This is a genomic window from Geomicrobium sp. JSM 1781026, assembly GCF_041949955.1.
GTDB lineage: Bacteria > Bacillota > Bacilli > Bacillales > Marinococcaceae > Geomicrobium_A.
Map to the genome: position 1 here is coordinate 115,344 of NZ_JBHFQF010000004.1, position 57,671 is coordinate 173,014.

A 57,671-nucleotide genomic window follows, 5' to 3' on the forward strand; every position below is an offset into this window, starting at 1 on the left:
CTTGATGAATACGGACGTTTTCTAGATGATAGCATTCTCTCGGTTCATTTCATTCACACGAGTGCGGGTTACTTTTGTATTGATTATAGTGCAGAAGTGTTTCAAATGTACGCAAATCAGTTTTCCTCTATAGATGAGGCGGTGTGGCATTACTATAAAACAGTGCAACGATCCGTCACTTGTCATTTAGGGGTATTCAAACCGAGACGAATCGGACATCCAACACTGGCTCGTAAATTCCAGAAGAGTCTGCCATACCCAACGGATGATCAATGGATTAGAGACACTCTCCTCTGTATAAAAAACGAAGGGATGCAAGTGGATGTGAACGGTGCAGGTGTGAATAAACCTGGCTGTCAAGAACCGTATCCGCCTCTTTCGTTCCTAAAAGAAAAAGAAGCGGAAGGACTTCACCTCGTGTACGGCTCCGATGCTCACCACCCTCATGGCCTTAGTCAAGGACGAGAGCAGCTAAGAGGCGTCCGACTGCAAGTGCCTTTAGACGTAAACAAGATTTGAAGTCGGGGAATCTGCTATGCGCGTCGAACAAAGTTGTCGCTCCACAAACTGACGAACATGACCCATATACTTGCCAATAAACGTCTCGTCTCTCGGTTCAAGATGGAAGACTTCGCGAATATATTGCGCATGTAAAAACGGCATCGTAATCATGCCACGCAAATGTAAGATCGCCCACTCCTTTCGCATTTGCGTGAACACACCCGCTTTTCTTCCTTGATCATAGACGAGAGAAAATAGATGCTTTTCTTTCATGAAATAACTCGACATCACTTCGCGAACGAGCATTGAATCGAGCGTCAATTCACGTAGAACGAGGCGGGCAGCACGATCATGCCGTTGTTGATACACCATCGCCCGCTCCACCATCGACAATAGCTGATCAAAACTAGATTCAGACGAAGAAATGGCTTCTTCAATTGCTTGTAAATATCCAGCGAGATAGTCATTCAAAATATATTCTAACAAACCTTTTTTTCCACCAAAGTAATATGAAATTAAAGCGACGTTCACGTTCGCTCGATCGGCAACTGCACGGACGGATGTCCCCGTAAACCCTTTTGTCATAAACAAGTCAATGGCTGCGGTTTGGACAGCTTCTTTTGTGTTTTGTTTTTCAGTTCTCACTTGCTCCATCCTTTCATGACTCGGTTAACGAATACATTCGCTCTATGACGGTGCGATCCTGCAAAGGCTTTACGACTTCTTATTTACTCTTTCTACATGTTATTATGAGTTTAGACAGTGTTATATAGGGGAGGGTGTACACGAATGTTTGAACCTGTCAATTACGACGGAAATTTGCAGAAGAAATATGACATGCTTTATAAACAACTGGATGCCTTGCTTGAAGATGAGGATGATCCTACAGCGAACCTAGCCAATGCGGCTGCCTTGTTACAACAATTTCTAGATCGTACGAACTGGGTCGGTTTTTATCTTTTAAAAGAGGGCGAGTTGGTGCTCGGGCCTTTCCAAGGATTGCCCGCTTGTGTACGTATTCAAGTCGGCAAAGGTGTGTGTGGTACCGCAGCGAAGATACGAGAAACGCAAGTCGTTGAGGACGTGCATCAATTTCCTGGCCACATCGCTTGTGACGCTGCTTCACAATCGGAGGTAGTCGTCCCGATCATTATTAACGATCAAGTTTATGGTGTTTTGGATATTGACTCTCCAGAAAAGGCGCGTTTCTCCGAAGAAGAGGGTCGCCTACTCACTGTATTTGTTGAGCACCTTGTTCCTCACTTACAACGTTAGTATGAAGAAAGGCAAGCTCCTGGTTGAAGGAGCTTGCCTTTTGTTTTTATTTGATACCATAATATGCGTTTAACTCTTTCTCGTCGTCATCGGTTAACGTCTCCGATTTCGGAGCATCTTCAATGACTTGCAAAGCAACCGGCACATGAGCTCTACTTTCCAATGGGTCAAAGTCTTTAAACACTTGGACTGGCAAAACGTAGCGATCGCGTTCCATAATGCCATCTGACTCAATTTCTATAAAGCGGACTTGCCACGTTGTGCTATCGAACAAAATATCAGATATGGAGCCCATCTTTTCATCGTTGGCGTACACCGAATAGGATGTTAGATCTTTTGAACTTTGCAAATGATAGTTCTCTTCGTCCAAACGTGAACCCGCAACATCATCTGGACTTGGCGTTCCCGAAACGGGCGCAATTGGCCCTGCATATGGAAAGTGTGGAACCCCTGCTGGCGTCGCAGGCGAAACGGTCCAGTAATGCTGAAGGCCGTAATGATCAAGCAACGTTGCTTCATATTGCCTTGAGATTGGCTGATCTGTTTCTGGCTTCGGACTGTCCTTCACTTGGTCTTTCGTAGCGTCTAAATCAACGAGCTGTTCAGTAATTTCAAGCCTTGTAATCAACTCTGGGCTGATGAGTACCTTCCCGCCAAAAAACCAACGCCGCGTATCCCCAACGATATAACGAACTCTCCAACGACCCGTACTGTCAAAATACACATCGTCAACCGCTCCGAAATCATCGTCAGTAGCTGACAGTGAAAAGTCTCTAAAGTCCTCGACACGTAGTAACACAGGTTCTCTCTCCTTTACAGGTTGTTATAGAGAATTTTCCTGTTTTGCGCCGATTGTAAACCCGAAATCTTTTATCGAGACTAGTAGTCGCTTCCTGACTCGGCACCTGAAACAATCGCAATGCCAGAACTTGTCCCAATTCGATCTGTCCCTGCTTCAATATATTCTTCAGCGACGGCCGCATTCTTCACACCGCCTGAAGCTTTAATTTTTGCATGATCACCGACGGTTTCTTTCATTAAACGAACGTCACTAAGCGTTGCGCCACCGGTGTGAAACCCTGTGGATGTCTTAACAAAGTCCGCTCCGGCTTGTACACACAACTCAGAAGCTTTTACTTTTTCAGTGTCGGTAAGCTGACTCGTTTCAATGATTACTTTCACTGTCGCTTTATTTGCTGCCGCGTTTACGACGGCTTGAATATCGCGAAGCACATGATCGTCATCCCCAGACTTGAGCGCTCCCATGTTTATAACCATATCCACATCTGCCACGCCTTGTTTGATAGCAATTTCTGTTTCATAAGCCTTCACTTCTGGCACATTCATGCCGTGCGGAAAGCCAATGACTGTAGTAACACCTACTTGACTACCTTCTAAAAGAGCGACAGCCGTTTCTACCCAATACGGGTGAACACAAACCGTTTTAAACTCATGCGTCTTGGCTTCCTCGCAAAGCGTAACAATGGCTGATCTTGATGCTTCAGGTTTCAGTAACGTATGATCAATGTATGATGCGAGTGTTGATTTGTTCATCATTCTTCACCTTCCATTCTTTCAGTCACCCCCACTATATCATGTTTTTATTCGTTCGTTGAGGTTGACTTTTATGCAAGGACTTTATACAATGATAGTTGTGCTAAAAGACAGCCAAGGTAAACTTACTTCGTCTTTCATTTTGTTCCTCGACTGCGGCTGATCACAATCGAGGTGCATCACTAACTCCCCGCTGTCGGAGCGAAGATGTGTGAAAACAAAATGAGCGTCTAAGAGATTACCCCTGCCCGTCTTTTTCACGATAAACGTGATAAAAGGAGGAGCTATACTATGGCTCGCTATACAGGTCCATCTTGGAAGAAATCACGCCGTCTTGGTATTTCACTAAGCGGTACAGGTAAAGAACTAGAAAAACGCCCTTACGTTCCGGGTGAACACGGTCCGACTCAACGCAAGAAATTGACAGAGTACGGTGTCCAGCTTCAAGAGAAGCAAAAACTACGTTTTATGTACGGATTGACTGAGCGTCAGTTTAAGCGCACATTCGATAAAGCAGCAAAGCGCGGAGGCGTACACGGTGAAGAATTCATGATCCTTCTTGAATCTCGCCTAGACAACCTCGTTTATCGTGCAGGTCTTGCTCGTACGCGTCGTGGGGCGCGCCAACTCGTAAACCACGGTCACATTACTGTTGATGGTCAGCGCGTAGACATCCCGTCTTACACGCTTAAGCCAGGACAAGTAATCGGTGTACGTGAGAAGTCACGCAACATGAACTCGATTGCTGAAGCTCGCGAATCCCTTGCCTTCACACCTGAATATGTCAGTGTAGACGGCGAGAAGTATGAAGTTACGTTCACACGCCTTCCAGAGCGTTCTGAACTTTCTTCAGAAATTACCGAAGCGCTTATCGTTGAGTGGTACTCTCGTTAATACACTAAACCCCCTCTTTATAAAGAGGGGGTTTTTATTATCCAATCGCTTCGATCATTTCATCTGCGCCCTCACTTTGATTTGAGCACACGACAACAACACGACTACAGGAGGGTTCAAACGAAGCCCGAAAGCAAACACCCGGGTCGTACCCGACGAGTAGATGTTTTCTTGAACTGTCTTCTCTTTCAATTGTATATCCTGAATAACTATAGAAGACAGTATCATTTACGTGAACTCTCGGACGTAAAAATTGTTCCGTCATCTTTTCTGAGAAAAGTTCAGCTTTATCGACACTCCGCCAAAACATTTCCACGTCAGTTACGGTGACAAACACACCCCCATCTGCCCCACCTTTTATCGGAATGCAATATTGATTCGTTTGATTGCTTTCGATATACCCGTGCGCAGTCTGTTCAGGCAACTGATCAAGTTGAAAATAACCTGACTTGTCCATGCCCACCTTTTGAAAGATTTCTTCTTCAACAAATCGGTCAAACGGTCGTCCCGATACCGCCTCAACGATTTGACCTAGCACAATATAACCTGCGTTATTATAATGAAACCGTTCACCAGGATGGAACTTCATCGGTTCGTGTTGAAACATTGGCAAAAAATCCTTGCCTTCCCTCATGCTGTACATCGGCTTTTCATCCCACAATGCAGAAAAATCATCCATCATTTCTTCATCAAAATAATCGGGAATGCCTGACGTATGCGTAAGCAAATGATGTATCGTAATGTCCTCATGAAAGTGTGGGAATGAGATGTCTACACATTGCTGTAAACGCGTATTAAATGAAAGTTTACCTTCTTCAACGAGTCTGCAAATGGCTGCGCTCGTGAATACCTTTGCTCCAGATGCGATGCCAAACCGCGTACTTGGATTGTTTCTTATCTGTTCGGCCTGGTTGGCATAACCGAACGCTTGCTCGAACACACCGTCGTATTCCTTTATGAATATCACTCCAGAAAAATTCACATCTCGTTGAACGTTCAGTAATCGCTCGATTTGCTTATTCTGTTTCATCATTCTCCTCCTTAAGATTAAGTGATTCGTTTCTCGACACTCAAATCAAGTTAGAGTAGATGAAGCAAAATGATTCACATTAAACTCATTCGATTGTCACCTCCTCGTTTACTGATCGTAGGCATTTAGTGCGTTCACTCCGTGGGCAAGGGCAGACTCAGCTTTTAGAGCTGTTGCAACAAGTACAGACTCGGCAACTTCTTCGCGGCTTGCTCCTGCAACTTTTACGGCTGCTGTGTGCAGCTCAATGCAATATGGACAACCTGTCGTGTGTGCGACGGCAATAGCGATGAGTTCTTTTTCTTTCACCGTTAATGTACCTGTTTGAAGAGCTGCTTGATCAAACGAAAGAAATTTCTGAAAAACTTCTTCATTATACGTTTTCAATTCCTCTAAGCGATTGAAGTAAGAAGATTTGTACAATTCATCTGCGCCGTTTCCATCATAAGCATTCCATGCATTGACACTATGCGCGATCGCTGATCCCGCTTTTAAAGCGGTCGCCACCATGATGGCTTCTGCCACTTCTTCTTTCTTTGCCCCTTGTTTCTTCGCTTGATTGACATGTAACTCAATGCAATACGGACACCCGGTCGTATGCGCAACCGCTACAGCAATCAATTCCTTCAACTTTGGCTGCAACTTTCCTGGCGCGAGCGCTTCGTTGTCGAATGCGATGAAGGCAGCAAAGGCTTCTGGAGCTAACGATTTGAATTCTTCCAATCGGCTTGAATACGCTTTGTTATACATCACCGCTCCTCCTCACCTATTTCGCTTTATTCTTCCATAGAGACGTTCGTTTAGCAAGAAAAAAGATGGGGATGCTCCCCATCTTTTTTGGTCATTTCTTAAGTTGAGCAAACTTCCGTTTGCCGACTTGCACGATCATATCGTCTGCAATTGTAATCTCTGCATGAATGTCTTCGACTTTTTGCTCATCAATTTTCACACCGCCATTTTTAATCATGCGCCGTGCTTCACCTTTCGACGGTTGTAATTCCAGCTCAACGAGCAAATCAATAATGGACACGATCGGCTCACCTTTCCACTCAACGACCGGCAAATCCTCAGGAAGTGCACGTTTCGTAAACACCGTCTGGAAGTACTTTTCAGCTTCGGCAGCTGCAGCTTCCCCGTGGTACATTTCAACAAAACGGCGGCCAAGTCGTTGTTTGGCATCTCTTGGGTGAATGCTACCCTCACCAAGTCCTTTCTCCAAAGCTTCAACCTCTTCCATCGGAATATCGGTTGCCAGTTTGTAATACTTCACCATCAGCTCATCAGGAATGCTCATTGATTTACCAAAAATCTCATTCGGTTCTTCATCGATTCCAATGTAGTTGTTTAATGACTTCGACATTTTACGCACACCGTCCAACCCTTCAATGAGCGGAAGCGTTAGGGCAACTTGCTTATCTTTCCCGTACGCATCTTGAAGCTGGCGTCCCATCATAAGGTTAAACGTTTGGTCAGTACCCCCAACCTCAATATCGGTATCCATCGCCACCGAATCATAGCCTTGCATTAATGGATAGAAGAACTCATGTATGGAAATTGGTTGGTTGTTCTTGTACCGGTTATTGAAATCTTCACGTTCAAGCATTCTTGCCACTGTTAAATTCCCAGCTAAGTTGATGACATCTTCAAAGTTTAGCTGGCTTAACCATTCCGAATTGTAGTAGAGCGTTGCTTTGTCCATATCCAACACTTTGCCGTACTGCTCGACGTACGTTTTGGCGTTTTCAGCTACTTGTTCACTCGTTAATACTTTTCTCGTTTCTGATTTACCACTTGGGTCACCAATTCTACCTGTAAAGTCGCCGATAAGCATTTGTACGTGATGTCCAAATTCTTGGAATTGGCGAAGCTTATGAAGAACGACGGTGTGGCCAATGTGCACGTCCGGGGCCGAAGGGTCCATGCCTAGCTTAATGTTGAGCGGTTTACCTGTTGCAATTGATTTCTCAATTTTCCCTCGGAACGCCTCTTCAGGCACAATCTCCACAACACCTCTCATAAGCGCCTCGACTTGGCGATTCGCTTCTTCCTTTTGTTCTGTTGTTAATGTCCATTCGCTTGTCATATCTTCGTCCTCCTATTATTTTTGTCCATAAAAAAAAGCCCCTCCCTAAAAAGGGACGAACGTATCGCGGTACCACCCTTGTTGAGAACTTCCGCTCTCCACTCGGCTCTTTAACGCAGAGTATACGTTTCCTAGAAAGCTCAAGCAATGTAATTCATCTCTTGCGCCGGATCGACTTGCAGCGACCGTCGACTCTCTGAACCTGTACACAAGAAATTACTTCGTTGCCATCATCGCGTTACCTATATTGACAATGATCTTTTTATACCATGCCAATTGTTCACTGTCAACTGTATGTAAACCCGATCGATAAGGCAACCTACACGTAAGAACGAAAGGTCAGAAGAGGAATTGTACATATTCATCACGAATAACCTGGATAGCGGTTCTTTAGTCTATAACAAAGTATGCTATAATATGCGTGATCTTCTTAGGGGGTGAACGATGAAAAATATATTACAGAGGTTTAACCGCTGGGCTGATTTCATACAAAACAATCGCTATGTACAAGGGTTAAATATTACAAGCCTTGTCGCTTGGAACATTCTCATTCTTTTAAGCGTGACGATCTTGCTCGGAACGACATTTGTCGGCGCAGCCGGTGCTGGCTACTTCGTTTCTTTAGTAGAAGATGAGCCGGAATATACACAAGAAGAAATTCGTGCAGACATCTACAATTATGAAGAAACAAGTGTCGTTTACTTCGCCGATGACGTATATTTAGGCGAACTTCCTTCAATTCTTGAGCGAAGAGAAGTAAGCTTGGACGAAGTGTCTACGCACGTGAAAGACGCGTTAATTGCGACAGAAGACGAATATTTCTTTGAACATAACGGCATCGTTCCAAAAGCTGTTATGCGCGCAGTGTTTCAAGAGTTTGTCGACACAGGCATGCAAACGGGAGGAAGTACGCTCACCCAACAAATTGTGAAAAACCAAATGCTATCTAACGAAGTTTCTTTTGACCGCAAGGCAAGAGAGATCTTAATTGCGATGCGTTTAGAGAATTATATGGACAAAGATGAAATTCTTGAAGCATACTTAAACATCGTACCATTCGGCAGAAATGCGGCCGGTACGCAAATTGCAGGCATTCAGGCTGCAGCAAATGGAATTTTTGATGTCGAGGCATCGGAACTTTCGTTACCTCAAGCTGCGTATATTGCCGGCATTCCACAAAATCCTTTTTCATACACTCCCTTCACGTCCGATGGGGATTTGAAAGAGGACTTGACTGCTGGAATGCAACGAAAGAATATCGTCCTTTACCGGATGTTAGACTCTGGAACGATTACCGAGGAAGAGTACGAAGCAGCTCGAGAGTACGACCTAATGGAAGACATTACGGATTATGCACCAGAAAATAGCTTTGAAAGTTATCCGTACGTTACGAACGAAACAGAACGCAGAGCCGTCCCCATTCTTAGAGATTATTTATTGGACAAAGACGGGGTTGACTTGAGCGACATGGAAGACGAAGACCGTGCACAAACCGTCCAACAATACACCGAGCGCGCAAGTACAGAACTTCGTCTTGGCGGATACCGCATTCATACTACCATTCATAAAGACATTTATGACACGATGGAAGACACGATCGCCAACAGTGACTTGTTCGGTCCGAATACGAATGACGGACAACCTGAACAGGTGGGCGGTTTGTTACAAGATAATGAAACAGGAGCGATTTTAAGCTTTATCGGTGGACGTGACTTTGAAAAAGAATCATGGAACCACGCTACGACAGGTGAAGGCCGATCCGTAGGCTCAACGATTAAGCCGCTCATGCCGTTCGGATCTGCGATGGAGCGCGGGGTTGTGCAACCGGGCATCGTCGTTCCCGATGTGCCAACGAATTACCGTGGGGGAGATCAAGACCCCGTAAGTAACTTTGGTAGTTCTTACGCCGGTATCCCTTCCGTGCGAGATACGATTACGAACTCACGAAACACCCCATCGGTACGGACATTTTGGCAAGTGCCAGAAGAAGATTTGTACGATGATATGATAAAACTTGGCTACACCCCGCACCTTGACTATGCTGCGGAGTCGTTCGCACTCGGTTCTTTTGATGCAACGGTTGAAGAAAATACGAACGCATTATCGACGCTTGCGACCGGTGGTACGCGGAATGAATCGTATATGATTGAGCGGATTGAGACGCATACGGGTGAAGTGATCTATGAGCATGAACACAATCAAGTTGACGTGTTCTCCCCGCAAACGGCGTACCTTTCCATTGATATGATGCGAGATGTCCTCTCAAACGGAACCGCATCACGCATTCCTAGCCTGTTAAACTTCGGTGGGGATTGGGCCGGAAAAACCGGGACGTCGCAAGGTGCGCGTGACTATTGGTTCGTCGGCATGAACCCGAAAGTGAGCTTCGGCTTATGGATCGGCTACGGAGATAACCAACCGCTCCAAGGCGAATACAGTCAACGTCAACAACAGCTTTGGGCAACGCTTATGAATCGCACTGTGGAAACAAACAGTGACGTCGTCTTGACAGATTCACGGTTCGAGCAACCCGAAGGAATTGTACGACAGTCAATTTGTGGCGTGAGCGGATTACTTCCTTCCCAAAGTTGTTACGACGCTGGACTTGTGAATACCGATTTGTTTAATAGCAACTACTTGCCATCTCAAACCGATGACTCACTAGAAGGCGCACGCTACGTAACGATTAGTGGTCAAAGTTATCTTGCGTATGAACAAACACCTGCCGAATTTACGGACACCGGTTTTTCCGTAAACTCAACGTTCTTCGACGGTGTGAATATCCAAGATTATTTGCCAGACAGTTTGTCCGGGAATTTAGTACCTGACCGAAACGCCCCTGCACTTGACCATACTCCAGCTGCAGTTTCTGGAGTGTCATCAAGTGGCGGAACAATCAGCTGGGCGCAACATTCTGATGGCGACATCGTCGGTTACCGTGTATATACAGCAGCAGGCAGTCTCGTTGGTTCAGTGAAAGGAAATACGTCGACGAGCTTTTCTGGCATTAACCCTGCCCAAGGCTACTACGTAGCCGCAGTTGACACGATGGGCCGAGAATCGAACCCGTCGAACCCGACCGAAAGCGCTCCAACACCTGAAGAGCCAGAAGAAGACCCTACTGAAGGTCAAGAGCCAGAAGAAAGTGACCCAACTGGCGAAGGTGAAAACAACGGGAGTTCTGACCAGGATAACGAACAGCCTGATGAGCAAGAAGACGGTGAGGATAATGAAACCCCACCGCCAGAAGAAAACGACCCACCAGAAGGTGAAGACGATTCTTAAACGAGGCAAGTCTACCCTCGGGGTCAGCTTATCCCGCCACGCCCGCGGGGCGTGGCAGGGGCGGGACGAAAATCTCACCATAGAACGATCTATGGTGAGATTTTTTGTTTTACGACGTGTATATTGTTGAAGATCCTCCCATAGAAACGAGAAATTGTACCAATGTGTATTTTTTTGGTCTAAGCTCTAACATATACTCACTCTCCGATATTTTAGTTTTAACCTGCTCCGACGACAGTACAACAACTCCTCATCACGGTATACTCTCGCTCAATGAACATTCCTCATATGTAATTCTTACACTTTCTCACACGAAAAGCCGCCGGCGTAAGGCCGGCGACCATCTGTTATTCCCATTTGTATTGCAAAGCGTTGGTATGAGCGATTAAATCGTCATACGTTTGTTCATTAATGACCCCATTGTTGAGTTGCCCTTGTAGTAGATGGTGGAATGAACCGAGGTGCTGCACTGCTCGCTCGCGGTCTTCTCGCTTTTCAAAATGTTTGACTGCGGTCAGATGTGTAAGCAATTGGCGTACAGATCGTTCATTAGAAAATGCGCCTTCAAGGTTGAATTGCTCTACTTGTTCAATGAGACTCTCTACACTTAAACCAAAATCAATGGAGTCACTACCGCCAACAACTGGCAATGAAATGAGGCTTTCACTCAAATCTACTGTTACCTCAACATCGCTATGTTCAGCGCGTGTATGTGTGCGGTTACTGCCTGAAATAATAACACCAATCCGGTGTCCTGGCTTAAACACGTAATCATGAGTCATCGTGTTCCAACTAAACGAATACGTTTCACCTGGAACGAGCGATTGACTTTCCCAAACCGATTCATAATTTCTTGCATCCATCCATCCTCTGGACACAATTTCATAATCTTGCACGTGAGTAAGCAAATCATGTTCATAGTAACAAGCGCTGTCATGTTCAGAACTTTCGCCCCAACATGTTTGCTCATCAATCATTTGCATACCGCTAGAACCACTCCGATGATCCAGCCGTTCATCGGTTCCATAATCAACGATAAGTGCAGAAAGGTTTACTCTTTCTCCATTTACCGAAGCTGTCAGTTCAATTTCTGGAGTTCCACTTATTCGAACTTCCTCTTCAAGCTCAGGTGATAAAAATGCAAGACGATGGTCATGATCGGCTAAAGGATCTTCGGCAAGTTGCCTCTCCGTTAGTGGAAGGTTGCGAAAACTAAGCTCTTCTCCTGATGGAACCGGCACATCGGTCAAATGACCGTGCTCATCACCTTGTCCAATCGTTAGCTTTACATCTTCTGTACTACTTTCTGGCCACGAGTCATACGTCGTCCATTCATTGGCTGCATGCTCTACATCAGCCATCGGCTCGTCCATTATGCCATTATCAATACCTAAAAGCTCATGGTCAAACCATCTATGGACGGTGCTTACCCACTCATCTCGCCGATAATCGAAAGGTTCAGCATGAGCCGTTTGCGCCAACCATATTTTCCGATCGACATCATGTTCCTCTAATTGTTCCCACCATTGTCCGAAATGATTCGTTTTTACATTCAGATCATTCAGACCATGGATGAGAAAAACACTCGCTGTAACGTTATCCGCATCTGGTACGTAATTTCTTTCTTCCCAAAATTCATTATAATCACCAAATTCGTCGTCCATTAAATCCCTCATGCCATTGAATACAAACTGACAAGCTCCCCTACGTTCTGAGTTCACCACGCGATTGGCCAAACCGTTCGGTCCATTCAAATAGTAGATGCTGCCATTTGCACGATAGTAGTCGTACCAGCTACTGATTGCCGTAACAGGAATAATGGTTTCAAGCCCTTCGACATTTGTTGCTGCTGCTGCATTTGCAAGTGTACCATCGTATGACTTCCCATACATCCCTACTTTGCCAGTGCTCCAATCTGCAACTGCGGTTTCATCATGAATGTCATAACCATCCGCATTATCATTCAACCAATCAATGACGGCCGTTACACTTTCAGTTTCTTCATACCCTCCTGTCGTTGGACAACCGTCCGAAAGGCTTGTCCCAATCATATCAACGTGTACAACGGCGTAGCCACGCGGAACAAAATAGTTGTCATAAAATAACGGAAATGAAACCGGCTTGCCATCAATATACTCTTTTAACTGCGACTCCTCACCGCGACCCATGTTTTCGTTGTATGGACTAGCGACCATGATGACAGGTACTTCTAATCCTTCTTCACTTTCAGCGGGACGGATAATATCGGCAGCGATTCGGTCGTTTTTACCATCACCATCTGTGTCTAAATCCGTTTCCACATAAATGGTTTCTCTGATCGCATCTTCATAAGAGAAGACCGGCTGGGATACACCCTCGTCAATTACATGATCAGATACCGCCGTTTCTGCGATTGCTGTCTCGTGAAGATGATATAGAGCTGGGAGAGTTACAAGAGCAGCAAGCGTTGCTTTTCGTAGTTTCATAGATCATGTCTCCAATCTTTATCTATTCCCATCTAGTAATTAACGTTTCTGATAACCGATCAAGTCGCTCGAAAGCCGTTTCTTCAAGATTTCCTTGATTCATTTGGTGCGCGATCAACGCTTGAAAGCCTCTCGTATGCTCCACAACTTTCGTGCTGTTCGAGCGATTCTCAAAGTGAGTAACTGCGGTCATATGAGTTCTCGCGATCCGGTAAGCTTGTTCGGAATGAAAAGCGGATTCTTCTAACTCATCAACCAATGCTAAAATTGTACTGGCTGATACACCAATATCTTGTTGGATTGATTCGACGACGTCTGCATCTGTTTCTGAAGCAATGGTTAACGTATATTCAATGGCAGCATCAATCTCCTCTGGAACCCGAACGTAAAGGGGTACTTCCACAGTTTCACCAGCATCCACTTCAATGACGTGATGGTCGAACGTATATTCAACTTCTTCATCGACATCGACATTCAACCGGTAAAGGTCTGTCGCTTCTCCATCATTTGTAACCGTAAATGTGTGGGTTTCAATGTTCCCAGGTGAAGCATGGTCAATGGTTTGATGAGTCGCATTCATTTCTCTCGTGTAATCCCCGCCATAATCAAGATGACGAACGGCCGTACGATAAGATAAAGCACCAACATCATCATAATGCTTGTCCAATACATAAAAATGGAGGCGATTATGTTCATCCACATATTCACTTACAACACCTTCGCCGGTGCCTGCTTTGAATAATGCATCCGCTAACTGCTGATAATCCCCTTTGGACAACATTTGAATGGTGCCGTTCGGTCGAACAAAATCGACCTCTTGAATATCTTCCGGATGTGCATCAACGACCCAAATAAATGGTGCTCGCTCTTCATCCTTCGTTTTTGCTACCAACACACCGGAGTCCATTTGAAATGAATCAAAACCGACTTGGTCAACGACTTCTAACGTGTAATTATCGTACCAATCTTCCCCTTGTTGCATATCGGCACGCCAGTCATCTTCCAAATAATTTCTAGGCGTTTTGTCTTCGTCCATCGTAATGTTGATGCCGATATAGTCATCCCGCCCAAATTTCTCACCCGTTGGAACGGCTCTTGTCAAAATGTTTTCAAAGACTGGACCGTCCTTGAGGTCATCGCGATCAATTTGCAAATACTCTTCACCTTCCGTCACGAAATCTTGCTTAATTTTATTCCGTAACATGTGGTGAGACGGCGAACTAGACCCTTCAACTGCTGGGATCATCCAACGTGTGTGCGGACCACCTGGTCCATTAAATGCGCCTCGGCTCATTAATTCCCACGGTCCTGAATAAGACCTAGACACTGGGTTTGCATACGGGTTGTTATAGTTATCTCCCAACCCTTCGATATGGCCAAACTCATGAGCAAACACCGACTGACCACTATTTTCCGCTTGTACAGACCCTCCCCGGTACGCATGTGACCAGATGCTTCTCGCTGCAAACCAAGACGTCCAATCTACATAACGCGTCGTCGTATAGTTTGGATGATCCTCGAACGGTGAGCCAAATTCATCGCTCACATCTTGTGCTGTTTCAAACATCATCTCACCAAACTCTTGCCAAAGTGCGGATTCATCATAACCTGCATGAATGATGAACTCAAAGTCATAATCCTCACCTGATGCCTCAAGATCCTCACGAGCAGCTGCTTGTGCATCAGGAACGAGACGCTGGGGTCCATATCCTTCAGGTAAATGTTGCTGCTGACCAAATTCATTCAATCCGTATTGAAACTCTTTATGATCCATTGTATAGACTCCGAACGCATCGAGTTCAACACTCCATTTCCCATACGAGTTTTCACGCCAAAACTCATCTACGGTACGTCCATTATTTAAGTCTTGGGGTGTGTTCAAAAAGTCGACCCACCATTGCCCAAGCTCTTCTTCGGAAATCTCGCTTGCGCCAATAGGATTTCCAGCTGGGTCACTCCCTTGCTCGTTTGTCAAAATAAACTCTTGATCTGGAAAATCAACTAAAATTAAAGCGCCACGTATTTCTCGATCTGCTTCCACCTCAGGGTTATGCCAGTCAATGCCAGGGACTGGTTTATAATCATCCCACGTCATGTCTCTTGGTAACTGCCAGGACTCTTCGTCTGTTGGATTTGGAAATTCACTCAAACCTTCACTGGCCTGCACAAAATTCGGAACGTGTAAACTTACCACTAGTGCTGCAGAAACGATTATTTTCTTCAATATTGCCCCTCCTTTACTGTTTGAATAAAGCCCTGTGACATTGATTAATCACGAGGGCCAAATGAATGATAAGTGAAGTTAAATTAACGGTTATCGTCGCCCGTCGTTTGTGTTGCCACAAATGTCCATTCGAGTTGTAATGAATCTCCTTGGAACTGATTTAAATCTTCTTCTACATCTGATAAGAAATTAAATTGGACAACGAGGTCATGCGTTTCACCAACAGGTAGTCCTTGATCTCCTAATTCAGGATAGAAGATGTTTTCACTAATGGCTTCCGGTGACATGTCTTGTAGCTCGCTAAGTGTCGTTTGGTAGATCACTTCATCGAGATTGTCCACATTGTATAAAAATTCCACCTCAATAAAGTTTCCAAAATCATCTGTGTTGTTTCCTTGTGCATCAATCACGCGATAATCCGTCTCTAACGTGACGAGTCCAATGTCTAATGACCCATCATTGCCTAACTCAAAGTCTCGAATCATAGAATCTCCAGGCTTAATGTTATCCACATTAATCACTTCCGTAGGCTCTGCAGTTAAATCTAACGTACCCGCTGCAAACGTGTTGTTCGTTGTGACACTGTCGCTAAAAAATGCATACGTTCCACCACCGATTAGCGTCAACCCAAGAGCTGCAGTTGCAACTCCCATCCCAAGCTGTTTTTTTACCGTCATGATTGCTTCCTCCTAGAGATTTATTTATGTAACGTCTCATGTTCAGACGTAGACACCGAAGGGGTTACATCAGCATTACCTTTAGCCATCTGATCAACTTGATCTAACGCCTTAAAAATAATGATTATTGAGTAAATGACACATAGCACACCTGGAACAATCAACAACAGCACGGCTCCTAACTCAGATGTGGCAAACATAATGACAGAACCGATAAATGGAACCGTAAACCCAGTATATTTTCCGACAATATCTTCCGCCATCACTGGGGACGTATCTGGAGCATTGTTGTTATCCCCTTTTGTAATATAGCTTTGACCGTTATCAATGACTTCGTGAACACGGTGGGTGACAAGTACCCCCTCAGGCCCAAAAAACGTCACGACATCTCCTCTGTTAAAGTTCGTCGTTATTTCTTGTTGCTCAATGGCGATAATCGAACCGGTTTGGATGCCCGGCTCCATCGATCCAGACAAAACGGTCTTAATCTCATATCCGAATAGCGACGGTTCGCCTTCTGACGCATGTGAAGTAATGACCGTAAATAGTGTAGCGAGTAACAATACAAACATCATTCCTGTAATCAAACTGCTCGTCCACTTTCCAATACGTGCCAACACAAGCATCCCACCTATCCATTTATTTCACTTCTTCACCTTGAATTGAGAACTCAATCTCTACTTCAATTCGGTCTTCAAATGTTGCAAAAGTAGGAGAAAATAAAAGATAGAAAATAAAAAATAATATGTAAATAAATAAACTTAAAAAAATACATCCCTTTACAACAGAATTACTCTTACGCATGAACATCACTTGAATCACCACATTATCATTGATTACTTTACTAATTATTACTTTTTTTATCTTTTGGTAAACAGATCGTAACACTAATAATAAAATTTTAAAAATTAGGTATTTATTCTAAAACGAAAATCTCTCGTATGATTATTAAAAAACTGAACAAAATTCCCTATTGATGATTGATAACCTGTCCTTAAAATAGGTTCTATTGTTTGATTGTTTAAGGTGTAAAAATAGATCATCTATACTTTTATTCAAATACACATATCAAGAGCATTCGCTTAACCCCGCTAACCCATTCGACTTCTATTCATTTTGATCGTCTTGACGAATCGATTGCTACAAAAAAGTAAATATGGCTTATAGTCTTAGATCTTGATAATTACGAACAAAATAATGATCTACCTTTCCTTTTATTTACTCTTCCTCTATGAAAGTGTATGATACAGCATTATATTCAGATAATTAAAAATCAATCATTTCTAAAGAAAGGAATGGGATCGGTGCATGCAAGAAACGATGGAGTTAGCGAACAGCACTGTACTTTGGCTCATTGCATTTATCGTCGTCGCTCTCGTTATTTTTCAAGCAATCATGTTTTTACTCATATCCGTTCAAGCCGGTAAAGCCGTCGGGTTGCAATCCAAAGATATGCGAAGCGCAGCGAAGACTGGACTGATTAGCGGTGTAGGTCCATCACTTGGCATCGCAATTGTTGTCATTGCAATCATTACATTAATTGGGTCTCCACTTACACTGATGAGAATCGGAATTATTGGTTCGGAAGCGACTGAAACAGCTGCCGCTGGAATTGGCGCAAGTACGTATGGAGTACAATTAGGCGGCGAAAATTTTTCATATGAAGCGTTAACCTCTGTCGTCTGGACGATGTGTCTCGGTGGAACCGGTTGGCTCTTATTTACATTGCTATTTACGAAATCCTTAGGGAAAATTCAGGAGAAAGTTTCGAAGACAAGTACAAAAATGATGTCTCTCGTTTCTTTAGGAGCGTTGCTCGGTGTATTCGGCTTCTTGACAACAGAGGAAATGGTCCAGAGCATGAACCATGCGCTAACAGCACTCTCAGCAGCTGGAGCTATGGTCATCATCATGATCGTTGCCGATCGAGTTGGGAAACTGTGGTTGAAAGAATGGGCACTTGGTTTTTCGCTTATCATCGGAATGACCGTTGGTTATGTGACGACACTATTATAACGGAGGGGTATACGATGAAAGTTTTTCATAGCCGATCACATTTTTGGGGGCGTGTGACACTGCTTAGTATGATTATCGCGACATTTCTGGCACCTTTCTATCTATCATTCGTCGTCGGCGCACACCCTGGATGGGACGTTATCATCGCTGGAATTATTGGTTATGCAAGTTTCATTGGAATTATGTGGGCATTAGAGCCGATTACCTATTATCCAACACTCGGAGTATCTGGGACGTACCTTGCATTTATGCAAGGCAATATCGCGAATTTGTGCTTACCTTGCTCCACAGCTGCACAAAGTGCAGTGAACGCTGAGACCGGGTCTGATAAGGCGGAAATTGCAGGTACAATCGGCATCGCCGTTGCTTGCCTTGTAAACATGTTCATCATCGCAACGACGGTTATTACTGGCTCTTTTCTTATTTCCATTTTGCCACCTGCTGTTGAGACTGCGTTCCTTTGTGTTCTGCCTGCAATCTTCGGAGCCGTTCTTGGTCAATTTGCCTATAAACGACCGTTGTATGGTTTACTCGCACTGATTATTGGTGTGATCGTCTATTACTTACCGATCTTCGATTTGTTGAATATTCTCATCTCAGTACTCGTCACCGTTTTCTTTGTCATCTACCTAGAGAAAAGGAAAGACAAACGAGCAAACGATTCATCATTACAAATCTGATAATGAGATTTTGGAAATTGACTTGTCGAAATAGGTCTGGTCGGGATCGTTGGTGTGAACGAAAGTGCTACGCTTTTTAGTATCTTAGCGCTTTTACGTAGGCAGATTCGTAATGGCTATGGTAGGATTTTTTCATTTAGTAAGCCGATTTAACTAAAACCTTACCATTGTTTGCTCTATGGTGAGATTTTCAGTTTCTTTGGCAGGATTAGCAACACCCTGAGAGAAATCTAAATATAGGAGCTTCTATGGTAAGATTTCTTCTGAGATGAACGGTTTTGTGCGCGGAACAGGCAACCTAGTTCCAAAGCGCCACCGATTGGAATCAGATTCACTCATTGGTGACCGTTTTGCCTATTTCTAATTCCAATCGATCGGCATCTACATCCAAAAATCTTTTAATGGAATCAAATTCAGCACTTTAAATAAAATGCACGGCAATCTAGTTCCAAAGCGATGTTCATTGAGTCGTACGCCCTGCCCCGAACACCGTTTTTAAAACTGAAAATTCTGTCTGCGCAAATCGCGCCGAATCGAGACCGATTTCGGTTCGGCCCCACTGGGGCCGAACGGTTCCAAAATGTTAGGTTTAGTCCAATCTTCGCTCCAGGTGGAACAAACTGCGCGCAAGTTTTACGAAATAAGTGCTAAAATCGCCAAAGAAAGCAAACTTGATCGCAGAAAATGAAGACTTGCGCGCACAATGCGAACCACGCCCTGCACCACCCGGTATAAACGCCCTTATAGTGATTCCACTTTAGTCATAACGGTCCATTCGTATGAAATTACGATGGATTCTCTTCATGCTAGCATCCCATGAATTTCTTTCGTTTAACCTGCTAGGGCTCGTTCAGGCACTGGATCCGCAGGAGTCACACCCATTCGTTCCCATCAGTCGGACTGGTCCACAATTTGAAGATGATGGCGGGCCGTTCCCTACAAAACGCTTCATACAAAAATCGGAGTACAGATCAAAAACGATCTGTACTCCGATTTTACTTTTGAGGCTTTTGAGACAGCCCCCTCGAATACATCTTAATCATCATCCATTGTTGAAAGATCACCGGTTGGTAAATCAAGCTCCCAAGCTTTCAAGACGCGGCGCATAATCTTTCCACTTCTTGTTTTTGGTAACTTATCACGAAATTCTATTTCGCGAGGTGCAGCGTGTGCGGCGAGACCTTTCTTTACGAAAACACGAATGTCTTCTTTCAATTCATCACTCACATCATAACCTGAGCGTAAGGCAACAAATGCTTTAATGATTTCTCCACGAACAGGATCTGGCTTTCCAATGACCCCTGCTTCTGCGACGGCTGGATGTTCAACGAGTTTGCTTTCTACTTCAAACGGACCAACGCGTTCACCTGAAGTCATAATGACATCATCCACTCGGCCTTGGAACCAGAAGTATCCGTCTTCATCCATGTAAGCGGAATCTCCGGATACATACCATCCTTCAATTTCAAAGTAGCTTTCATACTTCTCTTCGTTTTTCCAAATCGAGCGCATCATCGAAGGCCAACCTTTTTCAATGGCCAAGTTGCCCATGCGATTCGGAGGCAATTCATTTCCTTGATCATCAATAATGGCTGCTTTCAAACCAGGGAATGGTTTACCCATTGAGCCTGGCTTGATCGTCATTGCTGGATAGTTGGCAATCATCATCCCACCCGTTTCTGTCATCCACCACGTATCATGGATGCGTAACTCAAACACTTCATCTCCCCAACGAACGACTTCGGCATTCAGTGGCTCACCTACACTCAAAATGTGTCGCAAGCTAGATAAATCAAATTTCTTTACAACATCTTCGCCAGCGCTCATCAGCATTCGAAATGCCGTCGGTGCGCTGTACCAAACGGTCACGTTGTACTTTTCAATCGTCCCGTACCAATCTTCTGGGCTAAACCGACCACCTCGAACAACATTGGTGATTCCGTTTAACCACGGACCGAAGATGCCATATGAAGTACCTGTAACCCAGCCAGGATCTGCGGTACACCAGTATACATCATCTTCTTTTAGGTCGAGTACCCATTTGGCCGTTTGATAGTGTTGCAGCATCGCCCCGTGAACGTGTAATACCCCTTTAGGCATGCCCGTAGACCCTGATGTGTAATGAAGAATCAAGCCATCTTCTTTATCTACCCAAGTGATTTCGAGCTCTTCACTAGCACGATCCATACTTTTCTTAAAATCAATGACCGCACCTTCTTCGCTCACATCGTCACCTTGCATAAATACGGTTTCTAATGCTGGTAGCTCATCAACAGGCACACGCTCAATTAGCTCCGGTGTTGTCACGATTGCTTTTGCGTCACTATTTTCCAACCGATCTCTAACCGCACCTTCCATAAATGCTTCAAACAAAGGTCCAATTATGGCCCCAACCTTAATGGCTCCAAGTGCGGCAAAATACAATTCTGGAGAACGAGACATGAAAATAAACACCCGGTCACCCTTTTGAATACCTGCTTCTTTAAACACATTCGCTGCCCGGTTTGTCATTCGTTTCATATCTTCAAATGTATACGACTCATCTCGTTTTGCATCGCTGTAAAAAAGTGCGATCTTATCTTTCGTTTTTGCATCTTCGGCATGGCGGTCAATCGCCTCATAAGCTAAATTAACATTTCCGGTCTTATGAAAAGAAAAGGCTTCTTCTGCTTTTGACCAATCAAATTCTCTTGCTGCGTCTTCATAGTTTTCTAGATTTGGATTGCCACCTTTAGGTGGAAGCGTTTGCAGTTCCATCAACGATCTCCCTTTCTATTGCTTAGTTTACTCCATGCCTTATTGCGATCATGACTCCCTCGAATCGTTACGAGTGGCATATGATGTGTTATATTATACGCACAATTCATACTTGAATCAATTTGAAACTGTTGAGAATTTGTCATATTTCTCTCATTACGGGTGTTGTTGACGAAAAAGTTTAAAAAAACTGCCTTTATTTTGAGTGGTTATCACCCATTTTTAACACGTAAATATAGTATACTGTTTGTAACGCTTACCCTAAAAGGTGATGGAATGAAGCACTCAAAAACCTACGACCGTGAAGAACTCATCGTTAACAACAAAACGATTTTGTTGGAAGGCCCCATTTCAAGCCAGGCCGTATTAGATTATCAGTTTCACCCTGGACTTGTTGCTTTCAGGCCGCCAGAAGACCAGCAAAAAGCACTTGCAAGCATCGCAGACCTACCGGAAGGAAGGATTATCGTCGCCGTCGATGACGGCATGGTTGTCGGGTATGTTACGTACGTATATCCAGACCCTCTTGAACGTTGGTCTGAAAGTCCACTTGATAATCTGTTAGAGCTCGGCGCTGTTGAAGTCGCTTACGAGTATCGCGGCGGCAAAGTTGGCAGTAAACTTATTCAATTGTCTATGAGAGACGATGCCATGGAAGATTACATCATTATTACGACCGAGTACTATTGGCATTGGGACTTAAAGTCAACTGGACTGTCTGTATGGGAATACCGAAAGCTAATGGAGAAAATGATGAACTCTGGTGGGTTATATTGGATGGCAACCGATGACCCTGAGATCAGTTCACACCCAGCAAACTGTTTAATGGTACGAATAGGCTCTCGCGTTCCTATGGAAGATGTGCAAGAATTTGATAACATCCGCTTTGTGAACCGGTTTATGTACTAATTGAGAAGTGAGGTGCAACAATGCTTGTAGAAGATATGATGAGAACAACCATCCATACACTCCATGCGAAAGATTCAATTGAACAGGCTGTCGAACTCATGGAATCCAAGCGCATTCGCCACATCCCGATTGTCGATGCTAACAAGGCTTTAATCGGCATCGTTTCAGATCGTGACATTCGTGATAGCAAGCATTCCATATTACAACAACAGCCGAGTGAAGACATATTATCAACGCCACTCGAACACATCATGAAACGGGATGTGTATACGGCACATCCCCTCGATTTTGTTGAAGACATTGCCTCGATGCTAAGTGAACAACAAATTAGTGCAGCGCCAGTAACCCTCGGCAACAAGCTCGTGGGTATGATCACAGGCAGAGACCTCCTCGATACACTCGTACGCCTAACAGGGGCAGACCAACCAAGCACCCAGTTAGAAATTAAAGTTTCTGATTTGAGCGGCAAGCTCGCAGAAGCTTCGGGCATATTTCATAAACATGGGGTGAACATTACGAGTGTCCTCGTATACCCTCATAAAGAAACTGCTGATAAAGTGCTGACATTTCGCATTCAAACGATGGATCCAAGACCTGCAATCCATGAGCTTCAAGAAAAAGGGTACGAGCTTATTAGCCCGTCGGTACCAGGGTTTGAGCAATGAAAACATCACACGCGACGTTTGTATTAAACGAAAAACAGCTTCAATATAAGTTCAATGAGAATCACCCTTTTAGTCCATTACGATTAGAAATGACCGTCGACCTGCTTCGGTCACTAGACACATTGTCCATTGATCAAATTGTCCATCCAGCTAGCGCAACAGACGAAGATTTGCTCTTGTTTCATGATCCAGACTTTGTAGAAGCAGTCACACTAGCCGGACACGGGAAAATGTCGGATGGTTCTCTTAACAAGTACGGTCTTGGCACAGAAGATACACCGGTTTTCTACAATATGCACGAAGCTTCAGCGCAACTCGTCGGCGGTACCATCCAAGCCGCAAAAGAGGTCATGGAAGGACGGACATTGCACGCTGCTCACCTCGGTGGAGGTTTACACCATGGATTCCGGGGCAAAGCGTCTGGGTTTTGTGTGTATAATGATACAGCCATTGCGATTCATTACATTCGCAAACATTATGATGCGCGGGTTTTGTATATTGATACCGATGCTCATCACGGTGACGGCGTACAGTGGGCATTTTATGATGATCCTAATGTGATGACCGTGTCCATTCATGAAACCGGAAGGTATCTGTTTCCAGGAACTGGGGCAATAACCGAAAAAGGCAACGGGTACGGATATGGATATTCCTTAAACATTCCTTTGGACGCCTTTACAGAAGACGAATCATTTCTTCATTGTTATGAAACCGCTGTCTCAGAAGCATGTGCTTTTTTTAAACCTGACGTCATCTTGACACAAAATGGCGCTGATGCGCATCACTTTGATCCACTTACCCATTTATCAACAACGATGAGAACATTTCACGAAATTCCTAAGCTCGCCCACCGTCTTGCTCATGAATATTGCGAAGGTCGCTGGGTTGCTGTTGGTGGGGGCGGATATGATTGGTTTCGTGTCGTTCCTCTCGCTTGGTCACTTGTTTGGCTCGAAATGAACGAGCGGATGGACGTCGTGAATGAACCGATCCCGAGCAAGTGGCGCGATCACTGGAAACAGGCCGCCAAAAGCTATACATTACCTTCTACGTGGTTGGAAAGAGAAGTGGATCACCCTCATATTCCTAGAAGAGAAGCTATTAATGAAAAGAATGGCAATACTTTGGAAAAAGCACTCTATTATATACGAGAAAACACATGAAGCACTTCGGCTCATGTGTTTTCTGTTCCTTCTTCATCAAATTCAGGGTCAGAGATCATTACGACAACTCGTCGATTCTCTTGCATGTTCTCACGGGAATCATTCGGTACCATCGGTCTCGTATCTGCATATCCTTTGGCCAAGAAACGATCTTCCTGAAGGGAGTCCCCACCATCAATTAAGTAGCGGATGACACTACTCGCTCGCGCTGCAGATAGTTCCCAATTCGATGGATAGCGATACGTTTGGATTGGGCGGTGGTCTGTGTGTCCTTCGACTTCGATTTGGTGATCAGGAATGCCTTCAAGAATCATCGCCATCTCATCCAAAAACGGCTCAGCATCTTCAAGAATATACGCTTCACCCGTATTAAAAAGCAACTGCTCTTGAAGAACAAGAACGATTCCTTGTTCCTCTCTCGTCGCTGTAATCATATCCTCAAGATCGTGATCAATGAGGTACTGATCAATATATTCTTTCACTTCCGTAAGAGGATCTGTATCTTCGTCTACATCTTGATCATCGGCAGGATCGAAATTCTCTAATTCATAATCGGTCACTGACGAAAGGTCATCGAGAATGTTGTTGCCTTGCAAAGAGTCCGTCAATGCTTGGAACCTCTGAGCATCCACGACTGAGATGGAAAACAACATGATGAAAAACACGAGAATGATGAGTACCATATCCGTAAAGGTCACTAGCCAACTTTTGGATTGATCCGTCGTCGATTTACTTCTACGCCTCATTTGCTATCGCTCCGGCGTCTTTCAGTTTCTCCACTCGCTGCTTTTCTTTCCTTACAAATGCTTGTAGCTTTTCTTCAAGAATCTTAGGATTTTGTCCTGATTGTACACCGATAACACCTTCGATAATAATCTCTTTTTCAAAAACTTCTAATTCTGTTTTCATTTCCAATTTGCTTGCAATTGGATTGAAGAAAAGGTTCGCAGCAAGTGATCCGTATAATGTCGTGAGCATCGCTAGGGCCATGCTCGGGCCAAGAGCCGCAGGGTCATCCATATCATTAAGCATGATGACAAGCGCTACAATCGTTCCGACCATCCCCCATGCAGGTGCATACTCTCCTGCTTTTTCTAGAATTCGACGACCTCTTCGGTGCCGCTCTTCCATAGAGATTACCTCTGCCATCATGATGTCTTGGATGATCTCTGGTTCAATGCCGTCAACCGCTAGGCTTACACCCTTTCTAATAAATGGGTGATCGACTTCATTATCCATATGTATGTCCAGAGCAAGTAGCCCTTCTCGCCTTGCCTTTGTTGAAAGATCGACAAACGTTTCGTTTAGTTCATGCAACTCCATCTCTTCTCGTCGAAACCCTTGCCGCATTATGGCAGGTAATCGTTTCAACTCCTGCCAAGAAAAATTGACGAGTAATGCGGCCATGATTCCTCCAAAGACGATAAATACGGAGGCCAACTGTATAAAGAGTACGACACCACTCAAACCGGTGATGGTGTAAATCGCCATCGTTACAACCAACAAACCGATGAGTATTCCAATTGGCGTTAATATGTCTACCTTCTTCATATAAGAAAAGCCCCCTATTTATGTCCGTTTTATTTCGTCGAATTCCGGTATTCTAAACTGTGCGGTAAGACGACAATCTCTTCGGCCACGTCTTCTTTATTCATAAATTTCGTGAGCAGACGCATGGAGACAGCGCCAATATCATACATCGGTTGAACAACCGTTGTAAGCGTCGGTCTGACCATCGTTGCTAGACGCGTATTATCAAACCCAACTACTTCTACATCATCCGGAACGCTTAGCCCACGATCTTGTAAACCATGGATAACTCCTAGAGCCATTTCATCGGTTGCTGAGAAAATCGCTGTTGGCTTGTCCCCTTCATCTAAGAGCTGGCTGACTGCTTCCATCGCTGAATCATACGTATAATCAGCGATCGCAATGAGGGACTCATCAAACGTTTGTCCTCCTGACGCCAACGCATCTTTGTAGCCTTTAAACTTCTGATAGCCGTTCACAGGGTCTTCAAGAGAGCCCGATACCATCCCGATGCGAGTGTGACCTTTTTCAATTAGCATGGAAATGGCGTCATGTGCTGCTTGTTTATAATCAATGTTTACTGACGGAAAGTCGCCGTCCTCATGATACGTAGCCGCAAGTACTACAGGTACGTGTGAACGGTTCAAGTGTTCGGCGTGTTCAGGTGTAACTTCGCCACCCATAAATAAGATGCCATCAACTTGCTTCTCTAGCAAGGTATTCACAAGATGAATCTCTTTTTCTTTGTTATTATCCGAATTACATAAAATGATGTTATATTTATACATCGTGGCAATATCTTCAATTCCTCTTGCCAACTCAGAAAAGAAGATGCTCGAAATATCCGGAATAATGACACCAACGGTCGTTGTTCTTTTACTAGCTAACCCTCTAGCAACTGCATTCGGGCGGTATTCTAATTTCTCTATTGCATCTAAAACTTTCTTTCTTGTTGCTGGCTTCACATTTGGATTTCCATTTACTACACGTGACACAGTAGCCATGGAGACCCCTGCTTCAGCTGCAACATCATAAATTGTTGTACTCACGGAAAGACCTCCTCTATTCGCTTTCATGACGTTTTCATAGGCTATTGCTATCATACGATAACTGCTGGAGGTCTGCAATTGCTTCTTCCTTTATATCGACACGAAAAATCATATGTTTAATCCTGATTTGTATGCAGACCTGTGCTTATTGTTTCCGATACGCCTTATTTGCAAACCTTTTTCCTTGAAAAGCACGTCCATGACGCTTAAATTCACCGATATTTTGACAATTTTATTTCCCTCTGTTTGTTTTTCAGTAAAACAAGTATTTTTCTATATCGTTTCTGATATGATAGAGAATGTGATTGATTAACAAAAGAGGTGATTTCCATTCCACCGGTTGTACTGTTTACTGTTTTTAATCCACTTATTACATTTCTCATTGGTTTTGTCGTCGGAAACTCCTTAAACAATCGAAACATAAAATGGATTGTCGGTGTTGTTATTTTTACACTGTTTCACTTGTTTATTGTTTTTATTAACGGCATGTCCTTTGGAAATGTAAGTACATGGATCTACTTAATTCTGTATATCATTACTGGAATTGTCGGCATCTTCATGGCCGCTTATCGTAAGAAGAATTATTCATAAAAAAAGTGCAAGTGCTCACAAACCGAGCACTTGCACTTTTTATTAGCGGGTTGCTGCTTTGTTTATATCATTTAAAAGGTTGGAGCTTCTTAGAGTCCCAACAAACTCATTGAATGTGGGTATATCCATCTGCTGTGCAGAATCAGACAATGCGACAGCCGGGTCTGGGTGTACTTCCGCCATAACTGCATCTGCACCAATTGCGAGCGCGGCTTTCGCTGTTGGAAGGAGCAGATCTCTTCTCCCTGTTGAATGAGTCACATCTGCAAGCACTGGCAAGTGAGTTTCTTGCTTAAGGATTGGAATTGCTGAAATGTCTAGCGTATTTCTCGTCGCGGTTTCATATGTGCGAATGCCTCGCTCACAGAGCATCAAGTTCGTGTTTCCTCTTGAAAGCACGTATTCCGCCGCATGTATGAATTCTGAGATTGTCGCGGATAATCCACGCTTTAGTAAGACTGGCTTGTTCGTCATTCCAACTTCTTTTAGCAATTCAAAGTTATGCATGTTCCGTGCACCAATCTGAATGACATCAACATAGTCGAGTGACGTCTCCACATCTTTTGGTGTGACAATTTCACTAATCACGGCCATGTCAAATTCATCGCCCGCCTTTTTAAGGATCTTCAATCCTTCAAGGCCAAGCCCTTGGAAGTCATATGGGGATGTTCTCGGTTTGAACGCTCCTCCTCGTAACAAACGTACACCTTGGTCTTTTAACGCTCTTGCGACAGTAAACACTTGCTCTTCACTCTCAACAGAACACGGTCCGGCAATCAGTTTTTGGACACCGTCGCCAATCGCAATATCTTTCGCGTGAACAACTGTATTATTCGGCTGGCGCTTTCTTGATACGAGCAACGATTTCTGCTCATCTTCACCCATCAGCTCAAGACTTGCTTTGAACACTTGCTTGAAAAGGTGCTGAAGCGTCGCCGTTTGGAATGGCCCTGAGTTTTCTTCTGAGATTAGGTCAAGCATCTTCCGCTCACGAATCGGATCAAACCGTTTCGTCCCTGACTTGCTTTTCACTTCACCAATTTGTTTAACAATCGCTCCACGCTCATTCAATAACTTCAGGAGCTCCATGTTTTTCGCATCGAGGTCTGATCTTAGCTGTTCCAGTTCTTCGTTACTCATATGATCCTCTCCTATTTCTATATTCAACTTTTATAATGAATTAGAGTCATTATAACTGATGGTTCACCAGTTGTCACGAACTTTTTCTTTGTTGATTAAACGCTTTTAAGCACTAAAGTGAAATTGCACATACTTCTTCCTCCAAACAATATGCAGATACGAGTAGTTTCGTGCTCTTACGCCTTCCACTACGGACAAATAAACGGGCATAGGGAGGCATTCCCTATACCCGTTTATTTAATTGACAGCCTCTTCAAGACTCGTCTTCGTAATGTTGTTATGGGACTTGAACCACTCTGCACTTTCTTTATTAATCAAAAGTGCTTGAGGAGATTCATGCTTTACTCGCCACTCTTTCGCAACGTAGTTCGAAAGCTCCCGTGACTCTTGGACATTCAAATACAAAATTGGCACTGTGCTATTCTCTTGATCAAATGCTCGAAGTTCTTCAAAAGCAGCTGAACTGATCGGGCATGTTGTACTATTTTTAAACAGCAAAACACGATCATTTGATTCAAGTGCATCTACGATTTGTTGTTCTTCATGAATCTGTTGCATGTCGAACTCCTAACTAAAGAAATGATTTAGTTTTTCACTTTGTCTTTAAGGTTAGCCACTTCTTCTTTAACGGAATCTTCGATTTCTTCCCCAGAATTCTTTAGTTCTTGAGATAGATCATCGGCAAGCTCTTCAGCAGATTTCTTCGCTGCACTTGCATCGTCTTTCAACTGACCCGTTGCATCTTTGATCTTATCAACCACTTGTGAAGATTGATCAGAAACGCTTTTTGCCACGTTTTTCGTGTTATCAATGGCAGTGTTCGCAATGTCGCTTCCTTTTTCATATGCAGCATTTGTGAACTCGTATGTTTTATCTTTTGCCGTTGCCGCACCTTCAGTAATGTCTTCACGAAGTTCTTTGCCTGATTTAGGTGCGAACAACAATGCTGCTGACGCTCCTACAATTCCTCCAATCAATGTTCCAATAAGAAAATCTTTTGTATTCATATCACTCATGTTCATTTCCTCCTAAATTAGTATTCTTTGCTCATGTGTTCCCTGAATGTTTACGGTTTTGCCATTTGGAATACAAATCCATTGCGGCATTGCCCCATTGCATAAATTGAGTTACTTGTGGTGCACTTTTCTCAGCTTCATGTGACGCTTTCTTCGTAATCGTTTGAAGTGATTCATTTAATCGTTCTGAGATTTTCCCTACCTCATCAGCAGTATGAAACAGTCCATCCAATGACTCTGCCTTTCCTTCTAAATCTTCAGCAAGACGGTTGGATGTTTTCATTAAGTGATCAACTTCTGTCGTAATTCCTTGCAGCTGTTGTTCGGCCGCACTGGTTGTTTTGCCTAATTGCTCAACCACCCCCTGAACGGACTTAAGTGTTTGAATAAGGTAAAAGATAAGAACAACGATTGCCACGGCTACAATCACAACACTTATGTAAACTGCAGTCACCCACACTCACCTCCTATAACAATCATTTCCCACGAATAGATACTTTCAAACGCAAACTTCTTCTCTTTAGAAACCGAGTTTGTCCATATTTTACATAAAATAAACAGTGATGTAAAAGAGGCAGCCACTGATGACTGCCTATATGAAACTGATTATGGTTTTGGAAATTCTCGTTCGTACGCTTTTTGATATTTCGATACATCCCCTGCTCCCATAAAGAGAATCACGCTGTTTTCGTGATCGTTCAAAGGAGAAATATCTTTTTCTGAAAGTAACACTGACCCATCAACTCGCTGTTGCAAATCTTCTACGGTTAATGTTCCTTGTTTTTCCCGAGTTGAACCGAAAATATCACACAAATACACGGAATCAGCTTGAGAAAGGGCATCTGCAAACTCTTGGAGAAAAGCAAACGTACGTGTGAACGTGTGCGGCTGGAAGACAGCAACAACCTCTCGATTCGGATATTTCGCTTTCGCAGATGCAATTGTCGCTTTGATCTCGGTTGGATGATGCGCATAATCATCGATGAGCGTTTGCGTTCCCCACTCTTTTTCGGTGAATCTTCGCTTCACACCAGGGAACGTCGCCAAGCGCTCTTTCATTACACTCGCCGGCACTTCTTCATAATGGCATAACGCAATGACTGCAAGTGCGTTTAATACGTGATGGTTACCGTAGCCTGGAATACTGAATCGTTCATAGTAATCACCTCGGATGGTCACATCGAAGTGCGTGCCCGATTCGTCTGTTGTTATATTTTCGGCATTGAAGTCATGTTTTCCTTCTATCCCGTAATAAACAATCGGTACGGGGGCGTTTAGCGTTTGCAAGTATTCATCGTCACCACATGCAATAATTGCTTTGTTTACTTGGGACGCCATCTCATCAAATGCACTTACGACGTCTTCAATATTTTTGAAGTAATCGGGATGATCAAAATCGATATTGATCATCAAGCAATAATCAGGGTGGTAATTCAAGAAATGTCGGCGATATTCGCAAGCTTCAAACACAAAGAACGTACTGTCTTTTTCCCCTTTGCCTGTGCCATCTCCAATTAGATAAGATGTCGGGCGATAAGCACCGAGAACATGTGACAACAAACCTGTCGTTGTTGTTTTCCCGTGGGCCCCTGACACCGCAATAGATGTAAATTGCGATGCAAATTCCCCAAGAAACGTCGGATAGCGATGCACATCAAGACCACGATCAGTTGCGGCTTGTATCTCTTCATTATCTGCGTTATATGCCGCTGATGCGACAATTTTATGATCGGGGGAAACATTGTCTTTTTCAAAAGATAAAATGGGAATTCCGCGCTCTTCAAGCGGATGTTGCGTGAAAAAATATTGGTCCACATCAGAACCTTGCACATCTTCATCCATGTCGTGCAGGATTTGTGCAAGCGCGCTCATGCCAGATCCCTTTATACCGATAAAATGGTAACTTGTCATGACTCCGGACCTCCAAACTTGACCCATCCCCAGCCAGAGTGAGTAGGGATGATTCTATCCAATCATTTATTCATCATGGTTTCTTTCGCGCATATATTATAGCAAAAACAATCTCAAGAACAAAATATACCTCAAGTAGGAATCGTCGCTCTGCAACATCCGTGAATTATTGACTATCTTATGTAGCAGACACGAATTGGAGATTGGTCACTTCAGGATTTATTCAATTCGTTCCAATCTCGAGTTCTCCCGTAACTTCCTTCCAGCCTTTGCTTCATGATGTCCATTTAGCAAAACATTGTCACCCGTAAAGCCGATATTTTTAGAGAGCAGACTGCGTCCAACTCCGTACATATCCACAGGTACACCCGCCTTTTCATACGCCTCGATTCTCTCTGCTGTAAATCCACCACTTACAGATATACGAACATGCTGGAATCCTTCATTGTCCAATGCTTCTCGAAGTGCGATAACGAGCGGGGCGTTCACACCCGTTGGGTCAAAATCGCCCATCTTTTCTGGGTTTCGACAAAAGAATTGATCGACCATTGAATTGGATGTGTCGATCCGAACAGCATTCAAATCATTGCCAAACTCCCGGGCCACCCGAAGTGCGTCGGTAATCGCATCATTGTTGTAATCCACAAGCGCCATCAGTTGATCATCAGGAAACATTTCCCGATACGCATGACTTGCAGCAACAAGATCGCCATTAAACAACTGGATAAGAGCATGAGGCATCGTTCCCATGCCTTCTTTGCCCCACCATTCATTCATGGCATGGGTTGCTTGTGCTTTTGAACCACCGATAAACGCCGCATAGCCATCCCCAGCTTGTTGTGTGAAATGATCATCCCGGTCTCCCATAAAAATGACCGGCTTTTGCTCTCCAGAAGACCGCGCCGCTCTCACGACTTCATATACATTCGTTGCAACCGATGTTCGACGGGAAAAAATCCCATCAATCACCCCTTCTAAAAAGCCAAAGTCATGATAACGGCCTTTAATGGTCATGACTGTTTCAAATGGCTCAATCTTATCACCGTCTTTTAATGAATGGATCTCAAGCTCATCTGGGTTGTCTGCAAACGTTTGAACGAGTGCAATCGCTTCATCGGTTCCGCAGAGCACCGCGTGACTCTTCTGGAAAAATTGCATCGTCACAATATGATCGGGTTTATATTTACGAACAATTTCTCTCGTCTTTAAAAAATAGACTGCTGAAAACCAACCATCGCCAACACGTTCGTCAAACTTAAATGTTCGATTTGTTAATCGTTTGATTTGACCTTGTAGTTTTAATTCAATTTCCTTCATTGTCACGTTTCGTCTCCTTGCACAAAAATAACAGAAATGAATTACATGTATGTTTCATGATAGTAGATTGTGTCTTATTTCACAAGAGAAGCACCAGATTGAAAAAATCTCTACCCTTATGCTCCATAAATTTCTTCTAATGATTCTTCTGAAACGAGTACGTGTCGTGGCTTCGTTCCAACGGCTTCAGATACAATGCCACGCTCCTCCAACATATCCATTAATCGTGCCGCACGGTTGTACCCAATATGGTAGCGACGCTGAATCATTGATGTGGATGCACTTCCTTGATGAACGACAAAGTAACTCACTTCTTCTAAAAGTTCATCCGAGCTATGGTGAGCCGGTTCTTGTTTCACGAGCTCTTCCTTATTAAACAAATACTCAGGTTTTGCTCGATCTTTCCAGTACGCTGTAACGCGTTCGATTTCCTCATCTGCAACATATGTGCCTTGCAGGCGAACGAAACGCGATGCGCCGTTTTCACTGAACAGCATATCCCCCCGACCGATTAACCGTTCTGCACCACCAGCGTCTAGAATCGTTCTGGAATCCGCCATGGAAGAAACGGCAAAAGCGGCACGTGTCGGGATATTCGCTTTAATTAACCCCGTAATAACGTCGACGGACGGGCGCTGGGTAGCAACGAGTAAATGAATACCACAAGCTCTTGCTTTTTGGGCGATCCGGCAAATGCTCTCCTCTACATCTTGGGGAGCAATCATCATTAAATCGGCAAGCTCATCGATAACGATGACGAGATACGGCAAGTGCTCCTCCTTATCTTCTTTTCGATTGTATCCTTTAATATCACGAACGCCAGCGCTCGCAAATAATTGATAACGCCTTTCCATCTCTTGAACACTCCACTTGAGCGTCATCGTTGCCTCTTTCGGATCCGTGACAACCGGGGCCGCCAAGTGAGGAATATTTTCGTAGAAAGCGAGTTCAACGACTTTCGGATCAATTAACAATAGCTTCACTTCATCAGGTGAAGATTTGTATAACAAACTGAGTAAAATTGAGTTAATGCACACACTTTTGCCAGAGCCTGTAGAACCGGCAATTAATCCATGTGGCATCGCATTTAAATCAATGACGGACGGATGACCAGTAATATCAAGCCCGAGAGCAACAGCGAGCGGACTCGGATGTTGGCGAAATTCATCTGTTTCAAGAATTTCACGTAAGACGACAGGGGAACGATTTTGCTTTGGAACCTCAATACCGATGGCGTTTTTCCCAGGAATCGGTGCTTCCATTCTAAGATCAATCGCTGCCATCGCTAGTTTCAAGTCATCGGTCAAATTCGTCACTTTATTCACTTTTACGCCTGGGGCAGGTTGTACTTCAAACCGAACGACAGACGGACCTTCGGTCACATCCGTTACACGGGCATCGACGTGAAAGTGTTTCAACGTTGCTTCGAGCTGTTCTCGTTGAGCTGCTAGGTCATTCTCACTTCCTTCGAGACGCAGCGCAGGTTCACTTAATAATTCAACAGGAGGAAGTGTTACATCTCTAGGTTCAGTCGTTGCAGCCGGTTGGTGAACGGCTTGGTCCTCAACAGGCTTCTCCTTCATCGCTTCTTTTTTTCGTTCGTACGCCGGGCGGTTCATTTGCCGAGCACGATCAGCGGGGGTCATCATCACATTATATGGAACGAGGGAAGACGGTTTTTTCGACTCGGTCCGCTTGGCAAACGAGCGTCTTTTCTTCGAATGTTCTTGTCGCTTCATCTCTTCTTGATCTTCTTCAGCACGGTCAAGGGCTGCTGTTGCAGCGACTTCTTCTTGCCCGCGACCTTCCTCTCGTGCGACCGGCTCCATTGGTTGTAACGAGTCCTCTTCAAGTGAGGTGGGTTCTGTGACTACTGGCTCGGTCGCTTCCTCTGCATTTTCATCGCCAAATGGTTGCTCAATACTCGCACCTTCGTCCATCGTTTCATCGACTTCCTGCTGTACGGGGGGTGTATCTTCCATTTGCATTGCTGGTGGAGGAACGTCTCCTGCCAGTTTTTGTGAAAGATTGCTGAGCGTGAGTTCCTCTGACGGCTCGGGCGGCTCGCTTTTGTATGTCCGATCTCTCGTAAACCCATACACCGGTGATGGAATGTTTTGCACAGAAAAATGCGGATTGTTGAAGTATTGTTTTTTCGGCACTTCCTTTTGTTCGTTCTGCTCTTTACGCCTCGTCGTTTCTCGTTCTTTTCGATGTTGCTTTTTCTCAGGCGCCTCACGCCGCTGCATTCGGGTTGGCGTCTCTTTTTTAACGTGCCGCTCATCCATGTCCACCGGAAAGCGGAATTCTCCATTTTTCGGGTATTTATGAATGACCTTCGCCTTCGTCTCCTGCACATCCTTGTTGTTCATCGGCTTACGTACAGCAGCCTGACGAGTGGGGGGTGTTCGATCCTCTTGCTTTTGCAATCGATCGTCATTGCCGAAAAAGTATTGATTCATTTTATTTAAAATGCTGCCGAATTTTTTCTTTGGCATCATTATTCACCTGCTATCTATCAAATTATGGATCAAGTTCCATTTTACAGAAGCAAATCGGTTCCGAACACCTCCAAATGAAAGATTTATCGAAGATCTGAATAAAAAAGTGAGTGAAAGTCATTCCTATGTGATCACCTTAGATAAAATGGCGATCTCCTTGCTCATTTACCGATACTAACAACCCCTTACGAGAGGGTTGGCGTATGATTATAATCTCAATTGAATGAAAAGAATCCTCTCTGGGTCCGATGACGTGGACGGTCCTTTACGATAAACGCCGACATAATCTCGCCTTACGTCATGCCGTGATCATGCAATCACTCTTTCGAGCTTATTTAACGGCCACTTTAAAGCAACATTCGCCTAGGCGTGAAAATTGCCGAAAAAAACACTCCAAACGGTACCGTTTGGAGTGTCGTACGATTCGTATTCAAACATTGTGCTCAAGCTTAAACATTTTGATGATATTTCGCCAAAAAGTCTTCACCAATCTCGTACTCATCGGATAAGACGAGAATACCTGGCTCTTCTTGAGGCATCGGTATGGCAAGCTCTTTAATTGAGCAGATCATACCATTTGACGGTTCTCCACGAAGTTTTGACGGGCGGATCTTCATGCCACTCGGCATGTATGCACCTGGAAGCGCAACGACGACTCGCTGTCCTTCGTCAACATTTTTAGCGCCACATACGATTTGAAGCTGTTCATGACCGACATTCACTTGGCATACGTTCAGTTTATCGGCGTTAGGGTGACGATCAATCTCATCCACATGCCCTACGACGAAAGAAGATGACGTGGGTGCACGAAATTCATGGTCCCAATCATTCTCCTTAAAGATACGGTTCATTAGCTCGATCAGCTCATCATCAACGGAGAGCATCCCTGTCTTTTTATATCCACCATATTGATTGACGTTAAATAAGTGGTAGCCGACGGTTTCGCCGCTCTCAACATGAAATAAGCGCGCAATGTCTCCTTTACGCTCAACTTCACGTTGCTCCATTGCAATCTCTTTTAGCGTGACGAGCAGAACATCTCCCATGCCCTTCTCATTATAAAATACGTTCATCATGAACTCCTTTAGTCACCTTTTGGTTTTTTACGTGCCAATATAAAGATCGGCTCCAACACACCATCCCGATACGCAAAAGGAAGTGCTGTCACCGGTACTCTTCCATCATTAAAAAATTGAAACGTCATCTGCCCGAGTACGTCATAGCCTTGATCATTCTGTATGTCTCCAGCAATTAACACATCTTGATGTGGAACACTAAAAACGGCTTCTCCTGTCATTTCACTCGCTATCTGTTTTAGCCATGCCTCATTAAGGATTCGGCTCGCATCATACCCATCATTCGTATTCATGAAATAAAAGCGATTGCCTGCGACTTCATCCACTTTCACACTCGTTGGCAAAGCGCGAAGGTTAAACGTTGCCGCTTCTTTTATTTCTTGCTTTTGAATGGCTTGTTCCTCAAGGAGACCGTCATCGATAAGCGCATACGTATTGCCTTGGTCAAGTGCGTAATAGACTCTTGTTTCCGCTGTGTGGTCATCGTAGACGAGCGTCTTACCTTCTTTCGTTTCTACTGGAAAAGACGTGGAGCGAATGACTGGATAGATTGATTGTAACTGCCCTCTGAGCTCCTTTTTCTTCTCCATAGCTTGAAATGAAGTTTCCACAAAGTTGAACGTCTCTTCGAGTCCCGAAACGCCTTTTTGGTTAAATTTCGTTTCAAGACGAGCGAGATCGAGGTTTAGGCCTGAATCTAAACGTGGATGAGTGATGCGCATCTGTTCGTTTTCCTCATCGACAGACACATCAAATGTCTCAAAGCGGTTTTTTAGTTGTTTGATCAATTTCGACTGAGCGTTTGACATCGGTATTCCTCCTGCTTTTACTTCTCCAAATAACCGTCGATAAAGTTTGTCACTTCTTCTTCGGTTTTACGGTTTTTATCCACAAACCGATCGACTTCTTTTCCGTGTTTAAACCCGATAAAGCTCGGAATTCCAAAGATATCATATTGCTGACACACGTCAATTAATGCGTCTCGGTCGGCATGAATAAAGTCAATTTCGGGATAGTCCGCTTCAATCCGAGGCAATGCGGGCTCAATGACATGGCAATCCGGACACCAATCCGCACTAAACATCACGATCACTCGTTCTCCTTGAATCGCTTGTTCAAACGTTTCTTTCTGATCGACTTTTCTCATAGTATTGCCTCCTTAATGGCTTTCATTCGATTGTTGGATGATCGTTTATTTCTTTTAAAAGTCGGGGATATAGTATAACATGTAAGCCGATGATTATAGACAAGAGGTGAATTGCAATGGAACTAAATGTATACCTAGCCGGTCAGATTCATGATGACTGGCGTGAACAAGTGAAGAAAAAGGCAATCGAAAAGAATCTTCCGCTCACATTCTTTGAACCGATGACCCACCACGATCGCTCCGATAACATCGGAGAAGAAATTCTCGGTGAGCAGCCAAACCCTGTGTTAAAAGATGAAGCCGCATCAGCAGTAAATAACTTGCGTACGAGAGTTCTCTTAAACAAGTCTGACGTTGTCATTGCCTTGTTTGGTGAAGACTATAAACAATGGAATGCTGCGATGGACGTCGGACAAGCTGCCGCCATGAATCTGCCTGTCATTCTTGTCCGACCAGAGTCTTTGCACCATCCATCAAAAGAGATGGCAAATCAATCGCAACTCGTTGTTGAGACGATCGATCAAGCATTGCAAGCGTTGACTTATATTTTTGAAACGGAATAGTTATACATTTGAGCGGATGGTCTTCACTGTGGAGCGATCCGCTTTTCTTACGAGCGTAGTAATGAGTGCCTTCGCGGCTTCATAATCTTTCACGTTTAAGATTGATGCACCCGTATGAATGTAGCGTGAACATACCCCAACAACGGCTGACGGTACACCTTCATTTGACGTATGCACTTTCCCGGCGTCCGTCCCACCTGGAGAAATAAAGTACTGATATGGGATGCTTTCAGTTTCTGCCGTATCTAAAATCCACTCGCGCATCCCTCGGTGTGTAATCATCGTTCGGTCATAGATCCGGAGCAGCGCTCCCTCACCTAATTTACCGAACTGATCTTTCTTTCCGGATGTATCGTTGGCAGGGCTTGCATCTAACGCAAAAAAGAGGTCAGGTTGAATCATATTTGCAGCAGTCTCTGCCCCTCGGAGTCCCACTTCTTCTTGAACGGTTGCACCAGAATATAACGTATTTGGCAACGACTCATTTTGCACTTCTTTCATCAATTCGAGAGCCAAACCAACACCGTAGCGATTATCCCATGCTTTTGCCATAATTTTATTCGGGTTTGCCATCGGCGTAAATTCACAAACAGGCACGATTGCTTGTCCAGGTCGAACCCCAATCTGTTTGGCGTCGTCGCGGTCATCTGCACCAATATCAATGTACATTTCTTTGATTGGCATCGGTTTGTTTCGCGTTTGGTCATCAAGAAGGTGTGGAGGTGTTGAACCGATCACACCAGGAATCGGCCCGTTGTCTGTCATTACCTGTACTTGTTGTGCGAGCATTACTTGGCTCCACCATCCACCAAGCGTTTGAAAGCGAATGAGGCCATTTTCAGAGATCGAAGTCACCATAAAGCCTACTTCATCCATGTGACCCGCGACCATTACTTTCGGTGCGTCTTTCTCTCCATTTTTCACGCCAAAAACGCTTCCCAGTTTATCCTGAATGACGTCATCTGCGTATTTAGACAGTTCCTTTTTCATGTAATTTCTAATGTCATGCTCAAAGCCTGGAGGGCCTGCCATCTCAGTCAAAGTTTTAAACATCTGTTTCGTCTCATTATTCATTTTTTTCAGCCGGTCATCGAATGATCCGACCTTCACATCCTTTCCATATGTAATCACAAACCGTGTTTATGCACTCTACACTTATCCGTGTTTCATTGTATCGAAAAGATCGGATAAATTCTAGTCGTGGACATTTTGTTCGCTTGGACAAATCGAAGAGATCTCGATATACTAAGACTAATCATGAAGTAAAAAGGCGGTTGATGAAGATGAAGGTGAAAGATCTACTAGTTGGAGCAGCGATAGGTTTTGCCGCTGGATATGCAGTGAAAGAAGCCTGCGCAGCCAAATCCGTCTCTCCAGAAAAAGCACTCAAACAAGTGAAGGAAAGCGTCTCTCATCGCATTCCAATTAGCGGTTCGTGGATTCATATGAATCCAGAACATTATGAGAAGAATGAGCTGGACTATAATGTTTATCGCGGTGGAATCTCCAGTACAGCTGCAGGTGAAACGAAGCAAATGGATTTCGTCGTTGATGCTAAAACGGGTACGATCCTTGAATTAGAAAAACAATAACGAACGAGAAGATGGGCGGACCGTCACGGTAAAAGTGACGGTCCGCCCATTTTTATTCATTTAGGAAGAAAAGCTTCTGTTCGAAAAATCGGTTGTCCCTTCGTTGAAAACTTCTCCTCATATTCGGTACGAACATTATCTTCAGGCTCGTTTCGATGTAAATTTACTCGAATATTTTTTAATTGGTAGCCGTTCTCAGTAAACGACTGCAACGAGTACTCAAACAATCCTTCATTATCTGTTTTGAGGTGGATTTCTCCATTCTCATGCAGCAACGTTTGATACATTTCCAAAAAATCCTTATGCGTAAGCCGACGTTTACTGTGGCGGGCTTTTGGCCATGGATCCATAAAGTTTAAGTAGATCCGATCAATTTCACCTCGCGCAAAAATGGTTGTTGCATCTCGAACATCTCCATGAATAAAGCACACTTTACCACGATGATTTTCGATGTTCTTCTCAAGTGCTGTGACGAGTACACTTTCATACTTTTCTACACCGATATAATTGACATCCGGAAAGTGGTCCGACATGTCGCGAAGAAATTGGCCTTTCCCTGTGCCAAATTCCACATGCAATTCTCGGTCGTTCCTTCCTTCAAACGCCTCAAACCAGCGCCCTTTGTATTGTTTTGGGTCAGGAATAACAATGCTAGGATGTTCACTTAGCTTCTCAAGTGCCCCAGGCTTTTTTCTTAATCTCATGACTTTCTTTCACCCTTTTTCTTACTGTTATTTCACCTTTCTCGAGGTACACACGTCAAACAGTTTCGTCGTAGGCTTCATGACGAAAGATCCCCGAGGTATGCTAGCTCAACAGAGCGAGAGCACCCTCGGGGCTATAGGTTGTTCTACTAAAGATTTTTCACATGTATCTTCTCGTATTATTTATTCGTAATGGGTGTGAGCAGTGATGCTAAATAGCGCTTCCAGCTGTTCACTTCATCATGGTCGTTCTCGTTCAAGTCGAGAATATACTCAACCGTGTGCATCACAATGTACCAATGCATTCGTTTCTTGATCGAATCATCAAGTTCTAATCCATAGTGACTTAACCAGTCAAGCCATTTGTTCTTTGGCACGTACCAATGCAAAAGAACACTAAGATCAAGTGCAGGGTCGGCGACAGAAGCTCCGTCCCAGTCAATTAGAAATAACGAATCGTCCTTTTCCATAATCCAATTGTTATGATTCAAGTCGCAGTGACAAACGACAAACTCGTCATGTTCAATCTTATGCTTGTTTTCTTCAAGAAACAAAAAGGCGTCTTGCAACCAACTAGATGGTGTGTTGTTTTGGAAGATGGCCTTTCTCTTTAGGTTACCGAGTAATACATCAGGTGTCGATACTTGATTCTCAATCCGTTTTAACATCTCTAATAAATCCGAAGATGCATGAATTTGTTGCAGAAGTTCCGCAACTTCTCGTTTTTGCATCTCTGTGCTGGACAATTCACGACCGTAAACCCAGCGTTGCGCAGTAATAACGTCGCCGTTTGCCAAGCGCTTTGTCCAAAGCAGTTTCGGAACAATTCCCTCTGCCGACAAAACCGCTAAAAACGGTGAAGAGTTGCACTTCAAAAAAAGCTTACGACTACCGTCGTGAGCAATAAATGCTTCCCCTGTTGAACCGCCAGCAGGCTCGAGATTCCAATCCGCGCCTAATAGCATTTCCAACCACTTTTTCCTTTTCACTCTTGTCTGCATATCGAAATGTGTCATGGCGGGTATCCTTTTAAATATTTGAGCATTGTGAAATACGCTCAGCATTTGTCATCAGAAATCTACTAAGTATGAAGGATGTAATGGTCATTACACACTTGAACGTTAAATGTCCGGTCATACAAGGGAAAAAATAAGGCGCCGACATTTTTCTACAGTGGCGCATTCAAGAGCAATTACACTGCTGAACTAGACAAACAGTGTGCATTCACATGGTCGCTTAACCGTTTTACGGTTAGGATAATCAACGTATATCATAGCAGATGAACGAAAGGGCAGTCAATTGTGTTTATCACGATAGGAGCTTATTCACCGTCGTCTTCTGCACTCGGTCTCGAATACGGCATGTGCGACGTTTTGCTATACTTCAACAAAGCGCGCGCAACGTCAATTTGTTGTTTTTTTAGTGGTGAGCGATGCGCTTGTAGTGTCGATAACCATCTGCTGTAATTCGCCCGATCCACTTTCTTTAAATCCGCACGTGCATGATGATCATCAATATACCCATCTGGGGCGATTAATAGCATGGATATATTCGGTTGAATCTCTTCTTTTTGTAAGATCGAGCGAATGATTGAAAATGACCTTTCCTGAGCAATCATTGGGTTTAACAGCTGTGCTTTTGCATACTTGCCCACGACTGGCCAAAACCGCTCATTTGAGGCGCGAACAACCGCATTGTTCTCCATCTCTAAGAAATTTACAACGTACACCTCTGTCGGTGAAAGTAAGATCACATCGAGCTGAACTTCTGCACGTTGCACTCGCAATACAGGATGATACAAAAGCAAGAAATTGTCGGGAACATCTTGAATGAGTTGGCGCAGCCGCGTATCAAAACGATATTTGCTTTCTAGGTAAGATTCCCCGAACAGTGAAGACGATGCCCAATTCAATTGCGTTTGAAAGACGTCATAGTGAAACATCTTCTTCAGCTGTTCGATGGTTTTATTTGCATACAATTGATCCGGGTCCTCTGTGACCACTCGCCCAGCCTGTTTGTCTTTATTTGATTTTCTCAACCGTTGGAATGGGTGGCGAAAGAACTTTGGGCTTGTGTCTTCAAACCAGTCTTCTTCCACATTTCCTCCTGCATTTGCTTGCTGCCAATTCTTTTTCATCTTCTCCCACTTTTCCCGTTTCAGTCGCGTAAATTGATTGGGATATCGATGAATGTCATTTTCATACCGCGAGACATAGTCATGAACCTTTATGAGGTGAACCATATCCATTTCTCCTGTCTTAAATCAGTATAAAAGCAAGTAAGGGGGTGAGCATTGAAAGAAGAAGTGCACTAATCGTCATTGATACGGAACTTGCTGCCCCTTCAAGTGAGTCTTTTTCCATGGCAATTGCTGTGCCGATGGCGTGTGCAGAAGCGCCTAAAGCAATTCCACGAGCTAACGGGTGATCAATGTTAAACATTCGAAAGGTTACAGAAGAGAGCAACACACCACTCACTCCGGCAACAAGCACAAACAATGCAGCAACAGAAGGCTCTGCTTGTAGCGCCTCAGCGATGTCCATCGCAACCGGAGCGGTGACTGACTTGGGCACGAGTGCATGTATACTCGATCGATCTATACTGGCAACTGCCGCAAATGCATACACGCTGACAACGCCTGTAGCCGCACCTGTTAGCACCGGAACCATAATCGGCAGGAAGTATTTCTTTAATGTGTGTCTCTCTTTATAAAGTGGCACGGCTAACGCTACAATTGCTGGTCCGAGCCACATTTCTAGCCACTCTCCACCGATCTGATAGGTTTCATATGGGATTTGAAAAACAATGAGTAACACGACGAGAAAAACTGTACCTGTTATAAATGGCATCGTGTATAACGCTCTATGCATTTCATGCAATTTTCTAGCTAGCATATAAATACCGACAGTAAGCAGTATAAAAATAATCGCGATTAGCCATTCATTCATACTGTTCACCGCCTTTTTTCATCATTTTGCGGCTCAGTAACCCAGCGATAATCATGACGAGCCATGTGCTCACAACTGTTGCAAGTAACATAAAGAACCCGGTCGGCTGTAACAAGTCTTGATGTTGGATAAGCCCAGCCATGATCGGCAAAAATAATAACGGCAAATGCATAATTAAAATCCTTGCTCCTTGTTCAACCCAGTGAAGTTTGATGATTCCTGTGTACAATAGAAGTAGCAATAAAATCATGCCAATCACACTGCCTGGAACGGGTAACGGTAAAAAATGACTTGCCCACGTTCCAAGTAAATGAAGGCCGTAAAACCCTACGAGTTGAGCCAAGAACACGATAAATTTTGTATGTCGCTTCATGGTGCTTCCCTCATCCCGTGAAGATAAACTGACGAAGTTGTTCATAACGAGGGGTTTGCCCGTGATTTACTCGATATAGACAAAACCCCGGCACCGTCCAACGTTCTGCAACCGTTTCGTCATGCAAATGTGTATCGCTTGCGCACCCGTTTGATCTTTTGGCGAGTGTAACATGCGGGGTATACGCCCGCTGCTCTGCTCGAAATCCTGCTTGAACAGAAAGCGCCTCAACGTTTTTTTGCAAATTGACGAGCGGCAATCCTCCATCAACACCGACATATAACACACGTGGTGTTTCACGGTTTCCGAATGCCTCTACTCGTGAAAGCGTGATGTCAAACGGTGCCACCTCTTCAGCGATTTTTTGTGTGAAGGTTTGAAGATCTCTAAACTGAGTATCGGTCATCCCCCCTAAAAACTTTAGGGTAATATGATAATCTTGGCAGTGGGTCACTTGGCGATAGTACTTCGCAACGTTTAGCTGCTCACTCACGGTTTGGATTTTCTGACCGATTGGCCTTGGTATAGGGATTGCAAAAAAATAATGAGTTTCCATTTTTGTTCACTCCGTTTTAACCCTCTTCTCTTCATTATCGTATCTCAAAACCTGGCATTTAGAAATAGGTGCTTCTTTTAAGAACTCGGCTTCTTCGTTATAATAGAAAGACGATCTGATTAATAAGCATTAACTAGAATATGGAGTGAAGATCATGCATGTATATAACCAAATTGACGAACTCGTCGGCAATACACCCCTTGTGAAGCTCAACCGCATTGTTCCAGAAGCTGCTGCAGATGTGTATTTAAAGCTTGAGTACCAAAACCCAAGCGGTAGTGTAAAGGACCGAGCGGCAAGAGAGATGATTGTCCAAGGCGAACAAGCAGGCAAGATTACATCTGAAACAACAATTATTGAACCTACTTCTGGAAATACAGGAATCGGGTTAGCGATGAATGCGGCTGTGAGAGGCTACCGTTGCATTTTAACGATGCCAGATACGATGTCCCAAGAGAGAATTAACCTTCTTAAAGCATACGGCGCTGAAGTGGTACTCACGCCTGGCGACAAAAAGATGCCAGGAGCCATTGATCGTGCGCACGAACTAACGAAAGAAATTCCAAATAGCTTTATGCCGATGCAATTTGAAAATGAAGCAAACCCTGATGCCCACCGTAAAACGACAGCTCAAGAAATTCATAAAGCGATTTCTTCACTAAACCAACCGCTTGCAGGTTTTGTTGCGGCATCTGGAACAGGTGGCACGATTACGGGCACGGGCGAAGCATTACGTGAATACTATCCAGACCTTACTGTACGTGTTGTCGAACCGAAAGGCTCACCGGTACTTTCTGGTGGAAAACCAGGACCCCACAAATTAGTAGGAACGTCCCCTGGGTTTGTCCCTCCGATTTTAAATCAGTCTGTATACAATGATATCGATCGCATTTCTGATGAAGATGCCTACGATACAGTACGCAAACTGGCACGAGAAGAAGGCATTCTTGTTGGACCGTCGTCTGGTGCTGCTTGTTTTGCGGCAATTGAACTAGCGAAACGTTTGCTACCAGGCGATGTCGTTGTTGCCATTGCTTGCGACACAGGCGAGCGGTATTTATCTACCGACTTGTTTCAATTTGATGCGTAAAAGTTCTTTTGATCTTACTTTACGGGTGTAGTACAATGAGGAGGAATCAGGGACACCAGACATTGCGCGGACCTGTCACAACACGAATACAACAAGCTTAGATTGGTCTAGTCGATTGTCTAGTGCCTGCGACGGATTATATAGAGAGATTATCCATCGTTTCCCCGGTTCCATCTTGATCGAGGGAGTGGTTATTTGCGATCTTCAACCGACCGGATGCTTATTAGAATTAAGTCAATTTACTTGTTTATTCGTAAAGAAGGCACGGTAACAACTCAAGAACTGGTTGATGAATTCGGAATTACGCAGCGAACGATACAACGTGACTTGAATGTTTTGGAATATAACAATCTTGTTCACAGTCCGAGTCGCGGTAAATGGACTTCAAGTCGCAAAAGTCAAGCCTCATAGAAACCATACACGTAAACATACAAAATCCAGCTCCTCGACGAAGAGCTGGTCTTTTTTAATGGATATAACGAAATAGGTTTTTGAGTTCATCGGTAGTTAACTCTCGGTACTCCCCTGGTTTAAGATCTTCGTCCAATGATAACGAACCGATTCGAATTCTCTTTAATTCCGTTACTCGGCGCCCAAGCGCCCCAAACATCCGCTTCACTTGATGATATTTCCCTTCGGTAAGGGTAATCGTAACGTTCGGTTTATCGGACTCGTCATCCCACTGGAGTTTGGCTGGCTTTGTAACCGTACCATCTTTTAACTGAATGCCTTTTTCCAACGCTTGTAATTCCTCATCTGCAGGTAGCTCATCCAATGTCACTTCGTACTCTTTTTCAATCTCATATTTCGGTGATGTAAGCCGATGAGCAAAGTCTCCATCATTCGTCAACAACAATAACCCTTCCGTATCTTTATCGAGCCTTCCGACTGGAAATAAATCCGCACGAAACTGTTCTTCCACATCTGCTAGTACGGTCACATTCTCCGCGTCTGTCGTCGCACTCACGCGATTTTTTTGCTTGTTCATTAGTAAATAAATCGGGCCCGTGTTCGCTGTAATCGGGTTCCCATCTAAAGTAATCGTATCTTGTTCGATGTGGACTTTTGCCGAGGCATCGGTCACAACCTGACCATTTTGTTTCACACGTTTCTTCTTTAACAGCTTTTTTACATCTTTTCGTGAGCCGACGCCTGCTTTTGCCAACCATCGATCTAGTCGCCATTCACTTTCCATCATTCTCATTCTCCCAACGTTCCATGATTGAACGGGCAAACCCACCGTGAGTATCGGTGACATGGGCTTCAACGATCCCTGGAATCATGCTCTTGATCGCTCGCTCGATCATTTGTTCATCGAAATGTTTCGCTTTTAATTGCTGTTCAATTGAAACAATGGCTCGCAAAGTCTCTGTCGTCACGATCGTATTTGCCATTCTAACGGACGACTCTGTATTAACGATGGTTGAAAACGCCCCGCTTGTCACGCTTGAGAATAATCGACGATCCTCCTCCGTCGAAACGACAAATGTCCCCGCCCTCTCTAACGTATACGCGTGCCCCAGCAACTTCACTGAAGTCGCCCGCTGTTGTTTTGTTAACAGAGCTGAGACGTCGTTAAAATCTAGATTCGTTGCCGTATAAAAAAACTGACAATCCTCCGGGAAGGCTTTGGCATATTTCAAAAAAAACGGCTCATATACATGAGCCGGAAGGGCGATGATGACTTGGTTTTCGTAAGAGAACTGCTCGGGTTTAACGACGGCAACTCCCGCTACTTCTGCTGCTTTGCTTACCGTCCGATTGTACACCTTCACTTCCTCGACCCCGTGATTGTGAAGTGCCGAAACGATCGCCTGCCCTAGCTTTCCAAAACCTACGACGAGCATTGTGATCCCTCCTAACGTTGGCCACTCGCCATCGTCACTTGTGAATCGTCTTGTTGAACTTCATCATCCATGCTTTGTTCTCGTTCTTTCGCATTTTGCCTTGATATGTTCGCTACAATTGCCGCTGCAACAAAGGAAACGATGAGGGATGACCCTCCTGCACTGACAAATGGCAACGTAATTCCTGTGATTGGCATCGTGCCGCTAACCGCGCCTGCGTTAAAAATGAATTGGAACATAAACATGAACACAAAACCATACGCGAGCAATGAGCCAAACATCGTCTTACACCGACTGCCGATAATGACTCCTCGAAAACCGATGATTAAGAAGCAAAGAATAACAAAACCTACACCAAAAATGCCGGTTTCTTCAGCAATAATTGCCAAGATAAAGTCATTATGTGGTTCTGGTAAGTAACCGAGCTTTTGTATACTTTGTCCAAAACCCGTCCCTGTCACACCCCCGTTGGCAATCGCATAGTACGATTGAATGAGTTGATGTCCATGAGTTTCTTGGTGTGCAAACGGGTCCATGAACGCAAGGATCCGGTTCATTCTGTACTCCTCTTGGGTCACAAGAAAAGCAACTGAACCTGCCGATAAGGTACCAAGCATTATTAAGTGTCGTAATCTTGCCCCCGACAAAAAGATAATCACTCCGGTTACGAGTAAAATCGTAACTGCGGTACCGAGGTCGGGTTGCGCAAGAATGAGGGTAAATACGAAAACGACAAGGACGAGTGGTGGCAGTACGCCGGTTACAAAACGATTAATGTATTGATGCTTTTTGGAATACACCGCTGCTAAGTAAATCACCACACCTAGCTTTACGAACTCCGAAGGCTGGATTGTAAAGCCAGCAATGGATATCCACCGGGTTGCTCCTTTATCTTCAATACCGATAAACGGCACAAGCACAAGCAAAATTAACGAACCGACAATAATGATCGGGCTTAATTGCTTGAAAAATTGATAACGGAAATTCATGACGATGAGAAACAGCGCGATACCGATAAAGAAAAACACAACTTGCCGACTGACTACAGAAGTCGCCGGACTGCCACTGTTTATTGCCGCAGGATAACTAGCACTATATACCATGAGCAGTCCGAATACCGAAAGTGCCAAAACCGTGCAAATAAAAATCCAGTCAAACGCTCGAAACCGTGCTAGCATATCCTCACCTGCCTAATATTTGGAAATGATTCTTTCATTCTAGCATGCTTTTTCTACCACAGTTATGTCAGTTTCTTAACATCTTAAAACGATCTCCAAGTACGGAACCCGCTAAACCTAAACGAATCGTGAGAATCATAAACACTAATCCACCCGTAAGAACGCCGAAGAACAACACAGATGTGAGACCAAGTTGCGTTGTTGCATCAAAAAGAACGAGTCCTCCTTCACGAACAATCCATACCGATAGCCCCATCACAAAGGAGATTCCCACTGTGAGTAGTGCTGGTTTTCCTAATGGTATGATGGAATAACCAGTGTGGCGAATGATCGCAATGATATTATAAACAATTGCACTTGTATATCCGATTAACGTCGCAAATACCGCCCCACCGGGACCAAATAACGAAATGAGTATATAGTTTAACGACAACTTCAGTACAAGGCCGATTAATAGCCCTGTAATGGCTTGCTTTTGCCGATTCATGCCTTGAAGCATTGCAGCTGTCACGGCAAACAACGAGAACAATACAGCAGCTGGCGCATACATTCCAAGAATGTGGCCACCGAGCACGTAGTCTTCCATCCCGAACAGTGCCGCAAACGCCGGTTCGGAAAGAAGAATGAGACCGACCATTGCTGGAACAGTAAAAAACAAAATGAGTTGCAAACTCTTCGTAATGTAGGACTTCATTTCATCGATTGCGCCCTTTGTATTCGAGCGGGTAATCGCAGGGATGATATTCACACTCATCGCTGTTGCGACGGCTACAGGTATAAGAATTACCGAATGGCTCGTCCTTACGAAGATCCCGAAGGCTGTTTCAGCTTCCCCATCGCTCACACCAAAACCATTCGTCATCGCTGAGCTAAATGTTGCCATGTCTATAAGCTGATAAAGAGGAATCGCTAGTCCTACAAACGAAAGAGGCAACGCATAACGTATAAGTTCCTTATACATCCCTCGTAGCGGAAGCTCCTCGGCTCCTGTGTTAGATTCGCTGATTTGGGCATAGATTCCTGCTTTTCTTTTCTGCCAAAAGTAGAAGAGCACGAGAAATGAACCAAGCCCGCCAATAAATGCTCCAAAGGTCGCCCAACCTACCGCCGTCCCAATCGAGCCATCCCCAACTTGTAAAATAAGAAACGTAATGATAAGAATAAAACTAACTCTAAAGATCTGTTCAACGACTTGAGAAATTGCTGTAGGACCCATCGACTGAAACCCTTGAAAGTACCCTCGTATGACACCCATGATCGGTATAATAATAAGCGCGATACTCACCATACGGATTGTGAACACCACATCTTCGGTCCGATTCCCCGTCGGGTCATTATTAGGCAATACCCCTTCAGCAATCCAAGGTGCTAAGAAAAATAACAATAAAAATGATAAAAAGCCGGTGATTGCCATCACCAAAAGCGATGACCGAAATAGCCGATGACCTGTCTTATAATCCCCCATCGCATGATACTTCGCCACAAATTTAGACACTGCCATCGGAATGCCTAAAGTGGAGAGACTTAATAAAAGTGTATACGGTAAATATCCATAGGAATACAATGCATTCCCTTGTTGTCCGACCATCGCCGTAAACGGAAATATGTATAAAAGTCCAAGCACACGGGAAAATAAAGTTGCACCTGTTAACATCATCGTCCCGCGCACGAGTTTATTTTCTGCCATACCTTTTCAACGCACCCTTCACCTACTCATCTCTCGCATTTTACCATATGTAGAAGCGTTCACAAAAAAGAACCTTGCCAAATTCGTGGCAAGGTCCCCCACAGAGCTTATTGCCCTTACTTGAACCTCTCCGTAATACGCTACCAAGTTTTTTAGAAACGATATCCGAACCGCTACTTCGCTCGTGATTATTCTCCAATTAACTGAGTAACAGATACAAAATAAATGCGATAACGCCAATGACTAAAAGCATACCGAAACAACCGATCATGCCCATTAGTCCGCCAGAGCCACCGGCATGACCTCTGCCGTATCCATAGCCACCGCCACGTCTTCTCCCCATCATCGATCCTACCGCCATGCCGCCGAGAAACGAACCTCCGCGACCGCTTCCGTTTGAAGAATTGCTCTGTTTTCTAAAATTACCGCCACCTGAACTAGATGCTCTCGGTCGATTTCTGCCAGATGGCCGGTTTGTCCTAGCGCCTCCCGGTCTTCTTGAAGATGCTCTCGGTCGACCTCCACCTCTACCTCTCCTGCTCATGTCATCCCTCTCCTTACGATTATTTAGCGTTCAGCTTGGAACGAGGCGACGACTGTTCGTGCACGTCTCGGTCCATCAAATTCACAGAAATAAACGCCTTGCCACGTCCCTAAAACGAGTTTGCCACCTTCGACAAGAAGGGTCTCGCTCGCACCGACCGTGCTCGCTTTCATATGGGCAGCGCTGTTTCCTTCACCGTGACGATCATTGTCGTCATGCCAAGGGAACGTTTCATCCATTCTACGAAGAAAGTCGGTTTTTACATCCGGGTCGGCATTTTCATTAATGGTTATCCCAGCTGTTGTGTGAAGGTTAAATACGGTGAGCACACCGTCTGTAAATCCTTCGGATTGCACCCATTCGTGCAAATCATCGGTAATTTCAATCATATCATTATGCTTATCTGTTTGATAGGAGAATCGTTTCATCGTCCTCTCTCACCTCTTCTTCAGTTCGTGTCTACATCCACAATAAGGGAAAAACGTACCCACTTTCAACAATTGTACGGGGTGAGGCTGTGTAGCGAATTGGAAAACGGCTGTGATATGATGACGAAGGACAAGATAAAAAAGGAGAAAACGTATGAAAAGAATCATCATTATCGGCGGTGGGCCTTCAGGGTTAATGGCTGCAGTCTCCGCTGCAACTGAAGGTGCACATGTGACAATTGTTGATAAAGGAACGAAACTCGGGCGCAAGTTAGCCATCTCTGGAGGTGGCAGGTGCAATGTGACAAACCGGATGGAATTAGGGCAACTCATTTCGTTCATTCCTGGCAACGGAAAATTTATGCACAGCCCCTTTTCCGTCTTTAATAATGAGGACATTATCGCTTACTTTGAAAACCTCGGCATCCGCTTGAAAGAGGAAGATATGGGGCGCATGTTCCCGGTTACAGATAAAGCTCAAACCGTTGTAGAAACGCTGCTTCGGGAGATTAAACGGCTAGGTGTCACGATTCAAACGAACCAACGCGTCAAAAGTTTGATCATTCAAGCAGATCAAATTGCTGGTATTCGGTTAGAAAACGGCCAAGAGCAACGGGCCGATGCCGTCATCGTCGCTACAGGGGGGACAAGTGTGCCACACACCGGGAGCACAGGTGATGCATACCCGTGGGCGAAGGCTGCAGGTCATACCGTCACCGATCTCTATCCTACTGAAGTTCCGATTACATTAAACGAACCGTTCATTAAGAGTAAGACCGTACAAGGCTTATCTTTGCGAGATGTTCAAATGACGGTTTGGAACAAAAAGAAGAAAACAATCGTGACGCACGAAGGCGACGTGCTCTTCACCCACTTCGGTCTCTCTGGACCGATTGCACTCCGCTGTAGCCAATACGTCGTGAAAGAACGAAAGAAACATCCCGAAAACCCGGTCACACTAACGATTGACTTGTATCCAGAAACGAGCGTACACAAACTCGTACAACAATTTGAGCAAAGAAAAAGCGATGACGGAGCAAAAAGTATTAAAAATGCGCTGAGCAACGTCGCACCTGAACGTTACTTAGCACTGCTTCTAGAGCATGGAAATGTCGACAAAGATATGCCTTTGCGCAACGTAACGACTGTGCAGCTTGAAGAGCTTGCCCGTCTATTTAAAGCATTTCCATTACGAGCAAACGGAACACTTTCCATCGAGAAAGCCTTTGTCACCGGTGGAGGGGTATCCATAAAAGAAATCGTTCCGAAAACGATGGCCTCCAAAAAGAAACGAGGCTTATACTTTTGTGGTGAGGTACTCGACATTCACGGCTACACAGGTGGCTTTAATATTACTGTAGCATTCTCTACAGGGTATACAGCAGGTAAAAACGCTGCATTAGATGATGAAACACCGAGTTAAGCCATTTAACAACAAATTAGGCGAGGAAGTGTTATGACCATCTTTGGCACGTACGGGAAGCTCCGAGACGACTGAAAAACCGGATGAGCTCTTACACACATCCGGTTTTTCAGTAAACCTCCCATTTTGCGAGCGCGACGGTGTAGCGAGGAAAAGTCCACATTCTACGCACTGAGAAATTGGGATATATTGGTTTTTGACGATCTTGATAGGGTGAACTAAACAATTTCTTCAAGAACCAATGGGAAGCTTGGTAAAGTGAAAACTGTGCTCGAGTTGCGCCCGAACTGTTCTCAAGTTGGCGAAAATCGTAGAAAAAGCGATAGATTCTCCTAAACTAGGTAACAGAATGAGCAAACTCGGTAACAGATCACCGGGTCATGTGTACACCCTCGCCCCGAAGTACCCACAAGACGTCGGCGCGAACCGCCCCGAACCGAGTCCGATTTGGCTTCGGCCCCGCTGGGGCCGACAAGGTGCTCGCTTATGGGCATTGAATCTGCGCTCCAGTTGGAACAAACTGCGCGCAAGTTTAGCGGAATGAGCGCCAAAATCATTTAACTAGGCAAACTTGCGCGCAGAAAGGATAAACTAGCGCGCAAAATGGCACCGCGCTATCTCTCCAACCCAACACCCAACAGCGCAATTCAGGAAAATCTTAAGTTCATTCTATATTAGATCGCGGACGTACTGACCTACATATGTTGAATCAAAAAATCCCTCGACTATAGCAAAGGGACTGTCTCGCAATTTTTTACCATATGACCATACCCAGACATCGCTTTCAATGTGATCGCGGCAAAGCGTGTAAACGATTGCGAGAATGAAGGAGACTTTGGAAGTAGACTGTCGTTCATTTTCTTTTAAGTGCTCGATCTGCTTCCATAAACGTCTGTTTGGAATGAAACGTCCATCGATTGGAAACAGAATAGAGCAAAACAGGTTTAGGTCGACAATTCTATTTCCAATCAAAGCTCTTTGGAAACAGAATCCCCGTAAACACCTGTTAAGGGGTATCAACATGGCTTTTGACTATGTGTGAGTACAAATAATCGTCACACCCATTTCTCTAACCGATCGTCTCAAAGAATTATCGTAATCTTCCACATCATGATCGGCTTTCAATCCCCGCACGTTGGCGGCTATTCTTCAAATAGAAACACTTCTTCAATTTTCTTATCGAACAGCTTAGCAATTTGAAACGCAAGAGGTAACGACGGGTTATACACCCCTTTTTCAATAGAAATAATCGTTTGTCTAGATACACCGAGAAGACTAGCGGCGCCTTCTTGTGATAGTCGTTGCGCTTTCCGGAGTTCTTTCATTCGGTTTTCCATCGTTTCAGTCCTACTTTTTTGTAAAAACCGTATAAGATAACGGGCTCTTTGTCAAACGGGCTTTACCGTACGTTTAGATAACTTCCAAGCGGGGATGAGCGAATGAAAGTGAAACAAGTAACTTACGAACATATGAAGGATCGTATAAATCGTGAGCGTAACGGCATATGCAATGGCCCAAACCCCGACCAACTCTCCTAAAAACATAAATAGCAAGCTCATACCAATCGGGAATGGCATCAAGACGATGAGCCAGATCGGTGCACCGAGCTTCTCAGTCAATGCACCCATAGAAACAACAGTGAAACCGATGACGAGAGACTGCCAAACGAAATGCTCATCTGTAACGATCAGACTACCTGAATAGTATGAAAATGCAGTGAGTAATACAGCAACGAGAAAATGAAGTGCGTATCGCAATGTTTTCCCCCTTATATTGTTCAATCCTACTATACAGACTTTAGTATAGCATGTTATTTCATATTCACGAGCTCAGTAATCTCCTCTGCCACTTGTGCAATCGTTTTGTCCTCCGTATACACCGTGTGCGTCGCCAACATACGGTTGGACGGATGGCGGACGAAATGACGATTGATGTTTAGAACGGCTTGCTCTGTTGTCAAATTCATCAATCTTTCGTTCAACACATCGATCGACTCATTCTCATCATCACTTGGGAGTAGTAAAAAGACGTGTGCCTCGTCTTTCATAGCTTCACGTACTTTCTTAAACAAATTCCGGTCCTCGTACACAGAATGTCCTGCTCCGAAATCAATAATGTGAGACGGGTAGTCATCGAGCGTCCTTACGACAGCGTGAGCTTCGAATGGTTTCCAATAGTCATACACTCCGGCAAATCCTTTTTGCTCATGGATCTGCTTTTGCTTATCTTCACGAAAACCCATCTCTTTGTAATACGTGAAGCGAACGTCATCAAGGGCACACCGGGGCATGTTTAATCGTTTGGTTAGTTCATCTGCAACCGAACTTTTGCCACTACAGATCGGCCCGATGAGTATGATTCTTTGCATCGTTATCCCCCTTTCTTACGTGTATACAAAAACCTGGCTGTCACAATGACAACCAGGTTTTTTCGTTACGTTGCAACAACGTTGACGAGTTTACCAGGAACCGCAACGACTTTTCGAATCGTTTTTCCTTCAATATTCGCTGCTACTTTCTCGTCAGACAGCGCAATCTCTTCCATTTGTTCTTTCGTCGCATCTTTAGCCATCACGAGCTTCGCTCTTACTTTGCCGTTCACTTGAACGACAATTTCTACTTCATCTTGGACAAGGTAACGCTCATCGAGAACCGGCCACGCTTCATACGTAATCGTCGTCGTTCCCCCAAGCTTCTCCCATAACTCTTCAGCAATGTGCGGAGCAATTGGCGAGAGCATTTTCACAAAGCCTTCAATCGCCACTCGAGGTAGTGCCTCTTCTTTGTACGCCGCATTAATGAATACCATGAGCTGACTAATCGCTGTGTTAAAGCGCAAATGCGTCATGTCGACAGTCACTTTATCGATCGTTTGATGGTACGTTGTGAGTAACGGATGGTCCGTCCCTGCATCGTCTACGACTTTGCTTGTAAGTGTGCCATCTTCTTCAATGAGCAAACGCCACACCCGGTCAAGGAATCGTCGTGATGCATCCAAGCCATTTGTGGACCAAGCGATGGAAGCGTCAAGTGGACCCATAAACATTTCGTACGTACGTAATGTGTCTGCTCCGTGTGAAGCCACGATATCATCTGGATTCACGACGTTGCCTTTTGATTTACTCATCTTCTCGTTGTTCTCACCACCAAGAATCATCCCTTGGTTGTAAAGCCTTTGGAAAGGTTCTTTCGTCGGCACAACCCCAATATCGTAAAGCACTTTATGCCAAAAACGAGCGTACAACAAGTGAAGAACGGCGTGTTCTGCTCCGCCGATATAAATATCAACAGGCAACCATTGTTTTAACAATTCTGGGTCAGCAAGTGCTTCATCATTATGTGCGTCGATGAATCGTAAATAATACCAGCAGCTCCCTGCCCATTGTGGCATCGTGTTCGTTTCCCGACGACCTTTCATTCCGGTATTCGGATCGGTCACTTCGAGCCAATCGGTTGCATTGGCAAGCGGGGATTCACCCGTACCTGAAGGTTTGAACTCATCCAAATCTGGCAAAGTGAGGGGCAGTTCTTGCTCAGCGACAGGTGTTAAACTGCCATCTTCCCAATGAATCATTGGAATTGGCTCACCCCAGTAACGTTGGCGGCTGAACAACCAATCGCGAAGGCGATACGTCGTTTGTTTCTTACCTTTACCGTTGTCGTCAAGCCAAGCGACGATCTGTTCAATCGCCTCTTCTTTCATGAGTCCGTTCAGAAACTCAGAGTTCACATGTTCACCATCTCCGGTAAATGCCTCCTCGGAGAGATCTCCTCCGGAAACGACTTCACGAATCGGCAAGTCAAACGTCTTTGCAAACTCAAAATCCCTCTCATCGTGGCCAGGAACGGCCATTACCGCTCCCGTCCCGTAACTAATGAGCACATAATCTGCAATCCAGACAGGGATACGCTCCCCATTCACAGGGTTTGTTGCGTACGCTCCAGTAAACGCACCAGACTTCTCTTTTGCCAGATCTGTACGTTCAAGATCACTTTTCGTTCCGACTTGTTTTTGATACTTTTGCACCGCTTCTCGTTTCTCAGCTGTCGTCACCTGATCTACAAGTGGATGTTCCGGTGCTAATACCATGTACGTTGCACCAAATAGTGTATCTGGACGTGTCGTAAATACGTTCACTTCATGACCTTCAATATGAAAAGACACTTCTGCTCCCGTTGATTTACCAATCCAATTGCGTTGCATATCTTTAATGCTCTCAGGCCAATCCAACTCATCAAGATCGTCAAGCAACCGGTCTGCATATTCTGTAATCCGAAGCATCCACTGTTTCATCGGGCGTCTTTCCACAGGATGTCCGCCGCGCTCACTGACCCCATCAATCACTTCTTCGTTCGCTAAAACAGTGCCTAATGCCGGACACCAATTCACCGCTACTTCATCGACATACGCAAGACCTTGCTTGTACAGTTGAATGAAGATCCATTGTGTCCATTTATAGTAATCTGGATCGGTCGTGCTAATTTCGCGATCCCAATCATAAGAGAACCCAAGTTCTTTAATTTGACGCTTGAACGTTCCGATGTTTTTTTCGGTAAACGTGTTTGGGTGTTGGTTCGTATCCAATGCGTATTGCTCTGCTGGAAGACCAAATGCATCCCAGCCCATAGGATGAAGCACATTGTATCCTTGCATCCGTTTCATTCTTGAAAGAATGTCTGTCGCTGTATATCCTTCAGGATGACCGACGTGCAACCCTGCACCGGATGGGTACGGAAACATGTCCAATGCGTAAAATTTCGGTTGATCCGTTTTTGATGTATCCGCTTTAAATGTTTTGTTATTCTCCCAATATGCTTGCCACTTCTGCTCAATCTTGTCATGTGGAAAGGCCATAAAGGACGCCTCCTTTTTAAACAACAATTAATACTTATGTTTGGTTTCATTTTCGATTTAATGAAAAATGCCTCCCTCTTCGGAGACATTTTACATACACCGCTCCAACTGTTGAGCAGGTAAATCGCTACTTTTGCATATTTCTTGATATTGCCATTGTAGGCTCGAAATTCGTCAATGTCAAGGCTGACAGGCAGTTTAGCCATTTGTTACCCGCTCTTAAATTCCACGAGCATGAAATTGAAAATAAGCGTATACTATACGTAAGCAATCATGATCTTGGAAGGAGGGTGCAACGTGGTACACGAGATCTTAAACGACAGAGAACCTGCCGTTCATTCTAAAAAGCAGAATAAACGAAAGAAACTCACTGGGAAGCTTAAAAAATCGATTCGTGATTATTTAAGAAAACAGCCAGTGCCACGCTA

The 57,671-nt window shown here is 44.3% G+C and carries 57 protein-coding genes and 1 other annotated feature (2 of these 58 cut by a window edge); of the genes, 16 read left to right on the forward strand and 41 right to left on the reverse strand.

The window, feature by feature from the left end; genetic code table 11:
• Window positions 1–519: the 3' portion of a histidinol-phosphatase HisJ gene (gene hisJ, locus ACE1TF_RS08240; RefSeq protein WP_042398522.1), read on the forward strand. 315 nt of this gene lie to the left of the window's left edge; the window shows 519 of its 834 coding nt (coding positions 316–834); the start codon falls outside the window, past its left edge; it ends in the stop codon at window positions 517–519.
• Here hisJ and refZ read toward each other — a convergent pair.
• Window positions 499–1,146, reverse strand: coding sequence for a forespore capture DNA-binding protein RefZ (gene refZ / locus ACE1TF_RS08245; protein ID WP_193744660.1), 648 nt, complete (start codon window positions 1,144–1,146; stop codon window positions 499–501). The two genes, hisJ and refZ, sit on opposite strands and share 21 nt — an antisense overlap.
• A gap of 144 nt (window positions 1,147–1,290) precedes the next feature.
• On the opposite strand from refZ, the gene ACE1TF_RS08250 reads away from it, so the two are divergent.
• The gene (locus tag ACE1TF_RS08250) at window positions 1,291–1,776 is read left to right on the forward strand and encodes a GAF domain-containing protein (RefSeq protein ID WP_042398518.1); all 486 of its coding nucleotides are present in this window, start codon (window positions 1,291–1,293) and stop codon (window positions 1,774–1,776) included.
• A 46-nt stretch (window positions 1,777–1,822) separates the two neighbouring features.
• On the opposite strand, the gene ACE1TF_RS08255 is transcribed toward ACE1TF_RS08250, so the two are convergent.
• Both ACE1TF_RS08255 and deoC read right to left on the reverse strand, forming a co-directional pair.
• A complete protein-coding gene (locus ACE1TF_RS08255) occupies window positions 1,823–2,575 on the reverse strand; it encodes a PRC-barrel domain-containing protein (RefSeq protein ID WP_375015853.1) in 753 nt (250 codons plus the stop codon).
• An 80-nt stretch (window positions 2,576–2,655) separates the two neighbouring features.
• Complete coding sequence (deoC, locus tag ACE1TF_RS08260; RefSeq protein WP_042398509.1) at window positions 2,656–3,330, reverse strand: deoxyribose-phosphate aldolase; 675 nt, start codon at window positions 3,328–3,330, stop codon at window positions 2,656–2,658.
• A gap of 291 nt (window positions 3,331–3,621) precedes the next feature.
• Between deoC and rpsD the strand changes: the two genes are divergently transcribed.
• Window positions 3,622–4,224 (forward strand): 30S ribosomal protein S4, encoded by a 603-nt coding sequence (rpsD, locus tag ACE1TF_RS08265; RefSeq protein WP_375015855.1) that lies wholly within the window; start codon window positions 3,622–3,624, stop codon window positions 4,222–4,224.
• Window positions 4,225–4,261: 37 nt separating this feature from the next.
• Here the strand turns inward: rpsD and ACE1TF_RS08270 are convergent, their stop codons facing one another.
• The 3 genes from ACE1TF_RS08270 to tyrS all read right to left on the reverse strand — a co-directional run bounded on the left by ACE1TF_RS08270 (window position 4,262) and on the right by tyrS (window position 7,337).
• On the reverse strand, window positions 4,262–5,254 hold the full coding sequence (locus ACE1TF_RS08270; RefSeq protein ID WP_375015857.1) for a serine hydrolase domain-containing protein: 993 nt from the start codon (window positions 5,252–5,254) through the stop codon (window positions 4,262–4,264).
• A 108-nt stretch (window positions 5,255–5,362) separates the two neighbouring features.
• Window positions 5,363–6,004, reverse strand: a complete 642-nt coding sequence (locus ACE1TF_RS08275) for a carboxymuconolactone decarboxylase family protein (protein ID WP_042398503.1) — start codon at window positions 6,002–6,004, stop codon at window positions 5,363–5,365.
• 91 nt (window positions 6,005–6,095) lie between these two features.
• Window positions 6,096–7,337: a tyrosine--tRNA ligase gene (gene tyrS, locus ACE1TF_RS08280; RefSeq protein ID WP_042398501.1), complete on the reverse strand. Its 1,242-nt coding sequence runs from the start codon at window positions 7,335–7,337 to the stop codon at window positions 6,096–6,098.
• 48 nt (window positions 7,338–7,385) lie between these two features.
• Window positions 7,386–7,580, reverse strand: a binding site (T-box leader).
• 201 nt (window positions 7,581–7,781) lie between these two features.
• On the opposite strand from tyrS, the gene ACE1TF_RS08285 reads away from it, so the two are divergent.
• Window positions 7,782–10,622 (forward strand): transglycosylase domain-containing protein, encoded by a 2,841-nt coding sequence (locus ACE1TF_RS08285; protein ID WP_375015860.1) that lies wholly within the window; start codon window positions 7,782–7,784, stop codon window positions 10,620–10,622.
• 347 nt (window positions 10,623–10,969) lie between these two features.
• On the opposite strand, the gene ACE1TF_RS08290 is transcribed toward ACE1TF_RS08285, so the two are convergent.
• The 4 genes from ACE1TF_RS08290 to sipW all read right to left on the reverse strand — a co-directional run bounded on the left by ACE1TF_RS08290 (window position 10,970) and on the right by sipW (window position 16,614).
• A complete protein-coding gene (locus tag ACE1TF_RS08290) occupies window positions 10,970–13,087 on the reverse strand; it encodes a Xaa-Pro dipeptidyl-peptidase (RefSeq protein WP_375015862.1) in 2,118 nt (705 codons plus the stop codon).
• A 22-nt stretch (window positions 13,088–13,109) separates the two neighbouring features.
• Window positions 13,110–15,311 carry an FIMAH domain-containing protein gene (locus ACE1TF_RS08295; RefSeq protein WP_375015864.1) on the reverse strand — a complete coding sequence of 734 codons (2,202 nt, stop codon included), beginning with the start codon at window positions 15,309–15,311 and terminating at the stop codon, window positions 13,110–13,112.
• Window positions 15,312–15,394: 83 nt separating this feature from the next.
• On the reverse strand, window positions 15,395–15,988 hold the full coding sequence (locus tag ACE1TF_RS08300) for a CalY family protein (protein WP_042398495.1): 594 nt from the start codon (window positions 15,986–15,988) through the stop codon (window positions 15,395–15,397).
• 20 nt (window positions 15,989–16,008) lie between these two features.
• Complete coding sequence (gene sipW / locus ACE1TF_RS08305; RefSeq protein ID WP_042398492.1) at window positions 16,009–16,614, reverse strand: signal peptidase I SipW; 606 nt, start codon at window positions 16,612–16,614, stop codon at window positions 16,009–16,011.
• A 682-nt stretch (window positions 16,615–17,296) separates the two neighbouring features.
• Between sipW and ACE1TF_RS08310 the strand changes: the two genes are divergently transcribed.
• The gene (locus ACE1TF_RS08310; RefSeq protein WP_375015867.1) at window positions 17,297–18,004 is read left to right on the forward strand and encodes a DUF5058 family protein; all 708 of its coding nucleotides are present in this window, start codon (window positions 17,297–17,299) and stop codon (window positions 18,002–18,004) included.
• A 14-nt stretch (window positions 18,005–18,018) separates the two neighbouring features.
• Entirely contained in the window at window positions 18,019–18,684 is a 666-nt protein-coding gene (locus ACE1TF_RS08315; RefSeq protein WP_375015869.1) for a small-conductance mechanosensitive channel, read from the forward strand.
• A gap of 1,035 nt (window positions 18,685–19,719) precedes the next feature.
• Here the strand turns inward: ACE1TF_RS08315 and acsA are convergent.
• On the reverse strand, window positions 19,720–21,441 hold the full coding sequence (acsA, locus tag ACE1TF_RS08320; protein ID WP_375015871.1) for an acetate--CoA ligase: 1,722 nt from the start codon (window positions 21,439–21,441) through the stop codon (window positions 19,720–19,722).
• Between the two features lie 276 nt (window positions 21,442–21,717).
• Here acsA and ACE1TF_RS08325 point away from each other — a divergent pair, with 276 nt between their 5' ends.
• From ACE1TF_RS08325 to ACE1TF_RS08335, 3 genes are read left to right on the forward strand one after another with little or no spacing between them, the layout of a single operon-like run.
• Window positions 21,718–22,350: a GNAT family N-acetyltransferase gene (locus tag ACE1TF_RS08325; RefSeq protein ID WP_042398485.1), complete on the forward strand. Its 633-nt coding sequence runs from the start codon at window positions 21,718–21,720 to the stop codon at window positions 22,348–22,350.
• Between the two features lie 20 nt (window positions 22,351–22,370).
• Window positions 22,371–23,015, forward strand: a complete 645-nt coding sequence (locus ACE1TF_RS08330) for an acetoin utilization AcuB family protein (RefSeq protein WP_375015874.1) — start codon at window positions 22,371–22,373, stop codon at window positions 23,013–23,015.
• Window positions 23,012–24,178 (forward strand): acetoin utilization protein AcuC, encoded by a 1,167-nt coding sequence (locus ACE1TF_RS08335; protein ID WP_042398481.1) that lies wholly within the window; start codon window positions 23,012–23,014, stop codon window positions 24,176–24,178. The genes ACE1TF_RS08330 and ACE1TF_RS08335 overlap by 4 nt, the downstream gene beginning before the upstream one ends.
• An 11-nt stretch (window positions 24,179–24,189) precedes the next feature.
• Here the strand turns inward: ACE1TF_RS08335 and motS are convergent, their stop codons facing one another.
• From motS to ccpA, 3 genes are read right to left on the reverse strand one after another with little or no spacing between them, the layout of a single operon-like run.
• Window positions 24,190–24,924 carry a flagellar motor protein MotS gene (motS, locus tag ACE1TF_RS08340; protein ID WP_375015876.1) on the reverse strand — a complete coding sequence of 245 codons (735 nt, stop codon included), beginning with the start codon at window positions 24,922–24,924 and terminating at the stop codon, window positions 24,190–24,192.
• Window positions 24,914–25,729: a flagellar motor protein MotP gene (gene motP / locus ACE1TF_RS08345; protein WP_042398478.1), complete on the reverse strand. Its 816-nt coding sequence runs from the start codon at window positions 25,727–25,729 to the stop codon at window positions 24,914–24,916. Before motP ends, motS begins: the two co-directional genes overlap by 11 nt.
• A gap of 29 nt (window positions 25,730–25,758) precedes the next feature.
• Window positions 25,759–26,757, reverse strand: coding sequence for a catabolite control protein A (gene ccpA / locus ACE1TF_RS08350; RefSeq protein ID WP_375015880.1), 999 nt, complete (start codon window positions 26,755–26,757; stop codon window positions 25,759–25,761).
• Between the two features lie 321 nt (window positions 26,758–27,078).
• Between ccpA and ACE1TF_RS08355 the strand changes: the two genes are divergently transcribed.
• Complete coding sequence (locus ACE1TF_RS08355) at window positions 27,079–27,348, forward strand: hypothetical protein (protein ID WP_042398475.1); 270 nt, start codon at window positions 27,079–27,081, stop codon at window positions 27,346–27,348.
• Between the two features lie 42 nt (window positions 27,349–27,390).
• Here the strand turns inward: ACE1TF_RS08355 and ACE1TF_RS08360 are convergent, their stop codons facing one another.
• From ACE1TF_RS08360 to ACE1TF_RS08405, 10 genes are all read right to left on the reverse strand, one after another.
• Entirely contained in the window at window positions 27,391–28,488 is a 1,098-nt protein-coding gene (locus tag ACE1TF_RS08360; protein WP_042398472.1) for a bifunctional 3-deoxy-7-phosphoheptulonate synthase/chorismate mutase, read from the reverse strand.
• Between the two features lie 237 nt (window positions 28,489–28,725).
• Window positions 28,726–29,046, reverse strand: coding sequence for a bacillithiol system redox-active protein YtxJ (gene ytxJ / locus ACE1TF_RS08365; RefSeq protein ID WP_375015883.1), 321 nt, complete (start codon window positions 29,044–29,046; stop codon window positions 28,726–28,728).
• Between the two features lie 26 nt (window positions 29,047–29,072).
• The gene (locus ACE1TF_RS08370; protein ID WP_052363560.1) at window positions 29,073–29,504 is read right to left on the reverse strand and encodes a YtxH domain-containing protein; all 432 of its coding nucleotides are present in this window, start codon (window positions 29,502–29,504) and stop codon (window positions 29,073–29,075) included.
• A gap of 31 nt (window positions 29,505–29,535) precedes the next feature.
• Complete coding sequence (locus tag ACE1TF_RS08375) at window positions 29,536–29,958, reverse strand: DUF948 domain-containing protein (protein WP_042427694.1); 423 nt, start codon at window positions 29,956–29,958, stop codon at window positions 29,536–29,538.
• A 152-nt stretch (window positions 29,959–30,110) separates the two neighbouring features.
• The gene (gene murC, locus ACE1TF_RS08380) at window positions 30,111–31,415 is read right to left on the reverse strand and encodes a UDP-N-acetylmuramate--L-alanine ligase (RefSeq protein WP_042398464.1); all 1,305 of its coding nucleotides are present in this window, start codon (window positions 31,413–31,415) and stop codon (window positions 30,111–30,113) included.
• 219 nt (window positions 31,416–31,634) lie between these two features.
• Complete coding sequence (locus ACE1TF_RS08385; protein ID WP_375016293.1) at window positions 31,635–32,732, reverse strand: nicotinate phosphoribosyltransferase; 1,098 nt, start codon at window positions 32,730–32,732, stop codon at window positions 31,635–31,637.
• A gap of 116 nt (window positions 32,733–32,848) precedes the next feature.
• Window positions 32,849–35,230: a DNA translocase FtsK gene (locus ACE1TF_RS08390; protein ID WP_375015886.1), complete on the reverse strand. Its 2,382-nt coding sequence runs from the start codon at window positions 35,228–35,230 to the stop codon at window positions 32,849–32,851.
• Window positions 35,231–35,682: 452 nt separating this feature from the next.
• Window positions 35,683–36,306, reverse strand: a complete 624-nt coding sequence (gene ytpR / locus ACE1TF_RS08395; RefSeq protein WP_042398462.1) for a YtpR family tRNA-binding protein — start codon at window positions 36,304–36,306, stop codon at window positions 35,683–35,685.
• 11 nt (window positions 36,307–36,317) lie between these two features.
• Window positions 36,318–37,118: a DUF1444 family protein gene (locus ACE1TF_RS08400; protein WP_375015888.1), complete on the reverse strand. Its 801-nt coding sequence runs from the start codon at window positions 37,116–37,118 to the stop codon at window positions 36,318–36,320.
• A 17-nt stretch (window positions 37,119–37,135) separates the two neighbouring features.
• Window positions 37,136–37,456, reverse strand: a complete 321-nt coding sequence (locus tag ACE1TF_RS08405) for a thioredoxin family protein (protein WP_042398459.1) — start codon at window positions 37,454–37,456, stop codon at window positions 37,136–37,138.
• 116 nt (window positions 37,457–37,572) lie between these two features.
• Here ACE1TF_RS08405 and ACE1TF_RS08410 point away from each other — a divergent pair, with 116 nt between their 5' ends.
• Window positions 37,573–38,019: a YtoQ family protein gene (locus ACE1TF_RS08410; protein WP_042398455.1), complete on the forward strand. Its 447-nt coding sequence runs from the start codon at window positions 37,573–37,575 to the stop codon at window positions 38,017–38,019.
• On the opposite strand, the gene ACE1TF_RS08415 is transcribed toward ACE1TF_RS08410, so the two are convergent.
• A complete protein-coding gene (locus ACE1TF_RS08415) occupies window positions 38,020–39,093 on the reverse strand; it encodes a M42 family metallopeptidase (RefSeq protein WP_375015891.1) in 1,074 nt (357 codons plus the stop codon).
• A gap of 209 nt (window positions 39,094–39,302) precedes the next feature.
• Here ACE1TF_RS08415 and ACE1TF_RS08420 point away from each other — a divergent pair, with 209 nt between their 5' ends.
• Complete coding sequence (locus ACE1TF_RS08420) at window positions 39,303–39,611, forward strand: PepSY domain-containing protein (RefSeq protein ID WP_042398452.1); 309 nt, start codon at window positions 39,303–39,305, stop codon at window positions 39,609–39,611.
• A 56-nt stretch (window positions 39,612–39,667) separates the two neighbouring features.
• Here ACE1TF_RS08420 and trmB read toward each other — a convergent pair whose 3' ends face one another.
• The 6 genes from trmB to thpR form a co-directional block, all read right to left on the reverse strand.
• A complete protein-coding gene (trmB, locus tag ACE1TF_RS08425) occupies window positions 39,668–40,315 on the reverse strand; it encodes a tRNA (guanosine(46)-N7)-methyltransferase TrmB (RefSeq protein WP_375015893.1) in 648 nt (215 codons plus the stop codon).
• A gap of 179 nt (window positions 40,316–40,494) precedes the next feature.
• On the reverse strand, window positions 40,495–41,331 hold the full coding sequence (locus ACE1TF_RS08430) for a phosphotransferase (RefSeq protein ID WP_375015895.1): 837 nt from the start codon (window positions 41,329–41,331) through the stop codon (window positions 40,495–40,497).
• Window positions 41,332–41,636: 305 nt separating this feature from the next.
• Entirely contained in the window at window positions 41,637–42,557 is a 921-nt protein-coding gene (locus ACE1TF_RS08435; protein ID WP_042398446.1) for an NERD domain-containing protein, read from the reverse strand.
• Window positions 42,558–42,573: 16 nt separating this feature from the next.
• Window positions 42,574–43,263: an LrgB family protein gene (locus tag ACE1TF_RS08440; RefSeq protein WP_042398443.1), complete on the reverse strand. Its 690-nt coding sequence runs from the start codon at window positions 43,261–43,263 to the stop codon at window positions 42,574–42,576.
• Complete coding sequence (locus ACE1TF_RS08445; protein WP_375015898.1) at window positions 43,256–43,636, reverse strand: CidA/LrgA family protein; 381 nt, start codon at window positions 43,634–43,636, stop codon at window positions 43,256–43,258. Before ACE1TF_RS08445 ends, ACE1TF_RS08440 begins: the two co-directional genes overlap by 8 nt.
• A 10-nt stretch (window positions 43,637–43,646) precedes the next feature.
• On the reverse strand, window positions 43,647–44,192 hold the full coding sequence (thpR, locus tag ACE1TF_RS08450) for an RNA 2',3'-cyclic phosphodiesterase (protein WP_375015900.1): 546 nt from the start codon (window positions 44,190–44,192) through the stop codon (window positions 43,647–43,649).
• 154 nt (window positions 44,193–44,346) lie between these two features.
• Between thpR and cysK the strand changes: the two genes are divergently transcribed.
• Window positions 44,347–45,282, forward strand: coding sequence for a cysteine synthase A (gene cysK / locus ACE1TF_RS08455; RefSeq protein WP_042398436.1), 936 nt, complete (start codon window positions 44,347–44,349; stop codon window positions 45,280–45,282).
• A 195-nt stretch (window positions 45,283–45,477) separates the two neighbouring features.
• Window positions 45,478–45,693, forward strand: a complete 216-nt coding sequence (locus ACE1TF_RS08460; protein WP_042398435.1) for a DeoR family transcriptional regulator — start codon at window positions 45,478–45,480, stop codon at window positions 45,691–45,693.
• A 55-nt stretch (window positions 45,694–45,748) separates the two neighbouring features.
• Here ACE1TF_RS08460 and ACE1TF_RS08465 read toward each other — a convergent pair whose 3' ends face one another.
• From ACE1TF_RS08465 to ACE1TF_RS08490, 6 genes are all read right to left on the reverse strand, one after another.
• Entirely contained in the window at window positions 45,749–46,477 is a 729-nt protein-coding gene (locus tag ACE1TF_RS08465) for a pseudouridine synthase (protein WP_375015902.1), read from the reverse strand.
• Window positions 46,467–47,129 carry a hypothetical protein gene (locus ACE1TF_RS08470; protein WP_375015904.1) on the reverse strand — a complete coding sequence of 221 codons (663 nt, stop codon included), beginning with the start codon at window positions 47,127–47,129 and terminating at the stop codon, window positions 46,467–46,469. Before ACE1TF_RS08470 ends, ACE1TF_RS08465 begins: the two co-directional genes overlap by 11 nt.
• Before the next feature lie 11 nt (window positions 47,130–47,140).
• On the reverse strand, window positions 47,141–48,307 hold the full coding sequence (ftsW, locus tag ACE1TF_RS08475; RefSeq protein ID WP_042398433.1) for a putative lipid II flippase FtsW: 1,167 nt from the start codon (window positions 48,305–48,307) through the stop codon (window positions 47,141–47,143).
• Between the two features lie 67 nt (window positions 48,308–48,374).
• Window positions 48,375–49,994: a putative polysaccharide biosynthesis protein gene (locus ACE1TF_RS08480; protein WP_375015907.1), complete on the reverse strand. Its 1,620-nt coding sequence runs from the start codon at window positions 49,992–49,994 to the stop codon at window positions 48,375–48,377.
• 199 nt (window positions 49,995–50,193) lie between these two features.
• Window positions 50,194–50,538: a hypothetical protein gene (locus ACE1TF_RS08485; RefSeq protein WP_375015909.1), complete on the reverse strand. Its 345-nt coding sequence runs from the start codon at window positions 50,536–50,538 to the stop codon at window positions 50,194–50,196.
• Between the two features lie 23 nt (window positions 50,539–50,561).
• Window positions 50,562–50,966 carry a secondary thiamine-phosphate synthase enzyme YjbQ gene (locus ACE1TF_RS08490; RefSeq protein WP_375015911.1) on the reverse strand — a complete coding sequence of 135 codons (405 nt, stop codon included), beginning with the start codon at window positions 50,964–50,966 and terminating at the stop codon, window positions 50,562–50,564.
• Window positions 50,967–51,120: 154 nt separating this feature from the next.
• On the opposite strand from ACE1TF_RS08490, the gene ACE1TF_RS08495 reads away from it, so the two are divergent.
• Window positions 51,121–52,389 carry a BaiN/RdsA family NAD(P)/FAD-dependent oxidoreductase gene (locus tag ACE1TF_RS08495; protein WP_375015913.1) on the forward strand — a complete coding sequence of 423 codons (1,269 nt, stop codon included), beginning with the start codon at window positions 51,121–51,123 and terminating at the stop codon, window positions 52,387–52,389.
• Between the two features lie 1,142 nt (window positions 52,390–53,531).
• On the opposite strand, the gene ACE1TF_RS08500 is transcribed toward ACE1TF_RS08495, so the two are convergent.
• From ACE1TF_RS08500 to leuS, 4 genes are all read right to left on the reverse strand, one after another.
• Window positions 53,532–53,726: a helix-turn-helix transcriptional regulator gene (locus tag ACE1TF_RS08500; RefSeq protein WP_042398432.1), complete on the reverse strand. Its 195-nt coding sequence runs from the start codon at window positions 53,724–53,726 to the stop codon at window positions 53,532–53,534.
• A gap of 51 nt (window positions 53,727–53,777) precedes the next feature.
• The gene (locus tag ACE1TF_RS08505) at window positions 53,778–54,146 is read right to left on the reverse strand and encodes a hypothetical protein (RefSeq protein ID WP_375015915.1); all 369 of its coding nucleotides are present in this window, start codon (window positions 54,144–54,146) and stop codon (window positions 53,778–53,780) included.
• A gap of 53 nt (window positions 54,147–54,199) precedes the next feature.
• A complete protein-coding gene (locus ACE1TF_RS08510) occupies window positions 54,200–54,757 on the reverse strand; it encodes a shikimate kinase (RefSeq protein ID WP_375015917.1) in 558 nt (185 codons plus the stop codon).
• A gap of 65 nt (window positions 54,758–54,822) precedes the next feature.
• The gene (leuS, locus tag ACE1TF_RS08515) at window positions 54,823–57,243 is read right to left on the reverse strand and encodes a leucine--tRNA ligase (RefSeq protein ID WP_375015919.1); all 2,421 of its coding nucleotides are present in this window, start codon (window positions 57,241–57,243) and stop codon (window positions 54,823–54,825) included.
• A gap of 297 nt (window positions 57,244–57,540) precedes the next feature.
• Here leuS and ACE1TF_RS08520 point away from each other — a divergent pair, with 297 nt between their 5' ends.
• Window positions 57,541–57,671 carry the 5' portion of a hypothetical protein gene (locus tag ACE1TF_RS08520; protein ID WP_193744234.1) on the forward strand. Its footprint extends 7 nt past the window's final position, so 131 of the gene's 138 nt are visible here — the first part of the coding sequence; its start codon is at window positions 57,541–57,543; the stop codon falls past the right edge of the window.

Bases quoted from the DNA above. Each gene is read 5' to 3' on its own strand.
- leuS (WP_375015919.1), bottom strand. From the start codon at position 57,243: ATGGCCTTTCCACATGACAAGATTGAGCAGAAGTGGCAAGCATATTGG.
- ACE1TF_RS08400 (WP_375015888.1), bottom strand. From the start codon at position 37,118: ATGTCAAACGCTCAGTCGAAATTGATCAAACAACTAAAAAACCGCTTT.
- motP (WP_042398478.1), bottom strand. From the start codon at position 25,729: ATGAAGAAGGTAGACATATTAACGCCAATTGGAATACTCATCGGTTTG.
- ACE1TF_RS08325 (WP_042398485.1), top strand. From the start codon at position 21,718: ATGAAGCACTCAAAAACCTACGACCGTGAAGAACTCATCGTTAACAAC.
- ytxJ (WP_375015883.1), bottom strand. From the start codon at position 29,046: ATGCAACAGATTCATGAAGAACAACAAATCGTAGATGCACTTGAATCA.
- motS (WP_375015876.1), bottom strand. From the start codon at position 24,924: ATGAGGCGTAGAAGTAAATCGACGACGGATCAATCCAAAAGTTGGCTA.
- ACE1TF_RS08495 (WP_375015913.1), top strand. From the start codon at position 51,121: ATGAAAAGAATCATCATTATCGGCGGTGGGCCTTCAGGGTTAATGGCT.
- ACE1TF_RS08500 (WP_042398432.1), bottom strand. From the start codon at position 53,726: ATGGAAAACCGAATGAAAGAACTCCGGAAAGCGCAACGACTATCACAA.
- ACE1TF_RS08370 (WP_052363560.1), bottom strand. From the start codon at position 29,504: ATGAGTGATATGAATACAAAAGATTTTCTTATTGGAACATTGATTGGA.
- murC (WP_042398464.1), bottom strand. From the start codon at position 31,415: ATGACAAGTTACCATTTTATCGGTATAAAGGGATCTGGCATGAGCGCG.
- ACE1TF_RS08470 (WP_375015904.1), bottom strand. From the start codon at position 47,129: ATGCTCGTCGTAGGTTTTGGAAAGCTAGGGCAGGCGATCGTTTCGGCA.
- ftsW (WP_042398433.1), bottom strand. From the start codon at position 48,307: ATGCTAGCACGGTTTCGAGCGTTTGACTGGATTTTTATTTGCACGGTT.
- ACE1TF_RS08480 (WP_375015907.1), bottom strand. From the start codon at position 49,994: ATGGCAGAAAATAAACTCGTGCGCGGGACGATGATGTTAACAGGTGCA.
- sipW (WP_042398492.1), bottom strand. From the start codon at position 16,614: ATGCTTGTGTTGGCACGTATTGGAAAGTGGACGAGCAGTTTGATTACA.
- ACE1TF_RS08485 (WP_375015909.1), bottom strand. From the start codon at position 50,538: ATGAGCAGGAGAGGTAGAGGTGGAGGTCGACCGAGAGCATCTTCAAGA.
- ACE1TF_RS08310 (WP_375015867.1), top strand. From the start codon at position 17,297: ATGCAAGAAACGATGGAGTTAGCGAACAGCACTGTACTTTGGCTCATT.
- ACE1TF_RS08335 (WP_042398481.1), top strand. From the start codon at position 23,012: ATGAAAACATCACACGCGACGTTTGTATTAAACGAAAAACAGCTTCAA.
- acsA (WP_375015871.1), bottom strand. From the start codon at position 21,441: ATGGAACTGCAAACGCTTCCACCTAAAGGTGGCAATCCAAATCTAGAA.
- trmB (WP_375015893.1), bottom strand. From the start codon at position 40,315: ATGAGATTAAGAAAAAAGCCTGGGGCACTTGAGAAGCTAAGTGAACAT.
- thpR (WP_375015900.1), bottom strand. From the start codon at position 44,192: ATGGAAACTCATTATTTTTTTGCAATCCCTATACCAAGGCCAATCGGT.
- ACE1TF_RS08290 (WP_375015862.1), bottom strand. From the start codon at position 13,087: ATGAAACTACGAAAAGCAACGCTTGCTGCTCTTGTAACTCTCCCAGCT.
- ACE1TF_RS08300 (WP_042398495.1), bottom strand. From the start codon at position 15,988: ATGACGGTAAAAAAACAGCTTGGGATGGGAGTTGCAACTGCAGCTCTT.
- ACE1TF_RS08385 (WP_375016293.1), bottom strand. From the start codon at position 32,732: ATGAAGGAAATTGAATTAAAACTACAAGGTCAAATCAAACGATTAACA.
- ACE1TF_RS08270 (WP_375015857.1), bottom strand. From the start codon at position 5,254: ATGAAACAGAATAAGCAAATCGAGCGATTACTGAACGTTCAACGAGAT.
- ACE1TF_RS08510 (WP_375015917.1), bottom strand. From the start codon at position 54,757: ATGCAAAGAATCATACTCATCGGGCCGATCTGTAGTGGCAAAAGTTCG.
- tyrS (WP_042398501.1), bottom strand. From the start codon at position 7,337: ATGACAAGCGAATGGACATTAACAACAGAACAAAAGGAAGAAGCGAAT.
- cysK (WP_042398436.1), top strand. From the start codon at position 44,347: ATGCATGTATATAACCAAATTGACGAACTCGTCGGCAATACACCCCTT.
- ACE1TF_RS08465 (WP_375015902.1), bottom strand. From the start codon at position 46,477: ATGGAAAGTGAATGGCGACTAGATCGATGGTTGGCAAAAGCAGGCGTC.
- ACE1TF_RS08330 (WP_375015874.1), top strand. From the start codon at position 22,371: ATGCTTGTAGAAGATATGATGAGAACAACCATCCATACACTCCATGCG.
- ACE1TF_RS08430 (WP_375015895.1), bottom strand. From the start codon at position 41,331: ATGACACATTTCGATATGCAGACAAGAGTGAAAAGGAAAAAGTGGTTG.
- deoC (WP_042398509.1), bottom strand. From the start codon at position 3,330: ATGAACAAATCAACACTCGCATCATACATTGATCATACGTTACTGAAA.
- ACE1TF_RS08360 (WP_042398472.1), bottom strand. From the start codon at position 28,488: ATGAGTAACGAAGAACTGGAACAGCTAAGATCAGACCTCGATGCGAAA.
- ACE1TF_RS08285 (WP_375015860.1), top strand. From the start codon at position 7,782: ATGAAAAATATATTACAGAGGTTTAACCGCTGGGCTGATTTCATACAA.
- ACE1TF_RS08315 (WP_375015869.1), top strand. From the start codon at position 18,019: ATGAAAGTTTTTCATAGCCGATCACATTTTTGGGGGCGTGTGACACTG.
- ACE1TF_RS08275 (WP_042398503.1), bottom strand. From the start codon at position 6,004: ATGTATAACAAAGCGTATTCAAGCCGATTGGAAGAATTCAAATCGTTA.
- ACE1TF_RS08390 (WP_375015886.1), bottom strand. From the start codon at position 35,230: ATGCCAAAGAAAAAATTCGGCAGCATTTTAAATAAAATGAATCAATAC.
- ACE1TF_RS08490 (WP_375015911.1), bottom strand. From the start codon at position 50,966: ATGAAACGATTCTCCTATCAAACAGATAAGCATAATGATATGATTGAA.
- ACE1TF_RS08250 (WP_042398518.1), top strand. From the start codon at position 1,291: ATGTTTGAACCTGTCAATTACGACGGAAATTTGCAGAAGAAATATGAC.
- ACE1TF_RS08440 (WP_042398443.1), bottom strand. From the start codon at position 43,263: ATGAATGAATGGCTAATCGCGATTATTTTTATACTGCTTACTGTCGGT.
- ACE1TF_RS08435 (WP_042398446.1), bottom strand. From the start codon at position 42,557: ATGGTTCACCTCATAAAGGTTCATGACTATGTCTCGCGGTATGAAAAT.
- rpsD (WP_375015855.1), top strand. From the start codon at position 3,622: ATGGCTCGCTATACAGGTCCATCTTGGAAGAAATCACGCCGTCTTGGT.
- ACE1TF_RS08405 (WP_042398459.1), bottom strand. From the start codon at position 37,456: ATGAGAAAAGTCGATCAGAAAGAAACGTTTGAACAAGCGATTCAAGGA.
- ytpR (WP_042398462.1), bottom strand. From the start codon at position 36,306: ATGAACGTATTTTATAATGAGAAGGGCATGGGAGATGTTCTGCTCGTC.
- ACE1TF_RS08420 (WP_042398452.1), top strand. From the start codon at position 39,303: ATGAAGGTGAAAGATCTACTAGTTGGAGCAGCGATAGGTTTTGCCGCT.
- ACE1TF_RS08410 (WP_042398455.1), top strand. From the start codon at position 37,573: ATGGAACTAAATGTATACCTAGCCGGTCAGATTCATGATGACTGGCGT.
- ACE1TF_RS08445 (WP_375015898.1), bottom strand. From the start codon at position 43,636: ATGAAGCGACATACAAAATTTATCGTGTTCTTGGCTCAACTCGTAGGG.
- ACE1TF_RS08415 (WP_375015891.1), bottom strand. From the start codon at position 39,093: ATGAATAATGAGACGAAACAGATGTTTAAAACTTTGACTGAGATGGCA.